Origin of the sequence: Methylocystis sp. IM3 (genome assembly GCF_038070105.1) — a bacterium.
Lineage (GTDB): Bacteria > Pseudomonadota > Alphaproteobacteria > Rhizobiales > Beijerinckiaceae > Methylocystis.
This window is the reverse complement of sequence record NZ_JBBPBZ010000002.1, coordinates 2,612,884-2,668,223: the sequence shown is the minus strand read 5'-3', so window position 1 is coordinate 2,668,223 and position 55,340 is coordinate 2,612,884. Positions and strand designations below refer to the sequence as shown.

Genomic DNA, 55,340 nt, shown 5'->3' with positions numbered 1-55,340 from the left:
TCAGGATTCGCGCGACGAGGCGAAAGAGGAGCGGATCGGCTATGTCGACGACACCTTCCGCCTCTACCGCTGCCATACGATCCTGAACTGCACCAAGGTCTGCCCCAAGGGCCTTTCTCCCGCCGCGGCCATCGCCGAACTCAAGAACCTGGCGATCGCCGAGCAGGAGGCGGGCGCTTGATCCCGCCGCATTGCGGCGTTAGGACGGCTCACTGTTTTGGGAGAACAAGGCCATGCGTTCTAGCGCGCGTCTTTTTCGTGGATCCATCGTCTTCGCGGCTTTCCTGATCGGCGTGGGCGCCGAAGCCGCCATCGCCCAGGAATTGCAGCTCGACCCCAAGGCGCTGGATACGTCCGGCGGCTCGTCTGTTCAGGTCAAGCGCAAGGGCAAGAAGGGCGCCGACGCCGCCGCGCAGCAGCCGGCGCAGGGCGGCAAGACCGGCGCGGCCGCTTCCGGGCCGAACCGCCAATTCGGAGAGCTCGAGGGCTGGTCGCCCGGCAAGGCGCCGCCCAAGCCCAAGGATAGCAGGGACCCGGACCCGGCGCCGAGCAAGAACAACACCGTCAATGTGACGCCCTCGGGCAATATGTCGGTCGGACTTCCCTTCTAACCGCCGGCCGGAGGCCGGATGGAGTTCAAAATGGCGTATAAGGTCGCCGTCGCCGGCGCCACGGGCAATGTGGGCCGCGAGATGCTCGACATTCTGGCGGAACGGCGCTTCCCGGTGTCGGAGGTCGTGCCGCTCGCCTCCTCGCGCTCTATCGGCCTCGAAGTCTCCTTCGGCGACAAGACGCTGAAGTGCAGGCATCTCGACACCTACGACTTCTCCGACACGGACATCTGCCTGATGTCCGCGGGCGGAAGCGTCTCCAAGGACTGGTCGCCCAAGATTGGCGCACAAGGCTGCGTCGTCATCGACAACTCCTCGGCCTGGCGCATGGATCCGGACGTGCCGCTGATCGTGCCGGAGGTCAACGCGGACGCGACGGCGGGCTTCACCAAGAAGAACATCATCGCCAATCCGAACTGCTCGACGGCACAGCTCGTCGTGGCGCTGAAGCCGCTGCACGACGCCGCGACCATCAAGCGTGTGGTGGTTTCGACCTATCAATCCGTCTCGGGCGCCGGCAAGGACGCGATGGACGAACTCTTCGCGCAGACGCGCTCGGTCTTCGTCTCGGACCCGATCGAGGCCAAGAAATTCCCCAAGCGCATCGCCTTTAACCTCATTCCGCAGATCGACGTCTTCATGGAGGACGGCTTCACCAAGGAAGAGTGGAAGATGGTCGCGGAGACGAAGAAGATCCTCGATCCGAAGATCAAGCTCGTCGCCACCTGCGTGCGCGTGCCGGTCTTCATCTCCCATTCGGAGGCGGTGAACATCGAATTCGAGAAGCCGATCTCGGCGGATGAAGCGCGCGACATCCTGCGCGAGGCGCCGGGCGTTCTCGTCATCGACAAGCGCGAACCCGGCGGCTACATCACGCCGCATGAAGCGGCGGGCGAGGACGCGACCTATATTTCGCGCATCCGCGAAGATCCGACGGTCGATAATGGCCTCGTGCTCTGGTGCGTCAGCGACAATCTGCGCAAGGGCGCGGCGCTCAACGCCGTGCAGATCGCGGAAGTGCTGATGAACCGCAAGCTGCTGACGCCGAAGAAAGCGGCGGCCTGAGCGACTGTCCTGATTGCTTCGGCGTCATTGCTGTCCAATGAAACAATCCGAGCCTGCGATACGGCTCTGGATTGTTTCGGTGCTGCGCCCCTCCAATGAAATGACGGCGGGGAAACCCTGCCGCCCTGCGGGCCTGTGCGTAGCCGCACATCCACACCGATAGGCGTCAGCTACCTTCTCTCCATCAAACGACGCAGTCACATGGAGAGAGCAAATGACGAACCTCGGCAAGATCATCACCGGCTCGATCGCGGCTCTGGCCCTGGCCAGCACGATTGCCGCAACCCCGGCTTCCGCGGGCGGCTATTATTATCGCTCCGGCCCGGACGCGGGCGCCGTTGCTGGCGCGGCCATCGCCGGCATGGCGGTTGGCGCGATGGTCGGAGCCGCTGCGAGCCAGCCCCACTATGATTACGGCTACGGTCACCCGGGCTATGGCTACGCCTACGGACGCCATCACTACGGCTACGGCTATTATGGCTATTGAGACGTGGGTTCGCCAATGGGTTCGCCAAGGGGTTCGCTTGGGAGGGATCGGCGGCGCCGCCTCCCAGAGCAGAACAGTGGATATGACGTGACAACAGCCTTCTTGATCATTGCCGTCGCGCCTCGAATACGCCCGGCAGGACGCCTCACTTGCTGATCTTGAACAGCGCCGGGTCGGGCGTCTTGGTCTGGTCGATATTGAAGAGGCTGATCAGCGTCTCGTAGCCCTGCGGGTCCTTGACCTGCCATTGTTTCAGCTTGAACGTCTTGGGGTCGAAGATCAGGCGCAGATGCGACGTGCCGCCGAAGGTCGCCTTGTCCTCGATGAAGACGGCGACGCCGGAATCGTCGATCTGCACGTCCTGAACGGTCACGTCCTTTTCGAGGTCGATCTTTTCCTTCATCAGGAATTTTAGCGGCGTCTGATTGATAAAATAGAGGTCCTGCGTATTGAGCCGCCGATCGCGCACCGCGACCTGCGCGCCATCCGCCACGACCTCCATGGTCGCGGGCTGGGCATATTCGAAACGGACCCGGCCGGCGCGCTGCACATGCAGCTTGCCCTCGGAGCGCAGCCCATCCGCGCCGATCTGCACGAAATCCGCCGTCATCACAGGCGAGGCGTTGAAAAAGGCGTTGGCGCGCTTGAGCGCCTCGTCTCGGGTGAGGGCCTTGGCCGGCTCGGGCGGGGTCGCCGGATTGGCGAGCTGCACCGGATCGCCGGGCTTCGCGGCCGTGGGCTTTGCAGTCTTCTTGCCCGCTTTGGCTGGTTTGGCGTCGGCGGGTTTGGCGTCAGCCGGCTTGTCCTGCGCAGGCTTGGCCTCCGCTGGCTGGACTTCGGCCGGCTTTGTTTCTGCCGGCTTTGCTTCTGCCGGCTTGGCGTCCGTCGGTTTGGCGCCCGAGGGTTGCGGCGCGGCTGGCGCGGTCTCCTCGGCGATGGCCGGTGCGGCCAGGGCGCATGCGAGGGCGATGGCGAGGGCGGTGTGCTTCACGGGGGCGTCATCCGGTTTCAGGGGCCGAAGAGCGTTTTCGTAACATAACTTGGCGGAAATAGGGGCGTCGCGCCGTCGCACCCCCTTTCGCCGCCCGCGCCGCGCCTCACTCCGCCGCCTCTATATCGAAGGCGCCGCGGTCGACGCCGCCGCCCACCAGAATCTCGCGCTTGCCGGCGTGATTCGGGGCGGAGACGACGCCTTCCTTCTCCATGCGCTCCACCAGCGAGGCGGCCTTGTTGTAGCCGACCGACAGGCGGCGCTGGATGTAGCTCGTCGAGCATTTCTTGTCGCGCAGCACGATGGCGACGGCGCGGTCGTAGAGATCGCCGCCTTCCTCGGCGTCCATCGAGCCGGGCAGGGGGGCTTCGCCGTCGTCGCCCATGTCCTCGTCGTCGGCGGTGATGGCGTCGAGATATTGCGGGGCGCCCTGGGCCTTGAGATGGGCCACGACATGCTCGACCTCGGCGTCGGAGACGAAGGGGCCGTGGACGCGTGAGATGCGGCCGCCGCCGGCCATGTAGAGCATGTCGCCCTGGCCGAGAAGCTGCTCGGCGCCCTGCTCGCCGAGAATGGTGCGGCTGTCGATCTTCGAGGTCACCTGGAAGGAAATGCGCGTCGGGAAATTGGCCTTGATCGTGCCGGTGATGACGTCGACCGAAGGACGCTGCGTCGCCATGATGAGATGAATGCCGGCGGCCCGGGCCATTTGCGCGAGACGCTGGATGGCGCCTTCGATGTCCTTGCCGGCGACGAGCATGAGGTCGGCCATCTCGTCGACGATGACGACGATATAGGGCAGCGCCGCGAGATCCATCTCCTCGTGCTCGAAGATCGCTTCGCCGGTCTCGCGGTCGAAGCCCGTCTGCACGGTGCGGGTGATGGTCTCGCCCCGGGCCATCGCCTCGACGACGCGGGCGTTGTAGCCGTCGATGTTGCGCACGCCGAGCTTCGACATCTTCTTGTAGCGGTCCTCCATCTCGCGCACGGCCCATTTCAGCGCGACCACCGCTTTCTTCGGGTCGGTGACCACGGGCGTGAGCAGATGGGGGATGTTGTCGTAGACCGAAAGCTCCAGCATCTTGGGATCGACCATGATGAGGCGGCACTCTTCCGGCTTCAGCCGGTAGAGCAGCGACAGGATCATGGTGTTGATCGCCACCGATTTGCCGGAGCCGGTCGTGCCCGCGACCAGAAGATGCGGCATGCGGGCGAGATCGACGATCACGGGCTCGCCGCCGATGGTCTTGCCGAGCGCGATGGCGAGCTTGTGGTTCGAATGGATGAAATCCTCGCTCGCAACCAGTTCGCGCAGATAAACGGTCTCGCGGCGCTGGTTGGGAAGCTCGATGCCGATGGCGTTGCGGCCCGGCACGACGGCGACGCGCGCAGAAACCGCCGACATGGAACGGGCGATGTCGTCGGCGAGGCCGATGACGCGGGAGGATTTGATCCCCGGCGCCGGTTCGAGTTCGTAAAGCGTCACGACCGGGCCGGGGCGCACATTGATGATGTCGCCGCGCACGGAGAAGTCTTCGAGCACGCCCTCCAGAACGCGGGCGTTCGATTCGAGAATGTCCTCGGAGACCTTGACCGCCCCGCCGGTCTTTTTGGGTTCGGCGAGAAGTTCGACCTCGGGATAGTCATAGACGCCCAGCGCCGCCCGCGGGGGACGGGCGGCCTCTCGGGTGACGCGGCGGGCGGGCGGCTGGGGCGCGGATGGCGCCGCGCCGCGCGCGGCCGGCGGAGCGGCGGCCGTCGCGGAGGCAAGGGGCCGCCTGGCCGGCGGCGCCTCGATGGGGTCGTCGTCGGTTTCGTCGTCGTCCTCGATCGGCGCCTGTCGCGCCCGGCGGGGCGCGTAGGGCATGTAAACTTCGATGTCGTCGAAGGTCGGCTCGACGCGCGGCGACGCGACGACGGGCTCTTCCACGACGGGGCGGGGCGCGCGGCTCTTGAGCTTCTCGACCAGGCGAACGAGCGAGGCTTTCGCCGCGAAGCCGAGATGGAACAGGGCGCCGATCGATATGAGGGCGAAGCCGGGCTCCCCGGCCTTGTCCTCGTCGTCCTCGAGGTAAGGCAGCGGCGCTTCGTCCTCGAAGAATTCGTCGCGCAGATCGCCCGGCGATTCAAAACCGAGGCCCATGGCGCCGCTGACAGAAAGAATGGCCACGAAGGCGGCGCCGAGGCCGGAGATGGCCATGACCACGCCCGAGCCCGCGAACATGGTGCGCGGCACCGCGAGGATGGCGTCGCCGGCGACGCCGCCCAGCCCGGTCGGCAGCGGCCAGCGGTCGGTGGGCGGCAGCAGGGAGGCGGTGGCGGCGGTGGCGAATATGCCCGCGACCCAGAGCCCGAGACGCAACGCGGCGCGTTCGATGCGGCCGCGCCGGATCATGCGTAGCCCCTGGGTGGCGAGCGGCAGGATCGCCGCAATCGCGCCGAATCCCACGAGCTGCATGAGAATATCCGCAACCGCCGCGCCCGGATGCCCGAGCAGGTTGCGGACATGGCCGCCCGTCGCATGGTTGAAGGAAGGATCCTGCGCAGACCAGCTCACGAGGGCGAGCGTCATGGCCGCGGCGCTTCCCACCATCAGCGCGCCGACGGCCTCCGCCGCGCGCCGCGCCGAGAATTCGCGAAATTGTTCAGAAAAATGGTGAAAGCGATGGCTACGCATGTGAAAACAGGCCCGCGTGGGGTAGGCGCCGCCGTAAGAGCGCGCCGACCCCGCGAGGGTAAAAAACCTCGGTTAAGGCCCGCTTAACATGGGGTGATTTTTAGGCGATTGTTAACAAAGGATTGGCGAGGGAAAAGCCTTTCCTGTCATTGGGTTGGGCTCAACATACGAGCCGGCGCCGCACCGCGGCGGCGCCTGTTTGGCGCAAGGATGCTACCGGCCCGCCTCCGCGCAACAGGACGCCCCCTCCTCCCGCCTGCCGCCGGTGGCGATGATCTGGTTCAGCTCGGCCCCGTAGATGAAGATCATCGCCAGCGCGTAGAGGAAGACGATCGCCATCATGATCGAGGCGAGGCCCGCATAGGTCGAGACGTAGCTGCCGGCGAACTTCGCGAGATAGGCGCCGAAGCCCGCGCCGAAAGCGAGAGAGGCGACGAGCGTCAGCACGAGGCCGGGGGCCACCTTGAGCAGGCTTCGGCGCCCGGCCGGCAAAAGCTTGTGCGCGGCGAGCACCGCCAGCGCGACGACGCAGGAGGTGACGCCATAGCGCACCGGCGCGTAGAGCGGCTCGAGTTCGTGCATCAGCCCCGGCGCGTGTTTTTCCGCAATCGCCCGCGCCAGCGGGGCGAGCACCATGAGAAAGGCGATGGCGAGCAGGGACGCCGCGCCGAGGAAGACATAAAGGATCGACTCGAGCCGCAACACCCACCAGGATCGCTCGTCGCGAATGTCATAGGCGCGGTTCAGGGCGATGCGCAGGGCCTCGACGCCGCTCGAGGAGAAATAGATCGCGAGCACGGCGCCAACCGTGAGCAGACCGCCGCGCGGCTGCGTCAGCACATTGTGGATTTCCGCCGCGATGGGCTTGGCCACATTCGGCGGCCAGGTCTCGAAGATGAGCGCCGTCGCGGCGTCGGCCTCCTCGCGCATGCCGAAGAAGGCCGCGAGCGCGGTGACGAAGATGAGAAAGGGAAATAGCGAGGTGAGTATGGACAGCGCGATATGGCTGGCGATGGCCCAGCCGTCGTCGCGGTTGAGTTTCATATAGGCGTCGAAAAAGATTCGGATCAGCCGCATGGCGATCAGCCTAACCGCGACGGATGGCCGTGGCCAGCGGCAGCCGCTCGATCAGCGCCATGGCGGCCGCGGGGTTTCTCGCCTTGGCGCCGCGGATCACGTAGAGAAACACATCCCGCGCCGCGCGCCTCGGCGTGTTGGGGCTGAGGCGGGGAAGCTCCTCCGGGGCGCCGCCTGCGGCCCATGCCTGCGCCCGGTTCGCCCAGACGTCGAGCCGCGCGGCGTCGTAGCCAGCGCGCCGGTTGGCCTGCGTCCCCATGATGCGCGCATAGACGAAAGGGGCGGTGAGGTCGGCGATCAGCGGGAAATCCGAGTCGCCCGCGATCACGATGGCGATGCGATGCGCCCGCGCCAGCGCGACGAAGGCCGAGGTTTTGAAGCTCTCGTTCCGCACTTCGATGGCGTGACGCAAGGCGACGCTCTCCGCCTCGCGAGGAAGGGCGGCCAGAAAGCCATCGAAAAAATCCGGGTCGAATGTTCGGCTCGGCGGAAACTGCCAGAGGACGGGGCCGAGCTTCTTTCCGAGCGCGGCGACGCCGCTTTCGAAGAAGCGGCGGATGGCGTCCCGCGCCTCCTGCACGCTGCGGCGGGTGACCGCGTAGCGCGGCGCCTTGACGCTGAAGACGAAGCCGTCGGGCGTGGCGTCGCGCCATCGGAGAAACGTCTCGCGCTTTTGCGTGCGGTAGAAGGTGGCGTTTATTTCGATCGAGGTCAGACGCCGGCTGGCGTATTCGAGCTCATGCGCATGGGGAAGGTCTTGCGGATAGAAGACGCCGCGCCAGGGCGCGAAGCTCCAGCCGCCGACTCCGACATGGATGCGGCCCGCCGCCATTCGCGCGCTCCCTTGGCCAGAGAGCGCAGATAGCGCGCGCGTTTCGCGGAGCGAGGGCGATCATGAGCCCCGCTCGGGCCGGCCGGTCGGGGCGTCAATACTTGCAGTTGGCGCCGTGCAGCTTGCCCAACGCCGCCAGTTCGTCGAGCGAGAGAACATGGTCCTGGTATTGGCAAGTGAAACCATCGGGGAATTTCCACGTCGGAAACGCTATTGTTCCGCTGAGCCCCAGTTTTTGGCCCCAGTTCGGGTCATAGTTTGGGCAGGTATTATTCGCCTCGATATAGGTGACATACTGCCATGCGGAGTCGAACATCGCCTTCTGCGCCTGGCAGCGGGGGCAGTGGCATGAGCCGAACATCATCGCGCCGCTTTGTGTGAGGCATTTTGCGAAGTTTTCTTTTCTCCACCTCAAGACCATTGCGTAGATTATGGCGGCAAGAGCCGGGGAAATTATGATGACTGGAAAGTAATAATAGTCGGGCATAATTTTTACTCGCGGAAGAATTAAGAAATGGAAGTTAAGCTTATCCCGGTCGCCCCCGCCAGACGCGTTTTGTCGCACACACGCCCGCCGCCGCTTGCGGGCGTTTCGTACGGGCGCGTTCTGGTCCAAGGCCTCAAAACCTCGGGGCTGGATGGGAGGTCGGTTCGGGATCGACCCAGTCCTCGGCTTCGGTGACGAAACTCACGCCCCTGCTGTAAAGGAATTCGATGAGGCGCCGTTCGATGTCGTCGCGCAGGGCGAAATCGGGCTTGTAGGCGAGGCGGCGCCAGGGCAGGAGCGGGGGCTCGAGCGTCACGGCCAGGATATAATCTTCGGCAGGCTCGTCCCGCAGGGGTTTTCCCGCATGGGCGACGGCGACCCACAGGGGCGAGAAGCCTTTTTCGCCGATCGCAAAGCCCCAGCCATAATCCTCGCCCACGGGCTCGCCCATCTCGAGGCGGGCGCCGTCCTGGGCCTTGAGAAAATCGATGAACTCCTGTGCGAACTGCTTGCCGGGATGGCCGTGGACGTTTTGCGCGCCGCTCGGGTCGCCTGCATAGCGGTCGGTCGTCGCCTCGAAGACCCGGCCGGCGTTCCTGTCCCGCGACATGACAACGGCCAGACGTACATTGGCGGCCGAGATCAGCGCCGCGAGCAGCGCGAAGGGAATGAGAAGCTCCTCTTCCGGCGTGAACTCGTACATCGCCATGGAAGGATCGAGCGCGACGTAAATCCCCGTCAGCACGCCGAACGGAAGGAGCAGAATCAGCGCGGCCAGCGTCGGCCCGGAAAGAAGGGCAGGCAATATCTTCCAGATCAGGCGACCTCTCGTCATTCCAGGCTCCCGCATTCGACGAAGAAGCAGAAACTAGGCAAAGTCGCCGTCAAGGCAAAGGGGCTCCAGTCCCGCGCGACCTGAGAGGGATATTTTCCCGGCTTACGCAGGAGCGGCTCCATGAAACTGATAAGCGACGCATTTTCCGACAATGGCGCGCTGCCGCCGCATTTCACCGGCGACGGCGAGGACATGTCCCCGGCGCTGGAATGGAGCGGCGCCCCGAGGGGGACAAAGAGCTTCGTCCTGCTCGTCGACGACCTCGACGCGCCGGGCGGCGTCTTCCACCACTGGGCCTGCTACGACATCCCCGCCTATCACTCGACGCTCGTCGAAGGCGCCGGACGCCCGGAGGGCTTCGAGGACTTCCGTCACGGCGTGAATGATTTCGAGGAGCTCGGCTACAACGGCCCTGCGCCGCCGGAGGGCGACGGCCTGCACCGCTATCGTTTCCGCCTGCTGGCGCTCGACTGCGCCGAGCTTGCGATCCGCACCCATCCGACCTGCGAGGAAGTCGAGGCCGAGGCGTCGAGGCACGTGCTCGCGGAGGCGGAGCTCACGGGGCTCTACCGGCGTGAACTGGCCGGATCTTCTCCGCCGGGCTAAGGATGGCCGGGGAGCGGGGAGATGGGCCTTTTCGATTTTCTGTGGCCCCGGCGACGTCGGGAAAAAGCGGTCGATCCTGCAATCGAGGCCGTGGCGCGCGAGGTTTGCGCCAGTCTGGCCGCGCTCGGCCTCCATGTGGGGTCGCAAGGCCACGGGGCGCGCTTTGTCGAGATCAGGGCCTCGACCTCGCCGAAACTCGTCACCACGCCCGACGGAACCGAGGCGTCGGGCGTCGCGCTGCTGCTGGCCGGGGGATACGACCCGCCGGCCGTCGTCTTCGAGCAGATCAATTCGTTGGAGCCGGGGCTTGGCCGCCAGATGGTCGGCGCCGTTCTGGCGGGCGCGCGGACGCGGCCCGGCCTCTTCCCCTGCGTGAAGGTCAACGACCTCTCGCCCTTCCAGCGCGACGGCCGTCGCTGGTGGGAGAATGTCGCGGACGCCCATCCCGATTTCGACTGGCGCATCACCCATGACCCCGACGCCTCGCACTGGCCCGCGCCGGCGAGGCCGGAGGAGATCGCCTCTTCCCCGGATTTCTTGCGCAGGCAAGAAAAGCTGCGCGCGCTCGCCGCGCACTTCGGCCACGATCCCGCAATCGTGACGCTCAGCCCCGAGCGGAAGGTCTTTCCCTTTCTCGGACAGAGCTTCGCGTCCGAGGGCGAGGCGACGCCCGACGGGCGCGTGACGCTCTATTACGATCCCGAGATGAGCGACGCCCGGCTCGGCTGCTGTCTCGCTCACGAGCTTCAGCATTTGCGCTATTTCGCGGTCCGCGAGGCCTGGCGCGCCGAGCTGCCGGACGGCCCGCTGCATCGCCGCTTCGCGCGCTTCACGCCGGAGCTGCTCGCGGCCCGGCGCGGCGTCTCGAATTATTCCAACGAGCATTGGGACGCCTGGACAGGCGCGCGGCAGCCGCGGCTCTTTTCGGACGAACTCGCCGAGGGCGGGAGCGAGCCGATCAACGAGACGATCGCCGAGGTCGCCAAGGCGCTTTACAACTGGGGGCCGGATGTTCGGATCGACCCCGTGTGGCGTGAGCTCAGGGACGCGATCGACGCGGAATATGCGCGGCTTTCCTAGATGCCGACGCCCATGCGGCGCAGCACGGGGACCATCATCAGATAGGCCCCCGCCGTCGCGCCGATGGAGAGCCCGAGGCTCGCCCAGAAGCCGAAGCCGTACCGGATCAGCAGGGGCAGCGCCGGGAACAGCACGAGCGAGGGGATGATGAGCCAGAAGATCTGCGCCGAAAGCTCGGCGATTTTCAGGGGCGCCTCGCCGTCGATCCTGAGCCAGACGAAGGCGAGCAGGGAGGTGAGCGGCAGGGACGCGACGAAGGCCGCGAAAGCGGTGGAGCGCTTGGCGATTTCCGAAACAGCCACGATGAGGAGGGCTGAAAGCAGGACTTTGACGGCGTAATAGAGCATGGTGGGCGGGACTGTAGTTTCCGGCGGCGGCTCCGGCAACGGCGGCTGTGCCTTTTTGCGCATGGCCCTATCTGACGCGGGGCCGCCTTTTTTCCGAAAGGAACTCCCATGAGACAGATTGCCGGGGCTTTGTTCGCGACAGCCGGATTTTTCGCGGCCTCCTGCGGAGCGCGGGCGGAGATGGACTGGTCGGCCGTCGACGCGGCGGTCGGGCGGAAAGCGATGGTCAGCGGGCCGGTCCACAAATATGGCCTCCCGCGCACCGACCTTCATGTCACGCTGGACGGCGTCTCCGTCAAGCCCGGCCTCGCGCTCGGCGGCTGGGTCGCGTTCGAGCCCATAGTCGAGCCCATGGGCCGGGGCGCCGCAATGATGGGCGACCTCGTCCTGACCGAGTCCGAGGTCGGCCCGGTCATGCGGGCGCTGCTCGACGGCGGCGTGGGGGTGACGGGGGTCCACAACCATCTGCTGCGCGCAAGCCCGGCGACCTTCTACATGCATGTCGCGGGCGAGGGCGACCCTGCCAGTTTGGCCCGGATCGTGCGGGACGCGCTGGCGCAGTCGAAGACGCCCCTCGAGGCGGCGGCGCCGGCCGGCGGGGAGCCCCCGAAGCTCGACTTCGACGCCGCGAAGATCGACCGGATTCTCGGCTTTCAAGGGAAAAACAACGGCGGAATCTATCAGTTCAGCATCCCCCGCGCGGAGCCCATCCAGGCGCGCGGAATGACGGTCGCGCCAGCCATGGGAACGGCGATCTCCCTCAATTTCCAGCCGACCGGCGAGGGCAGGGCGGCGATCAGCGGCGATTTCGTGGCCCTGGGCAGGGAGGTCGAACCGCTGCTGAAGGCGCTGCAATCGAACGGGATCGAGGTCACCGCCCTCCACAACCACATGCTCGATGACGAGCCCCGGCTGTTCTTCGTCCATTTCTGGGCCAATGACGACGCGGCGAAGCTCGCGAAAGGGCTGAGGGCGGGCCTCGACGTCCTGCATCACGCCGGGCATAGCTGACCGGTCTGCGGCTCGCCTTTCGCATCCGTCTGTGCTAACCCCGACGCTCCCCCGCAGGGGGCAAGAACAAATCGGGCAAGAACAACGGGTCTGAAACGCAAGGGTCGCGCGAGAGATGTCGGACATTTTCCATGAGGTCGACGAGGACGTCCGCCGGGACAAGGCCGCCGAGTTGTGGCGGCGCTATCAGACGCCGATTTTCGTCGTCGCCTTTCTGATCGTCGCCGCGACCGGCGCCTGGAGCTATTATCAGGACAAGCGCCTGAAGGCGGCCGAGGCCGCGAACGCCCGCTATGTGGCCGCCGTGCAGCTCGCGGAAGAGGGCAAGAACGCCGAGGCCGCCGCCGCCTTCGACGCCTTGGCCAAGGACGCCCCCAAGGGCTACGCCGCGCTCGCCCGCGTCCGCGCCGCCGAGGCGCGGCCGGATAAGACGCAGGCGCTCGCCGAGCTCAGCGCCATCGGCGAGGATCCGAACGTCGACAAGCTGACCCAGCAGATCGCGTTGCTGCGGGCGGCGCTAATTGTGCTAGAGGGCGACGACCGGCAGAAGCTCGAGCGCGCGCTCGGCCCGCTGATGACCTCGGACGGCCCTTTCCGCTTCTCCGCGCAGGAGTGGAACGGCCTCGACGCTCTGTTCAACGACGATTTCGACGAGGCCGAACGCGTCTTCGAGCAGGTGCTCGCCAACTCCGACGCCCCCCAGTCGATGCGCCAGCGCGCCTCGGCCTACAAGGGCCTGCTGCACGCCAAGCGCGGACCGAAGCCCGCTCCCGCTGCCTCCTCCGGCGGAACCGACGGCGGCAAGATCAATGTGACGCCGGTCATCGAACCGGAATCCGGCGGCGCCATGCCGGCGGGCACGGCGCCTCTCGAGGCGTCCCCGGCCAAGTAGCGCCCCTATCCCCCTCTCTCCGTCGGGGAGAGGGCAATTTTCGCCACGGCGTCGACCCTCTCCCGGCGGGAGAGGGTTTCGCGTTATAAAGGCTCGAAGAGTTCGCTCATGTCCTTCTCGCTCGCCATCATCGGCCGCCCCAACGTCGGCAAGTCGACGCTGTTCAACCGGCTGACCGGCAAGAAGCTGGCGCTTGTCGACGACCGGCCCGGCGTGACCCGCGACCGGCGCGAGGGCGAGGCGAAGCTCGCCGATCTGCGCTTCACCATCATCGACACGGCCGGGCTGGAGGAAGGCGCGCACGCCACGCTCGAGGGGCGGATGCGCGCCCAGACCGAGAGCGCGATTCTCTCCGCGGACGCCATCCTTTTCGTGATCGACGCGCGGACGGGCGTGACGCCGGATGACAAATATTTCGCCGATCTCGTCCGCCGCGCCGGCAAGCCCGTGATCCTCATCGCCAACAAGGCGGAAGGCAGAGCGGGCGAAGGCGGCGTGCTGGAGGCCTTTTCGCTCGGCCTCGGCGATCCCGTTCCCTTTTCCGCCGAACATGGCGAGGGCGCCGGGGCGCTCTATGAAGCCCTGCGCGAGGCGCTGCCCGAGCAGACCGCCGAGCCTGCCGAGGAAGAGGAGCAACAGGAGGAAAATCTCTACGACGACGAAGAGGACGGCAGCGATCTCGACGTCACCAAGCCTCTGCGCATCACCGTGGTGGGACGGCCCAACGCCGGCAAATCCACGCTCATCAATCGCATTCTCGGCGAGGAGCGGCTTCTCACCGGTCCCGAGGCCGGCATCACGCGCGACTCCATTGGCGTCGATTTCGTCTGGCGCGACCGCAAGATGAAGCTTTTCGACACGGCGGGGCTGCGCAAGCGCGCCCGGGTCGTCGACAAGCTGGAAAAACTCTCCGCCGCCGACGCGCTGCGCGCCGTGCGCTTCTCGGAGGTGGTCGTGCTCCTCATTGACTCGACCATCCCCTTCGAGAAGCAGGATCTGACTATCGCCGATCTCGCCGCGCGCGAGGGCCGCGCCTTCGTCATCGGGCTCGGCAAGTGGGACCTCGTGGAAGACAAGGGCGCGACGCTCGTCAAGCTGCGCGAGGACGCCGAGCGTCTGCTGCCGCAGGTGCGCGGCTGTCCGGTCGTGCCGGTCTCGGGCGCGACGGGGCAGGGGCTCGACAGGCTCATGGAGGCGATCCTCGCGACTCATGAAGTGTGGAACCGCCGCATCGCCACGGCGCGGCTCAATCGCTGGCTGTTGCAGGCGGTGGAGGAGACGCCGCCGCCGGCGGTGTCGGGCCGTCGCATCAAGATTCGCTACATGACGCAAGCCAAGTCGCGCCCGCCGCATTTCGTGCTGTTCGGCAATCAGCTCGACGAATTGCCGGCGAGCTACGAGCGTTTCCTCATCAACGGCCTGCGCAAGACCTTCGATCTCCCCGGCGTGCCGATCCGCATTTCACGAAAAGCGGGCGACAATCCATACGCCGGGAAGAAGAAGACGCGGTGAGGCCGGCGATCACTCGGCCGCATGGCCGATAAGCGCCGCGCGCACGGCGACGGCGAAGGCGTCGCGTATCGCTTCCTCCTGCGAGAAGCTGATCCTGAGCGCGCGGGGGATTTCGAGCTGCACGCCGGCGCCGCGGCGGCCCCTGTTGCAAATATTGTCGGGATGACGCCCCGCGAGCGGATGTCCGTCGCCCACGGGCTTGGCGCGAAAGCCGCTATTTAGAAGCTCGACGCAGATGGCGTCACGCAAGGGCTCGTGCAATCCGCCAACCCAGATGGACGCGCCGTCCATCCCGTTCTTTCGGCCATGCACGCCGACCACGACTTCGGAAGCGGCGACGAGTTGCAAGGCTTGCGGCTCGTCGAAGCGCGTGGACGTAATATGCAGGCCGTCGCCTTTGGCGCGCAGCGTCAGACTTTCGAAGCAGTAGAAAGAAAAGCTTTCCCGGGCGATGGCGGCCGCGGCTTCCGACGTGCCGGGCTCGATATAGCCGCCATGCGGCGCCATGATCGCGATCGGCGACGGTCGCGCCGCGACGCGGATGCGAAAATGCTCGCCCTCGGTCTCGCGCGCCGCAAGGGCGGCGAAGCTGTCATATTGATCCGGCATTGAATGAAATTAGTCCCAGTAGGAGGTTGCCGCCATGACCTTGAAGCCCTCGCCCGAAAAACTCCTGTCGCTCGGCATGTCCTTCTGGAACGCCAAGACGCTGCTGTCGGCGGTCGAGCTCGGCGTCTTCGACGCGCTGGCCGAAGCGCCGGCGGATTGCGAAACGCTGCGCGGGAAGCTCGGCCTGCATCCGCGTTCCGCGCGTGATTTCTTCGACGCGCTGGTGGCGCTGAAGCTCCTCGACCGGGATGACCAGAACCTTTATCGGAACACGGCGGAGGCCGACTTCTTCCTCGTCCGCGGGAAGCCGAGCTATGTCGGCGGCATGCTGGAGATGGCCAACGCCCGCCTTTACGAAAGCTGGGGGCATCTCACCGAGGCGCTGAAGACCGGCCGCCGCCAGAGCGAAAACAAGGAGGAGGGCGACCTCTTCGCCGCGCTCTACGCCGACCCCGAGCGGCTGCGCGGCTTTCTCGCCGCCATGTCCGGCGTGAGCGCCGGCGCCGCCCGAGCCATCGCCGACAAATTCCCCTGGGATCGCTACAAGAGCTTCATCGACATCGGCGCGGCGCAGGGCATGGTTCCGGTCACGATCGCCCGAGCCCATCCGCATCTGACCGGCGGCGGCTTCGACTTGCCGCAGGTCGGACCCGTCTTCGAGGGCTTCGCCGCCGCGAACGGCCTTACCAATCGGCTGCGCTTCTTCCCCGGCGACTTCTTCGCCGACCCGCTGCCGCAGGCCGACGTGCTGATCATGGGACATATTCTGCACGACTGGGATCTGGCGCAGAAGCGGCTGCTGCTGAAGAAGGCTTATGACGCGTTGCCGCCCGGCGGCGCCCTGATCGTCTATGAGGCGCTGATCGACGACGAGCGGCGCGAGAACGCCTTTGGCCTGCTGATGAGCCTCAACATGCTGATCGAAACGGCCGGCGGCTTCGATTACACGGGCGCCGACTGCCAAGGCTGGATGAAGCAGGCGGGCTTCTCCGAGAGCCGCGTCGAGCATCTCGTTGGTCCGGACGCCATGGTGATCGGGGTGAAATAGGCAGACGCCCGGGGCGAAAAGCGGCCGGGAAATGTCCGAAATCAGTTGGACGCGGGCTAGTTTTGAATTATTCTAAGAAAGCGTCGCCGGAGCCCTTTGCGGGATTCGCGCGTCAATTCTCCTTGGAGGCAATAATGGCATCGCTCAAGGGCAGCAAGACCGAAGAGAACCTGAAGGCCGCTTTCGCCGGCGAATCGCAGGCGAACCGTCGCTATCTCTATTTCGCTCAGAAGGCCGACGTGGAAGGCTACAACGACGTCGCCGCCGTGTTCCGCTCGACCGCGGAAGGCGAGACGGGCCACGCCCATGGCCATCTCGAGTTTCTGGAGTCTGTCGGCGATCCGGCCACCGGCCTGCCGATCGGCAAGACCGCCGACAATCTGAAGGCCGCCGTCGCCGGCGAGACCCACGAATACACCGACATGTATCCGGGCATGGCGCGCTCGGCCCGCGAAGAGGGCTTCGAAGAGATCGCCGACTGGTTCGAGACGCTCGCCAAGGCCGAGCGTTCGCATGCCGGCCGCTTCCAGCGCGCGCTCGACGAGCTGAAGTAAACGATAGGGCTCCCTCTCCCCGTCGAACGGGGAGAGGGCGATTTTCCCGCACGTCAGGACGAACATGAGAGAAGGCAGTCTCGAAGCGCCGATCCGGCATCCGCTGGACTGGGAGAATCCGGATTTCTACGACGAGGCGAAGCTCGACGCCGAAATGCGGCGCGTCTTCGACATTTGTCACGGCTGCCGCCGCTGCTTCAACCTGTGCGATTCCTTCCCGCGGCTGTTCGATCTCGTGGACGAATCGAAGAGCGGCGAGCTCGACACGGTCGCAAGCGCCGACTTCAAGAAGGTCGTGGACGCCTGCACGCTTTGCGACATGTGCTTCCTCACCAAATGCCCTTACGTGCCGCCGCACGAGTTCAATCTCGACTTTCCGCATCTGATCCTGCGCTATCGCGCCGTCGAGGCGAAGAAGCAGGGCGTCGGCGCCATTGATCATGCGCTCACCGAGACCGACCGCAACGGCAAATGGGCGACGCTGATTTCGGGCGCGGTCAATTGGGCGACGCGCCGCGGCAGCCCCCTGCGCGGCCTCGAAGAGAAATACGCCGGCATCGACAAGGGCGCCGAACTGCCGGAATACGCCAGCCAGACGCTCGAGGCCAAGGCAAAGGCCAATCCGCCCGCCCGCGATGAAGCCGCGCCGGCGAAGGCCCGCAAGGCCGTGCTCTACGCGACCTGTTACGGCGACTACAACGACACCTCCATCGGCATGGCGGCGCTCGCGGTGCTGGCGAAAAACGGCGTCGAGACCAAGGTCGTGCATCCCCATTGCTGCGGCATGCCCAAGCTCGAACAGGGGCTGCTCGGCGAAGTGGCCGAGGCCGCGCGCAAGGTCGCCGCCGCCTTCGCGCCCTATATCGACGAGGGCTATGACATCGTGGCGCCCGTGCCGTCCTGCGCGCTGATGCTGAAGTTCGAATGGCCGCTGATCCTGCCGAACGACGCGAGTGTGAAGCGTCTCGCCGAAGCGACCTTCGACCTGTCCGAATATGTCGTGGACATCGCCCGCAAGGAAGGGCTCGCCGACGGCATGGCGCCGATCGAGGGCGGCGTAGCGTTCCATATGTCCTGCCATTCGCGCGCGCAGAATTTCGGCCAGAAAGGCGCAGAGCTGCTCAAGCTCATCCCGCAGGCGGATGTCGCCGTCGTCGAGCGCTGCTCGGGGCATGGCGGCGCCTGGGGCTACAAAAAGGGAAATTTCGAGACGGCGATGAAGGTCGGCAAGCCGGCCATGCGCCAGCTCGATACGGCGGGCAAGAAGCATGTCGTGTCCGAATGCCCGCTCGCCGGCATTCATCTGGAACAGGGCATCGCGCGGCTCGCAGGCGACGCGCCGAAGCCCGAGCGCGTCGGCCATCCGATCGTGCTCATGGCGCGTGCTTATGGCGTCACGGGCGAGTAGGCGGCAAAGCGTACGGAGCAGCAACGAGATGACGACACGTCACGAACTCACCCGCGCCGACATCCTCCCTTGGGCGGAATACGCCAAAGGCCGCACGGAGCACCGCCGCCGCGTCACCGCGATCAAGCGGAGCCGCCGCGTCGAGGTCGGTCCCTATGTGACCTTCTACTTCGAGAGCTTCGAGACCATGTGGCTCCAGGTGCAGGAAATGCTGCACATCGAGCGGGGCGGGGACGCGCAGATTCCCGAGGAGCTCGCGGCCTATAATCCGCTGATCCCCAAGGGTCGCGAGCTGGTGGCGACCTTTATGATCGAGATCGACGACCCGCTGCGCCGTTCGCGCGTGCTGGCGGGCCTCGGCGGCATCGAGGAGACGGCCTTCATCGAAGTCGGCGGCGCGCGGGTCTTGGGCAAGGCGGAGGCCGACCAGGACCGCACTTCGGCCGAGGGCAAGGCCAGCTCCGTCCAATTTGTGCATTTCCCCTTCGCCGACGCGGAGGTCGCCGCCTTTCGGGAGCCCAATGCGCGGGTGATTTTGGGGTTGTCCCATCCCAATTACAGCCATATGGCCGTGCTGTCGGAGGCAACGCGGGCGGCGCTGGCGGGGGATTTCGCGTAACGGACTCACTCCCTGGGTCGGCACCGCCATTGCGCGCAAACCTGAACCGTCCTGTGCGGCTCCAGCATGCAGGACCGTCTCGATGTGCATGTCGCGACGGTCCCGGCGCCGCAATGCGGCGTGAAGGCCTCTCGAAGACAGGCGCGCTTGCTGGACAGATGCCAGGCTGACGCTGTGGGGATTTCCGCCAGGCTGAAAGCGAGCAGGGCGGCGGCGGCCAGGGTGATGCGACTCATTTCAAACTCCGTGCCAGGACAGATAGGGTCCTGCCATGGGCGCGGCGATGCGGCCACGGGATTGTTGCGATCGGGCGCGCTTGCCTTTAAGCCGTGCGCCAGACCACTTGGCCAACGAGCTCTCCTTGACGACCCCGAACAACCGAGACCCCGTTTCGCGACGGCGCACTTTCGCGATCATCTCGCACCCCGACGCCGGTAAGACGACGCTCACCGAGAAGCTGCTGCTTTTCGGCGGCGCCATTCAGCTCGCCGGCGCGGTGAAGGCCAAGCGCAACGCGCAGCAGACCCGCTCGGACTGGATGAGCATCGAGCGCGAGCGCGGCATTTCTGTCGTCACTTCCGTGATGACATTCGAATATGCCGATTGCGTCTTCAACCTGCTCGACACGCCGGGCCACGAAGACTTCTCGGAGGACACCTATCGCACCCTCTCGGCCGTCGACTCGGCGGTGATGGTGATCGACGCGGCCAAGGGCATCGAGGCGCGCACGCGCAAGCTTTTCGAGGTCTGCCGCCTGCGCGACATTCCGATCGTCACCTTCGTCAACAAGCTCGACCGCGAAGGCCGCGATCCCTTCGAGCTGCTCGACGAAATCGAGAAGACGCTCGCGCTCGACACGACGCCCATCACCTGGCCCATCGGCTCGGGCAAGAATTTCGCAGGCACCTATCGTTTCGCGACGAAGACGATCCGCAAGATCGACAAGGACGACGAACTCATCGAGACGCGCGGGCTCGACGATCCGATCTTCGACACGCTGCTGCCGCCGGGCGCCGCCGACGCCTGGCGGGACGAAGCCATGCTGGCGGAGGAGGGCTCCAAGCCCTTCGATCTCGCCGCCTTCCGCGAGGGGCATCTCACGCCGGTCTTCTTCGGCAGCGCGCTCAGGAATTTCGGCGTGCGCGACCTGATCGACGCCATGGCCGACTATGCGCCGAGCCCGCGCGCGCAGGAGGCCGACAAGCGCAGCGTCGAAGCGGGCGAGCCCAAAATGACCGGCTTCGTCTTCAAGATCCAGGCGAATATGGACCCCAATCACCGGGACCGCATCGCCTTCATGCGCGTCTGCTCGGGCAAGCTCACGCGCGGCATGAAGGCGAAGCTCATTCGCACCGGAAAGAACATCCCGCTGAATGCGCCTCAATTCTTCTTCGCGCGCGACCGCTCCATCGCCGACGAAGCCTTCGCGGGCGACGTGGTGGGCCTGCCCAACCACGGCCAGCTGCGCATCGGCGACACGCTCACCGAGGGCGAGGAGATCGTCTTTCGCGGCGTGCCGAGCTTCGCGCCGGAAATCCTGCGCCGCATTCTCATTTCGGACGCCATGAAGGCCAAGAAGCTGCGCGAGGCGTTGCAGCAGCTCGCGGAGGAGGGCGTCGTGCAGGTCTTCACGCCGCATGACGGCTCCGGCTCCATTGTGGGCGTCGTCGGCGCACTGCAGCTCGACGTGCTCGCGACGCGGCTCGAAGCCGAATATGGCCTCACGACGCGTTACGAGCAGCCGCGCTTCTCCATCTGTCGCTGGGTGACGTCAGACGATCCCGTGAAGCTCAAGAGCTTCGTCGACTCGCATGGCTCGAGCATCGCGGACGATCTCGACGGCGCGCCGGTCTTCATGTCGTCCTCGGCTTTTCAGCTCAATTACGACGCCGAGCGCAACCCCGACATCAAATTCTCGGATGTGAAGGACTATCAGAAAAAGGCGGCTTGACCGGCTTCGCCGCAGCCACTGCGGCGCCGAGAGAGTCCGGATGGTGGCCCATGACCGGCGAGATGCTTAGACCCTCGCAGATGTGAAGGCCGCGCCGAGATGAGGCGCGCGCCCGCCATGGGCTGGCTCTCCACGAAGCGAAGCAAGGGTTTTTGACGCGCGCCGCCATATCTACCCCTCTGGCTATCGAGAGGGTCGCCGATGTTGCTGGCGCGCGCCGCAGCCGCCATTGTTGTCGCCGCGCTGCTCGCATCAACCCCTGCGCCAGCAAAGGCGTTGCGCCAGGAGGCGGGGGACGCGCGCAAATTCGAGTGCGTCTTCGGAAAAGAGGGGGCGTCGTCCAAGTTGACGATGAAGCTTGCTTCCAGGGACTTCGGGGAGGAGAGCGTCGTTTTCGTCGGCCGCATCTGGCTCGACAAGAAGCCGCTGTTCGGCCAGCCGATCAAATTTCTCTATTCCAAGACCGAAGAGGGCAAGGCCACGCTCGGCGCTGGCGTCCTGACGCAGAAGCGCACGCTCTACTACACCGAACTCTTCATCAACTTCGATCCCGAAAGCGGCAAGGCCACTTTCGAGGCGGCGACCGCCGGCGCGTCGACGACGCTTCAGGGCGATTGCAAGTTGAAATAGTGGGGCGCTTTGTGCAGCCTGTGACGCTACTACGCATCTTGCCGCTCTTCCCGTTGCGCCCGCGTCGTGATAATCGAGGCCCCTCAACTCGCGCGGCATGGAGAGCCGGTTGGTCCCGCGGCAGTCGGGCAGCCGTATTTTTTGCTTATCTTTCGCGCACTTAGGCTAGAGGAAATTCCATGAGCCAGTCCGGTTTCTTCACCAACTCCGTCGCGCAGACCGACCCGGAGCTCGCCAAGGCCATCGAGCTCGAGCTCGGCCGTCAGCGCCACGAGATCGAGCTGATCGCGTCGGAGAACATCGTTTCCAAGGCGGTGATGGAGGCTCAGGGCTCGGTTCTGACCAACAAATACGCCGAGGGCTATCCGGGCAAGCGCTATTACGGCGGCTGCCAGTACGTCGATATCGCTGAAAATCTCGCGATCGACCGCGCCAAGAAGCTCTTCAGCTGCGGCTTTGCCAATGTCCAGCCGAACTCCGGCTCGCAGGCGAACCAGGCGGTCTTCCTCGCGCTGCTGCAGCCGGGCGACTCCTTCATGGGCCTCGACCTCGCGGCGGGCGGCCACCTGACGCACGGCTCGCCGGTGAACCTCTCGGGCCGCTGGTTCAAGCCGATCAGCTACACCGTCCGCAAGGACGATCAGCGCATCGACATGGATCAGGTCGCCGCGCTCGCCCGCGAGCACAAGCCGAAGCTCATCATCGCCGGCGGCTCTGGCTATTCGCGCATCTGGGATTTCGAGGCGTTCCGCAAGATCGCCGACGAGATCGGCGCCTTTTTCATGGTGGATATGGCCCATTTCGCCGGCCTCGTCGCCGCGGGCCTGCATCCCTCGCCGTTCCCGCATGCGCATGTCGTCACCACCACGACGCACAAGACGCTGCGCGGCCCGCGCGGCGGCATGGTGCTGACCAATGACGAGGACATCGCCAAGAAGATCAACTCGGCCGTGTTCCCCGGCCTGCAGGGCGGCCCGCTCATGCACGTCATCGCCGCCAAGGCCGTCGCCTTCGGCGAGGCGCTGACGCCCGAGTTCAAGGCCTATCAGCAGCGCGTGAAGGACAATGCGCAGACGCTGGCGCAGACGCTCGTCGACGCCGGCCTCGCCATCGTCTCCGGCGGCACCGAGAACCATCTGATGCTCGTCGACCTGCGTCCGAAGAAGATCACCGGCAAGGCGGCGGAAGCGGCGCTTGGCCGCGCCCACATCACCTGCAACAAGAACGGCATCCCCTTCGATCCGGAGAAGCCCTTCGTCACCTCCGGCATCCGTCTCGGCACGCCGGCGGCGACCTCGCGCGGCTTCGGCAAGGAAGAGTTCAAGCAGGTCGGCGCTCTGATCGTCGAGGTGCTGGACGGCCTGTCGTCGAAGGGCGAAGAGGGCAACGCCGGCACGGAAGCGGCAGTGAAGGAAAAGGTCCACGCCCTGACCGCCAAGTTCCCGATCTACTGATCGACGATTGCGTTTCCCTCTCCCCGCCTCGGCGGGGAGAGGCTTCTCACCCCATCCCTCTCCCGTCGCCGGGCGGGGGAGTAGGCTGTCCCCATGCGCTGTCCCTATTGCGGCTCCTTCGACACGCAGGTGAAGGACTCGCGGCCCGCCGAGGATTCGTCCTGCATCAGGCGGCGGCGGGTCTGTCCGACCTGCGGCGGCCGCTTCACGACCTTCGAGCGCGTGCAGCTGCGCGAGATCATCGTCGTCAAGAAATCCGGCAAGCGCGCGCCCTTCGACCGTGACAAGCTCATGCGCTCGGTCGAGATCGCCCTGCGCAAGCGCCCGGTTGAGCCCGAGCGGGTCGAGCAGATGATTTCGGGCATTGTCCGCCAGCTCGAGAGCCTGGGCGAGGCGGAGGTCGAAAGCCGCCGGATCGGCGAACTCGTCATCGAGGGCTTGCGTTCGCTCGACGCGGTGGCCTATGTCCGGTTCGCTTCGGTCTATCGCGACTTCCGGGAAGCGCGCGATTTCAACGCCATCATCGACGAACTGGAGAGCGGCGGCGACTTCGCCGACGACGCCGACGACTAGATGAGCCTGCACACAAAGATACTCACGCCCGCGACCGACGACGCCTATATGGCGGCGGCGCTGGCGCTCGGCCGGCGCAACATGGGCCGCACCGCGCCCAACCCGGCCGTCGGCGCGCTGGTGGTGCGCGAAGGGGTGATCGTGGCGCGCGGCTTCACCGCCGAGGGCGGCCGCCCGCATGCGGAGGCCATAGCCCTCGCCGCCGCCGGCGAGGCCGCGCGCGGCGCGACGCTTTATGTCACGCTGGAGCCCTGTTCCCATCACGGCGCGACCCCGCCCTGCGTGGACGCCATCATCGCCGCCGGCGTCGCGCGCGTCGTCACCGCCATGGAGGACCCGGACCCGCGCGTCGCGGGCAGGGGCCACGCCATTTTGCGCGAAGCGGGAATCGAGGTGCTCGTCGGCCCGGAGGCCGCGGCGGCGCGCTGCGATCATCTCGGCCATGTGCTGCGCGTCACCAAGCATCGCCCGATGGTGACGCTGAAGCTCGCGCAAACGGCGGACGGCTACGCCGCCGGCGCCGCTCACGATCCCCGCCTTCGGATCACCGGCCCGATCGCCGACGCCTACACCCATGTCCAGCGGTCGCTGCACGACGCCATCGTGGTCGGCTCCGGCACGGCGCGCGAAGACGATCCGCTGATGACCGTTCGCCTGCCGGGCGTAGACGGGGCCGCGCGTCTGCGCGTGGTGATCGACCGCAAACTCGCCCTCTCGCCGCGCTCGCGCCTCGCCGCTACGGCGCGGGACGTTCCGCTGCTCGTCATCGCCGGCGCCGACGTTCCCGAAGAGGATGCGCGCGCCTTCGCGCATGTCACGGGCGCCGAGGTGGCGCGCGTTCCCACGCAGGAGGGGGCGGTCGACCTGCTGGCCGCGCTCCGGCTCCTGGCCGATCGCGGGATCACGCGCGTCTTCAGCGAAGGCGGGCCGCGCGTGGCCGAAAGCCTGCTGACCATGGGGCTCGCCGACGAGGTGATCCTGCACAAGGGCCTGAAGCCGCTGGGCCGCGAGGGCCGCCTCGCGCTGACCCCCGCCGCCCGCGCCGCGCTGGAGAGGCGTTACCGCATGATCGAAAGCCGCATGCTCGGCCCCGATCAAATGACGCGCTATGCGCGGATGGACTGAGCCGCTGGCGGAGAGAGACGCATGTTCACCGGCATTGTGACAGACATTGGCGAGGTCGTTTCCGTCACGCCGCGCGGCGATCTGAGGCGGCTGCGCATCGGTTGCGCCTATGACGCCGAGACCATCGCGATCGGCGCCTCCATCGCCTGCGCCGGAACCTGCCTCACCGTCGTCGCCGTCGCGCGCGAAGAGGGGCGCACGGTGTTCGACGTCGACGCCGCCGCCGAGACGCTGGCGAAAACGACCGTGGGCGCATGGGCGCAGGGGACGCGCATCAATCTTGAGCGCGCCCTGAAGATCGGCGATGAACTGGGCGGACATATCGTGACCGGGCATGTCGACGGCGTCGCGCGCATTCTCTCCCGCGACGATTTCGACGGCATGGGGCGGTTCTGGATCGAGGCGCCGCATGAGCTCTCGCGCTTCGTCGCGCAAAAGGGTTCGGTCGCGCTCGACGGCGCGTCGCTCACCGTGAACCAGGTCGAGGGCGACCGCTTCTCGGTCCTGCTCATCCCGCACACGCTGGCCGTGACGACCTTCGGCGGGCGCGGCGCCGGAGACGCGCTCAACATCGAAGTCGACATGATGGCGCGTTACGCGGCGCGGTTGAGTGGACGGGACGGCTGACAAGCCGTCGGGCATGTGACATAAGACGCAACTCCAAATCAGCGATATCCGCGGCTTCTCGACCCCCTCCCATCCTCCCCCCACAAGCGGGAGGGGACATGTCGCCGCCTCGATAAGGGCCACGATCTTCGCCCTCCCCGGAACGCGGGCGAGGGTAGGGGACGGGCGCCGGAGTTCAAACGAATGGCAGGTTTTTCTCCCGACGACATCGACGCTGCGCCTGTTCCCGACGCTCGCATCCTCGTCGTCGCGGCCAGGTTCAACGCCGATATTGTCGGCCTCATGCGAGACGGCGCTTTGGCGGCCATCGAGCGGCTCGGGGCGACCGCGACCGTGATCGAGGTTCCCGGCGCGCTGGAAATCCCCTGCGCCGCCGCGATTGCGCTCGACGCGGCGGAGAAAGCCAGCGCGCCCTATGACGGGCTCGTCGCGCTGGGCTGCGTCATTCGCGGCGACACCTATCATTTCGAAATCGTCGCCAATGAAAGCTCGCGGGCGCTGACCGACCTCTCGGTCGCGCGCCGGCTGCCGATGGGCAATGGAATTCTCACCGTGGAAAATGAAGGTCAGGCCGTCGTCCGCGCCGATCCGCGGCAAGGCGACAAGGGCGCGGACGCCGCGCTTGCCGCGCTGGCGCTCATTCGTCTGAAGCGGAGCCTCGCATGAGCCTCGACCAGCGCTCGGCCGCGCGCCTCGCCATCGTTCAGGCGCTCTATCAGATGGAAGTCGCGGGCAAGGGGCTCAACGAGATCTTCGCCGAATTTGAGTCGCACTGGATCGGCCGCGAGATCGAGGGCGTACAATACAAGCCCGCCGAAATCGCCTTCTTCCGCGACGTGCTGCAGGGCGTGCTCACCGACCAGGTGGCCATCGACCGGCAGATCGACCGCGTGCTCTCGGGCGGCTGGCCGCTCGCGCGCATCGAGGCGGTGATGCGCGCGGCTTTGCGCGCCGGCGCCTATGAGCTGCGCGCCCGCAAGGATGTGCCGCCGCGCGTGGTGATCAAGGAATATGTCGACGTGACCGCCGCCTTTTTCGGACAGACCGAGTCCGGCATGGTGAATGCGGTTCTGGACAAGATCGCGCGCGAGGAGCGGCCGGGAGGCATGGGGTGACCCCCTGAGGGGCGAGGCGGGCAGATGAGCAGCCGCTACAGCGAAGACGAACTGATCGCCCGCGTGTTCGCGCCCATCGCCGGCCCCGCCGCGCTCGGCCTGAAGGACGACGCCGCGCTGCTGCCGGCCTCCACCGAGCCGCTCGTCGCCACCACAGACATGCTCGTCGCCGGGGTGCATTTCTTCGCCGACGATCCGCCTGCGGCGATCGCCAGCAAGGCGCTGCGCGTCAATCTCTCCGATCTCGCCGCCAAGGGGGCCGAACCCGCGGGCTTTCTGCTGTCGCTCGCGCTGCCGCCGGACTGGACCAACGACTGGCTCGAAGCCTTCGCCGCCGGCCTCGCGGCGGACGCCGCGGCCTATGGCGCGCCACTCCTCGGCGGCGACACGGCCGCGACGCCGGGACCGCTGGCGATCTCCATCGCGGCGCTCGGGCGGACGCCGCGCTTCACGCCGCGCACGGGGGCGCGTCCGGGCGACGCCGTCTTCGTCTCGGGAACCATCGGCGACGCGGCGCTCGGCCTCATCCTGCGGCGCGATCCCGCGCTCGCGGCGCGCCTCTCGCCGGGCGCCCGCGACTGGCTGCTCGACCGCTATCTGCTGCCGCGGCCGAGGCTCGACCTGATCGGGACGTTGCGCGCCAGCGCCAGCGCCGCCATGGACGTCTCCGACGGCCTCGCCGGCGATCTCGCCAAGCTGTGCCGCGCGTCGGGCGTCAGCGCCCTGGTGGAGGCGCCTCTGGTTCCGCTGTCGACGGCGGCGCAGGAGGCGATCGCGATCGCGCCGGGCCTTCTGGAAACGGCCCTAACGGGTGGAGACGACTACGAAATTCTGTTTACCGCCGATCCGGCTTTCACGCCGCCGCCGGGCGTCTTCCGCATCGGCGCCATTGTCGCGGGAACAGCCGCGCCGGTCTTCCGCGACGCCTCGAAAACACAGATGATTTTCGCAAAAAGCGCGTTCAGCCATTTCTGAACCGCCATTGCCGCTTTGCCGCGTTTCTGGCAGAAAGTCCGCGGAAATTCGCGGCGCCCCGGGCCGATTCGTCGGCGCGGACGCAATCCCTTTTTCCGTTTTGCGCGAACCTTTCGCGACCCTCCCGGCCGCCATGGCCGTGAAACGAAAAGGCGAACCCTAATGGTTTTGTTTCTCACCATCGTCTTCGGACTCATGTCCGTCGCCTACGGCGTAAAGACGTCGCAGGAGCTGCTGGCGGCCGATCCCGGCTCGCAGCGCATGCAGGAGATTTCCGGCGCCGTCGCTGAAGGCGCGCAGGCCTATCTGAACCGCCAGTACAAGACCATCGGCATGGTCGGCGGCGTGATTTTCGTGCTGCTCGTCATCCTGCTCGGCTGGGCGGTCGCGTTCGGCTTCGCCATCGGCGCGGCGCTCTCGGGCGCGGCCGGCTATATCGGCATGAACGTCTCGGTGCGCGCCAATGTCCGCACCGCGCAGGCGGCGACGCAATCGCTCGCGGGCGGCCTCGACATCGCCTTCAAGGCGGGCGCGGTCACGGGCCTGCTGGTCGCGGGCCTCGCGCTGCTGGGCGTCGCGGTCTATTACGCGATCCTGACCTGGTTCGCCGGCTATACGGCCGCCGACCGCGTCGTGGTCGACGCGCTGGTGGCGCTCGGCTTCGGCGCCTCGCTGATCTCGATCTTCGCGCGTCTGGGCGGCGGCATCTTCACCAAGGGCGCGGATGTCGGCGCCGACCTCGTCGGCAAGGTCGAGGCGGGCATTCCGGAGGACGATCCGCGCAATCCGGCGACCATCGCGGACAATGTCGGCGATAACGTCGGCGATTGCGCGGGCATGGCCGCCGACCTCTTCGAGACCTACGCCGTCACGGTCGTCGCGACTATGGTGCTGGCCTCGATCTTCTTCGCCGGTCAGGCCGGACTTGCGAGCGCCGTGCTCTATCCGCTCGCCATCGGCGGCCTCTCCATCGTCACCTCGATCGCAGGCACCTATTTCGTGAAGCTCGGCCAGGACGACACGGAGTGGGGCAAGTTCGCGGCGCCCTACTTCGAGAAGATCGGCCTCAAGAACGACTCCATCATGGACGCGCTCTACAAGGGCCTGATCGCCACGGGCGTGCTCTCCATTCCGGGCCTCTTCCTTGCGACGCTGTTCACCGTCGGCCTCGGCGAGGTCGGCAAGGTCAATGGCGAGCCGATCAACGGCTTCGCGCTGTTCCTGTGTGGGATCATCGGCCTCATCGTGACGGGCGCCATCGTCTACATCACCGAATATTACACCGCGACGGGCAAGCGCCCGGTGGTGTCGATCGCCCAGGCGTCGGTGACGGGTCACGGCACCAACGTCATCCAGGGTCTCGCCGTGTCGCTCGAATCGACGGCCGCTCCGGCCGTGGTGATCGTGCTCGGCATCATCCTCACCTATCAGTTCGGCGGCCTCTACGGCACGGCGATCGCGGTCACGACGATGCTCGGCCTCGCCGGCATGATCGTCGCGCTCGACGCCTTCGGCCCCGTGACGGACAATGCCGGCGGCATCGCCGAAATGTCCGGCCTGCCGAAGGAAGTCCGCCAGTCGACCGACGCGCTCGACGCCGTCGGCAACACGACCAAGGCGGTCACCAAGGGCTACGCCATCGGCTCGGCGGGCCTCGGCGCGCTGGTGCTGTTCGCGGCCTATACGAACGACATCAAGCACTTTGCCGCGACGGGCGTCTCCTTCTTCAAGGGAATGGAGAACATCGACTTCAGCCTGTCGAACCCCTTCGTGGTCGCAGGCCTGATCTTTGGCGGTCTCATTCCCTACCTCTTCGGCGGCATCGCCATGACGGCCGTCGGCCGCGCGGCCGGCTCGGTCGTCGAGGAAGTGCGCCGTCAGTTCAAGGAGAAGCCCGGCATCATGGACGGCTCGGCCCGTCCGGATTACGGCCGCGCGGTCGACATGCTGACCCAGGCGGCGATCAAGGAAATGATCGTCCCCTCGCTGCTGCCGGTCGCGGCGCCGCTCGTGATGTTCATCGTGGTTCTGCTGCTTGGCGGCGGCAAGGCCAACGCCCTTGCGGCGGTCGGCGCTCTGCTCCTCGGCGTGATCGTGAATGGCGTCTTCGTCGCTATCTCCATGACCTCCGGCGGCGGCGCCTGGGACAACGCCAAGAAGTCCTTCGAGGACGGCTTCGTCGACAAGGACGGCGTGAAGCACCTCAAGGGCTCCGAGGCGCATAAAGCCTCGGTCACGGGCGACACCGTCGGCGACCCCTACAAGGACACCGCCGGCCCGGCCGTGAACCCGGCGATCAAGATCACCAACATCGTCGCGCTGCTGATGCTCGCCATTCTGGCGCATTGGGGCTGATCCCGAAAGGATCGTGCGATCTTCAAAAGGGCGGGGGAGACCCCGCCCTTTCTGTTTTCCTGTCCCCGTGAGAAGAGGGCGCATGATCGGCAAAGCGGGAAAGCGCGCGCGGCAGGCGGCCTTGCTCATGGCGGCGCTGCTGTGTTCGGCCTGTCTCTCGAATGTGCAGTCGCTCGGGCCGAATATGGCCCGTCTCGATCTCTCCGGGGTCGAGGCGGGGCCGGAGGACCTGGCGCTCCAGCAGCTTCTGGCGCTTGGCGCGCGGGAGACGCTCGCGCGGGGATATACGCATTTCCGCTTCATCGATTGGGCACCGGGCGCAACGCAGGTCGTGCAGCCGGGCCAGCCGCTCAGAGCCAATTTCGCCGTGACGATCGTGATGTTCCGGGAGGGAGAGCAGGGCTCGAACCCGGTTTTCGACGCGCGCCGGATCGCGCAGGCGCGGTAGCGCCGCTCACCTTTCTCATGAAAAGAAAAGGGCGGGGGAGGGGACCCCGCCCTTTTCCGGCGCAGGAGGCTTCGGGGACGCTCGCCTCGAGCGCCTTACGCTTTCGGGGGGCCGTAATAGCCGGGTTTTTTTTGGGTCTCGTCCTCGAGCAGCTTCGCGCCCTCGACGACATGCGGCGCGAGGCCGGCGCCGCCGGATGCGATGAGCGCCAGCAGCTCCTGACGCATGCGCGGGTCCCAATAGGTCCGCAAGTGATTGCGGATCCCTTCCGCGCGCCGCTCCGGGGGATAGGGCGCGAAGAAGTCTCCGATCTGATTGGCCATCAGAACGATGCGATCCAGCGCCATCACCGGCGCGCCGCCCGGGCCGCTCTGCTGCGTCGCGCTCATTCTGCGGGCTCCAGTTCGCGGGTCGAGGGTCTGGCGCCCTCGGCGGCGCCTGCGCCGGAATGGGCCGCGATGCGCACGACATCGACCGCCGTGACCTTGTATTCCGGACAGTTCGTCGCCCAGTCCGAGAGATCGGACGTTACGGCGTTCGCCTTCGACTTGGCGTGATGGAACGTCGTGTAAACGACGCCCGGATTGACGCGGGCCGACAGGCGGGCGCGCAGCTCGATCTCGCCGAAGCGGCTCGCGACGCGCACGAAATCGCCGTCCTTCACGCCGCGCGCCGCCGCGTCCTCGGCGTTGATCTCCAGCACGTCCTCCGGATGCCAGAGAGAGTTCGGCGTGCGCCGCGTCTGCGTGCCGACGTTGTACTGCGAGAGAATGCGCCCCGTCGTCAGCAGCAGCGGATACTGATCCGAAGTGCGCTCGGCCGTCGGCACATATTCCGTCAGCATGAAGGTGCCGCGGCCATTGGCGCGCGGGAACTTCTCGCGATGCAGAACCTCGGTGCCTTCGGGCGCGCTCTCGTCGCAGGGCCACTGCGCCGAGCCGATGCGGTCGATCAGATCAAAACTCATGCCGCGATAGGCGGGCGACAGCCGCGCGATCTCGTCGAGCACCTCGCCGGGATTGGAATAGGAGGCCGGATACCCCATGGCGTTCATGAACTTTACCGTAATCTCCCAGTCCTGATAGCCCGCGAGCGGCTCCACCACCTTGCGCACGCGCGAAACGCGCCGCTCGGCGTTGGTGAAGGTGCCGTCCTTCTCCAGCGACGACGAGCCGGGGAAAAAGACATGGGCGTATTTCGACGTCTCATTGAGGAAGAGGTCGTGGAGCACGACGCATTCCATGTTCTTCATGGCGGCGATGACGTGATGCTGGTTCGGATCGCTCTGAACCGGATCTTCGCCCATGACATACATGCCCTTGAACGAGCCCGCGACGGCGGCGTCGAGCATGTTGGGCAGGCGCAGTCCCGGCTCGGCGTCGAGCGTCACGCCCCATTCGGCCTCGAAGCTCGAACGCACCGCGTCGTCGGTGACGAAGCGATAGCCGCTGAACACATGCGGCCAGCTGCCGAGACAGCTTCCGCCCTGCACATTGCCCTGGCCGCGAAGCGGGTTCACGCCGACGCCCTCGCGGCCCAGCATGCCGCAGGCGAGCGCGAGATTGCCGAGGCACATCACGCCCGTGGAGCCCTGCGAATGTTCGGTCACGCCGAGGCCGTAATAGATCGCCGATTTCGGACCCTTGGCGTAGAGCCGCGCGGCGGCGCGAATGTCCTCCGGCGCGACGCCCGCCAGCGGGCCGACGACCTCGGGCGCATATTTGTCCGAGCCGACCAGCGACGCCCAGTTCTCGAACTCGCTCCATTCGCAACGCGCGCGGATGAACGCTTCATTGTAGAGCTTCTCACGCACGACGACATGGGCGATGCTGTCGAGGATCGCGACATTCGTGCCCGGCCGGATGGCAAGATGAATATCGGCCGCGCAATGCGCCGATTTCACCGTTTCCGTGCGTCTGGGATCGACGACGATGAGCTTCGCGCCCTGCCGGATGCGCCGCTTCATCAGCGAGCCGAAGACAGGATGGCCCTCCGTCGGATTGGCGCCGACGACCATGATGACATCGGACTGCAGGATGGAGTCGAAATGCTGGCTCGCCGCGCCCCAGCCGACCGTCGCACTCAATCCGAACTGCGTCGGCGAATGGCAAATGCGGGCGCAATTGTCGATGTTGTTGTTGAGGAGGACGGCGCGCGCGAATTTCTGCACGAGGAAGATTTCCTCATTCGTGCAGCGCGAGCTCGAGACAGCGCCGATCGAGCCGCGCCCATAGGCGGCCTGGATGCGCTTGAACTCATTCGCCGCATAGCTGAACGCCTCCTCCCAGGAGACCGGCGTCCATGGATCGTTGATCGACGCGCGGATCAGCGGCGTGCGCACGCGGTCGGGGTGATCATAGTAGTCATAGGCGAAGCGGCCCTTGATGCAGCTGTGGCCATGGTTCGCCTTGCCCTCCTTCCACGGCGTCATGCGCACGATCTTGCCCCCGCGCGTCTCGGCCTTGAAGCCGCAGCCGACGCCGCAATAGGCGCAGGTCGTGACGACCGATTTTTCAGGCTTCAACGGGTTCGGCATGGACGTATTCTCCTTCGAACAAACTTTTTTCAACCAGCGCATGACTGGGACACGCCTGCACGCAGGCGCCGCAGCTCACGCATTCGGATTCAAAGAAGGGCTGATCCTGACTCGCGACAACTTTCGACTCGAAGCTTCTTCCGGCGATGGTGATCGCAAATGTTCCCTGCACTTCGGCGCAGGCGCGCACGCAACGGCTGCACACGATGCATTTCGACGGGTCGAACAGGAAGTAAGGATTCGATGCGTCGACCTCCGCATCGAAATGAGTCTTGCCCTTGCCATAAGGGTGAGTGGCTACGCCTTCCGCCTCGAGCGTTTCGTGGAACTCGCTCCAGCCGCCGTCGATCTCGCTTTCAGGAAAATCCGAGAGATAAAGCTCCAGAACGCCCTTGCGCAGCCGCTGCAACGTTTCCGACTGGGTCTTGACCTTCATGCCCTCGACGACAGGCGTCGTGCAGCTCGCCGGAAAGCCGCCGCGTCCTTCGATTTCAACGAGGCAGACGCGGCAGCTCCCGAAGGGCTCGAGCATGTCGGTGGCGCACAGCTTCGGGATCGGGCGCCCCGCCATGGCGGCCGCCAGCATCACCGATGAGCCGGCCGGAACGGTCACGGGCGCGCCGTCGATCTCAAGAGTGACGGGCGCGCCGTCCTTCGGCGGCGTGCCATAGTCGATGTCGTCCTTCAGGCCGCGAAGTTCGGACCACATTTGAAAATGCCTCCGCTCGTCAATCGGCGCCGACCTTCCCCCCCAGCTCATTCGTCGCCGGAGGCGCGGGCGCTTTTTTAGAACTCTTCAAAACCGCAGTTTAGCGGGCGAAAACACGGGAAATCATAGAAAAAGCGAATTTGAACCTTCGCAAAAACGAATGGATCTGGTTGCGGGACGCAGCCTTATTCGTCTTCGGGGCATGACAGGCGCCGCCGCTTCCGGCATTATGCCGGCTCCCTCCTCGGGCCGCTCGCGCGCAAGCTCATGACCCATCCTTTCTTCTCTCTTCATACGCATGGCTTCGTCCGCGCCGCCGTCGCCTGCCCGGTGGTGCGCGTCGCCGATCCGGCCTTCAATGTCGCGCGCACCATCGAGATGGCGGAAGACGCGCACAAGCGCGGCGCCTCGCTCGCTCTCTTCCCGGAACTCGGCCTGTCGGCCTATGCGATCGACGATCTTTTGCAGCAGGAGGCGCTGCTCGACGCCGTCGATTCGGCGCTCGCCACGCTCGTCGCCGCGTCGCGCGCGCTCCATCCACTGATCGTCGTCGGCGCGCCGCTGCGCCATCGCGGGCGGCTCTACAATTGCGCGATCGCCATTCTGCGTGGGCGCGTGCTCACCGTGACGCCGAAGACCTATCTGCCGAACTACCGCGAATTCTACGAGCGCCGGCATTTTGCTTCGGGGGCCTTCGTCGCGGGCGAGGAGATTTCCGTCGCCGGCGAGCTGGCGCCTTTCGGTTCGGATATTCTGCTGGAGGCGAGCGACTTCACGGGACTTACCATTCACATGGAGGTCTGCGAGGACGTCTGGGTTCCCATTCCGCCGTCGTCGCGCGCGGCGCTCGCGGGCGCGACCGTGCTGCTGAATCTTTCAGCCTCGAACGCCATCGTTGGAAAATCCGATTACCGCCAGACGCTCTGCGCGGCGCATTCGGCGCGCTGCCTCGCCGCCTATCTCTACTCGGCCGCCGGGCAGGGCGAGTCGACGACCGATCTCGCCTGGGACGGCGAGGCCATGATTTACGAGAAGGGTGATCAGCTCGCGCGGGCGCCGCGCTTTTCGGATGAGCCGCAGCTCGTGCTGGCCGACATCGACCTCGGCCGCCTTCTCGCCGAGCGCGCGAGGCAAGGCAGTTTCGGCGATTGCGCCGACGTGGAGGCGGGCGCGACGCGCTACCGGCGGGTGAACTTCGAACTCCGCGCGCCCTGCAACGTCGATCTCGGGCTAATGCGGGACGTGCCGCGTTTTCCCTTCGTGCCGAATGACGACGCGCGCCTCGCGGAGCTGTGTTTCGAGGCTTTCAACATTCAGTCGCACGGGCTCGAGCAAAGACTGCGCGCGGCCGGAATCAAGAAAGTGGTCATCGGCGTGTCGGGCGGCCTCGATTCGACTCATGCCCTGCTCGTCGCCGTGACGGCGATGGAGCGCCTTGGCCTGCCGCGCGAAAACATCCTCGCCTATACGCTGCCGGCTTTCGCGACGAGCGACCGCACGAAGAGCAACGCCTGGCGGCTGATGCGCGCGCTCGGCGTCGCGGCGCAAGAGATCGACGTTTCGGACGCCTGCCGGCAGATGCTGGCGGATATTGGCCATCCCGCCGCGCGCGGCGAGGCCGTCTATGACGCGACCTATGAGAATGTGCAGGCCGGCGCGCGCACCTCTCTTCTCTTCCGGCTCGCGAATTTCCACGACGCCATCGTCATCGGCACGGGCGATCTCTCCGAGCTTGCGCTCGGCTGGTGCACCTATGGCGTCGGCGATCAGATGTCGCATTACAACGTCAACGCCTCCGTGCCGAAGACGCTCATCCAGCACCTCATTCGCTGGTGCGCGCGCGACGCGCGCTTTGGTCCTGAAACCGTCGAGGTGCTCGTCGATATTCTCGCAACCGAAATCTCGCCGGAACTCGTCCCCGGCGTAGAGGCGCAGCGCACCGAGGCTTTCGTCGGTCCTTACGCGCTTCAGGATTTCAACCTGTTCTACACGACGCGCTATGGCTTCAGCCCGGCGAAGACGGCTTTCCTGTCATGGCGCGCCTGGCGCGACGCGAAATCGGGCGCGTGGCCGTCCGTCATCGCCGAGGGCGACCGGCGCGCCTATGATCTTCATGAGATCAAGCACTGGCTCACGGTCTTCCTGCGGCGCTTTTTCGCAACGAGCCAGTTCAAGCGCACGGCTCTGCCGAATGGCCCGAAGGTCAGCTCGGGAGGCTCCCTCTCGCCACGCGGAGACTGGCGCGCGCCGAGCGATTCCTCGGCCGAAGCCTGGCTTTCCGCGCTCGGCGACATCCCTTAGAAAAAAGGACCGGCTGACGCCGGTCCAGGTGGGAGCACCAAAGAGAGAAAAGCGCAAGTCGCCATCAGGCTCGGCGGAGGAAACCCACGACAGCCGAGATGACGAAGAGAACGAGCGCCACCCAGAAGAGAATTCGCGCGCCTTCCACGGCCGTTCCGGCGACGCCGCCAAATCCGAAGAAGGCGGCGATGACGGCCACGATGAGGAACAGGATCGCATAGTGCAGCAGGCTGCCCATGTCGGCCTCCGTGATGAAACTTCACTCCATGGAAAAACGCGCGCCTGCCAGTAGTGTTCCGGCGCAAACGAGGCGGGCCGAAGCGCAAGATAAGAGGCAAGCGGACGGCGGCGCCTCTCGCCCTCGAGGTCTCGACCAGGCGCTTGGCGCGCACTAGATTTTTTCAACGCCGGAAGTCTCCGGCGGATGAAGGTGCGGCTTTCCGGATTGCGCCATGTGCTATTCGCTCGAAGCAAGCATTACGGCCGGAGTCGGCTTGGGTTTGGCTGGCTTTGGAATGGTGTCGAAGGCAATCAGTTTCGATCGGCGAATGCTTCTGTTTGCCGCGTTTCCGCTGGTTTTCGCGCTTCATCAGTTCACGGAAGCCGCCGTCTGGTGGACGGTGGACGATCCAAAGGCGGGCCAGCCCTATCGCTATCTCTACACGCTGATCGCCTTTGCGCTCTGGCCGGTGCTGACCCCTTACGCCGCCGCCCATGCGGAGCTCGACCCGGAGCGCAAACGCCTGTGGCGCATGCTCGGCGGCGTGGGCGTCATTCTCGCCGTCTATCTCGTCGCGAAGCTCGCAGGCGCCGGCGGCATCGACCTCAAGATCGTTCGCCATGCGCTGGCCTATGACCCGCTGTTTGAGCGGCCGCCGCTTCTGGCGCATCTCCTTTACGTCGTGCTGACGGTCGTGCCGCTCGTCTGTAGCGCGCGGCGCGGCGTGGCGCTCTTCGGCTGGGCGGTCTTCGCCACATTCGTCTTCGCGATCGCCGAGAACCGGCCGGCCTGGTATTCGCTCTGGTGCCTGGCGGCGGCGGTTTTCAGCCTCATGCTCGCCTTCGCCATCGAGGAGCAGAGGAGCCCGGCGCCGGAGCTGGAGACGCAGGGCTGATCAGATCGCCGTGGCGCGCGCGAAGTCTAAATAGATGGCGCGCAGCCGCTTCGCTCTTTCGCCCGGCGCGCCGGCCCCGACAGGACGGCCGTCGACGGAGATGACAGGGAGAACCAGATTGGATGCGCTGGTCAGAAAGGCTTCCGCCGCCTCGTGAGCTTCCGCCACAGAGAACGGCCGCTCCTCCACCGTGAGCCCTTCGCTTTCGGCCAGCGCCGTCACGGCGCGGCGGGTGCATCCGGGCAGGATCGCGGCCGAATTGGGCCGCGTCACGATCGCCCCGCCCCTGGTGATGATGAAGGCCGTGGAGGACGAGCCCTCTGTGACGAAGCCCTCGTGATCGACCATCCAGGCCTCCTGACAACCCGCCTCCGTCGCCGCCTGTTTGGCGAGCACCTGCGCCAGCAGGGCGATGCTCTTGATGTCGCGCCTCGCCCAGCGAAGATCGGGGACCGTGAGGACGTTTACGCCCGTCTGCGCCGCCGGAGAGGCGAGGATGTTCTTCTTCTGCGTAAAGCCGACGAGGGTCGGTTTCACGTTCTTGGGGAAGGAGAAGTCCCGCTCTGCCGCTCCGCGCGTGATCTGGAGATAGACGAGCCCCTCCGCAACGCCGTTGCTGGCGACGAGCGCCCGCTGGATCTCGACGATCTCTTCTATCGGCACGGGGCTTTCGAGCCTGAGTTCGCCGAGCGAGCGCAGGAGCCGCGCCATATGTGCGTCATTGTCGATCAGCCGGCCCTCGATCACCGCGGCGACCTCATAGACGCCGTCGGCGAAGAGGAAACCGCGGTCGAGGATCGAGACGCGGGCGTCTTGGAGCGGCGTGAAGACGCCGTTTACATAAGCGATGTCGGACAAGGGGCGGCCCTTTCTTTTCGCGTCCTTCTTACGGCGTCCCTTGGTTTTGCGGTAGCGTCGCCGGGGAGCGATTGTCGACGCCTACTTCCCGGACTCGCTTCCAGGTAATAAAAGCGCATAGACAGGGGGGCGTCGTGGGCGAGGAAATAAAAGCCACAGGCTTCACCGGCGAGGACAAGGCCCGTTTCGCGGCCCGGCTCGCCGAGGAGACCGAATGCGCGCGGGCGCTGTTTGCGGCCGACAAATTCTCGCGCTCCGGCCACATGCTCGGCTTCGAGGTCGAAACTTGGATTCTCGACCACAATTACTTCCCGGCGCCGATCAATCAGCGGCTGCTTGAAACGCTGGACAATCCTCTGGTCGTGCCGGAGCTGTCGCGCTTCAACCTGGAGCTGAACTGTGAGCCGCTAACCCTCGAAGGCGACGCGCTCGGCCGCGCGCAGGACAGGCTGATGGAGGTTTGGCGTCAGTGCAACGAGGCGGCGCATCGCCTCGACGCCAATCTGGTGCTGATCGGCACGCTGCCCACGATTCGCGACGAGGACATGACGCTTGGCAACATGTCCCCGCTCAATCGCTATTATGCGCTCAACAGCGAGGTGCTGCGCATGCGCGGCGGCCGGCCGCTCAGGGTCGACATATTGGGCCGGGAGCATCTCGTCTCCGAGCACCGCGACCTCATGCTCGAGGCGGCGACCACGTCCTTCCAGGTTCACCTCAAGTCGCCCGCCGATCTCGCGCATCTCTATTACAACGCCTCCATCGCCGCCTCGGCGCCCATTCTCGCCGCAAGCGGAAACGCGCCGTTCCTCTTCGGCAAGGCGCTGTGGGAAGAAACGCGCATTCCGCTTTTCGAGCAGGCGGTCGATGTGCCCGGCCCGGCGCGCGTCTGCATGGGCTCGGGCTACGCCGGGCAGTCCCTTCTCGAAATCTTCGAGGAGAATCTGCGCGATTATGACCCGCTGCTGCCCATCGCCTTCGAGGACGGCCCCGACGCCCTGCGCCATCTGCGTCTGCACAATGGCGTCATCTGGCGCTGGAATCGGCCGCTGATCGGCTTCGACGCGGATGGCGCGCCGCATCTGCGCGTGGAGCACCGCATCCTGCCCGCCGGCCCGACCTTCATCGACATGATGGCCAACGCCGCGCTGTATCTCGGCCTCGCCCGCGCGCTGGCCGTTCAGGGCGACAATGGAACGGGCGGCCTCTCCTTCGAGGAAGCGCGGCGCAACTTCTACACGGCGGCGCGCCACGGACTCGACGCCGTGCTGATCTGGACGGGGGTGGGCGAGATCGGCGCCGACCGGCTGCTCACCGAGCGGCTGATCCCGCTGGCGCGGCAGGGGCTCTCCGATCTCGGCGTGACGGATGCGCGCGGCCATCTCGACGTGATCGAGGCGCGGGTGCGCTCGGGCCAGACCGGCGCCGCCTGGCAGCGCAAGGCGCTCGACGCCTGCGACGGCGATCTTTTCGCCATGATGGCCGCCTATTGCGAAGGACAACGTAGCGGCGCGCCCGTGCACGAATGGGATTTGTGAGGATGAACGTGATCGACGCGCCCTGCGCGGTAATGGATCGACTGCCCGAAGGTTTCCTCGATTGCCCGGCGGACAGGCTGAGCGAGCTTCTGCCCGGCCCCACGCTTTTCGATCTGCCGGGGCGCGACCTCGAACCGCTCTTCGTCTCCACGCTGCTGCACGGCAACGAATATAGCGGGCTCGAAGCGATGCAGGCGGTGCTGCGCCGCCATGCGCCGCGCGGGCTCAATCGTGCGCTGCTGTTCTTCATCGGCAATGTGCGCGCCGCCGCCGCCAATGTGCGCACGCTCCCAGGGGAACTCGACTATAATCGCGTGTGGCCGGGGACGCTCCATCCGGACGATCCGCAGGCGGCGATGGCGCAATGGGTCTATGACTACGCTGCGGCGCGCCGTCTTTTTGGGAGCATCGACATCCACAACAACACCGGCTTCAATCCGCATTACGCCTGCGTGCGTCGATTGGAGCCGAAGTTCATTTCGCTGGCGCAACTCTTCTCGCGCACGGTCGTGCATTTCCAGAGGCCGGTCGGCACGCAGGCGGCGGCCTTCGCCGAGCTCTGCCCGGCGATCACGGTCGAATGCGGCAAGGCGGGCGCGGGCTCTGCAACCGCTCATGCGATCGAACTCGTCGATGCGGCGCTGTCCATTTCGCATCTGCCCGAGCACGCGCCGACCGCGCAGGACGTCGATCTTCTGCGCACCTGCGCCATCGTCAAGCCGCCGGCCGGGGCGACCTTCTCCTTCGACGGTTCGCCGGCCGACTTCATGTTCCGGTCGGACATCGACCGTCTGAATTTCAGCGAACTGGAGCCTGGCGCCTCCTTCGGCGTCGCCCGCGCCGGTATGCGGCTCGACATTCTGCCCGGCGACGGCGACCATTCGCCGCCGGATGATTATTTCGCCTACGAAGGGGGCGAGATCACGCTGACGCGCCCGGCCATCCCCGCCATGCTCACCGTCGATCCCCGCGCGGTGGAGCAGGATTGCCTGTGCTATCTGATGCACCGCATCGGCATGGACGGCGCGCCGCTCTGAGCGTCACAATGACAGCCGCGCGACGATCGGCGCGTGGAGCGAGCCGAGGATCGGGTCCTTTGCAAAGACTTCGTCCAGAAGCCCCGCGTTGAGAATGCGCGTCTCGCGACAGGCCCCGGCGAGGGCGTTGGAGGCGAGAATATGGTCGATGAGCTTGGGGCGGCCCGCGTGCAGCACCGTGTAGCGTCGTGACGCCTCGACCCTGTCTTCGAGCGGCGTCAGCGCGCGCGGCCCCTGTTGCGTCTCATTATCCCCGCCGCGCAAGAGCCTCGTTGGCGCGTCATGTTCGTCGGCGTTGAAATCACCGCAGACGGCGAGACGCGCGTCGGGCTCCGCGTCGAAGAGCGTTTCGATGAAGAGACGCGCCTCCAGCGCCTGACCCTCGCGCTTCTGCGCGGCGACGAACTGCCCTTCGATCTGCGACTTGCTCGATCCCTCGCCGCGCGCCGTCGCGACAGGCGCGGGCCTCGGGGCGCGCAGATGCAGGTTGAGTACATGGAGGGGCGGCCCGCCGGGCGTCTCGATGGCGGCATAGAGCAGCGGCCTGTCCCATTCGATGAGGATGGGCTCGGGCGCGACGTCCCCCTCGCTGGGCGGCGGCCATTCCCAGCGGCTCACGATGTCGTGATGAATCTGCCTCGTCGCCCCGATCGGCCAGCGGCTGAGGATCGCGAGGTTGTGCACGTCCGCGGGCGCGCGAGTTCCCGGCCGCAGGCTCGCCGCGCGCGCGTAATGCGCGTAAGGGGTCGCGGCGATCAGCCGGTCGAGCGCGAGATAATCGCGCGGCGCGTGCTTGTGCGGCTTCTGCGCTCCGACCTCCTGAAGGCAGAGCACGTCGGCGTCGAGCGACTCGAGCAGCGGCAGCAGCGCCGCGCGCCGCGCCTCGAACGCCGCCGCGCGGGTCGCGGCCCAGTCGAGGTTTTCGAGATTGAAGGTGGCGATCCGCAGATCCATCACGTCATTGTCGCGCGCCCGCGCCTTCCGCGCCAGAGCGGCGCGGCGGACGCCAACAAAAAACGCCCCTCGACGGCGCCCCAGTTTGGCGGCACTATGCCTCGCGCTTTACTGAGATTTTCCCGGAGCTTCCCAGTGTCCGTTTTCGACGGCATCCCTTTTTTCGCGGGGCTCGACCCTGCGCGCGCCGAGGCCTTCGGCCGCCAGTGCGTCCGCAAGCGATACGACGAGGGCGAGCTGGTGCTCGACTTCGAGGACCCATCCGAGGACGTCTATTTCATCGTCGGCGGCGACGTGCGCGTGTTGGTCCGCACGGCGGCGGGCAAGGAGATGATCCTGGGCGATTTCGGACCGGGCAAGTTCTTCGGCGAAATGGCGGCGATCGACGGGGCCAAGCGCTCAGCCAATGTCACGGCGCTGACCAATGCGGAAATCCTACTCGTCCCGCCCGGAGTCTTCCGCGAGATCGTGCTGCATGCGCCGGAGATCACGGAGCGGCTGCTGCGCCTGCTGACGGCGCGCGTGCGCGAGCTCAACATCAGGCTGTTCGAGCGTTCCGTCCTCGATCTGCGCCACAGGCTTTACTCCGAGTTGTTGCGCATGTCGGCCCCGCGCAAGGGTCACGATGGCCAGTCGATCATCTCGCCGCCGCCGTTCCAACACGATCTCGCAGCGCGGATCGGCTGCCGGCGCGAGCAGGTCAGCCGCGAACTCGGCGCCATGATCGAGGAGGGCACGGCCGAGAAAATCCGCGGCGGCCTCGTTCTCCTTCGGCCGGCTCTGCTCGAAAAACGCGTCCGCGACGCCATGAACGAGGCGGAGTGACGGCCCCGCGGCGTGCGCCCGCGCACACAAGAGTCTAGCGGCGGCCCCTATACATGTCCTTGCTCGCAATCGGGAGTATTGGACGTTCGAAGGGGTCCGCGATGACTGTTCCGTTGACGCCGATCGCAACTTGTCGAGAGATCGCCGGGCTCGGCCCGCATGAAATCCTGCTCGGGGCGGTTCCGGGCGAGAAACACGAGCGCATGCTCGCCGGCTATTGCCGGAACCGCCGCTCGCGGGCGGTCGCCCGCACGAAGGTCGTCGCCGACATTCGCGCTGCGGTCATGCATGGCGCGACGCGGGACGCCGCCGATCTCCTGATCGTCCTGCGCCGTCTCCTGTCCGCCGCTGCGCCCTTCGGCCAGCCTTGCGCGCGGCGCCCATTGCGCAGGCGCCGCCGCGCCAGAGCTGTCGCCTAATGGCAACAGTCGCTTTTTCTTACGACGGGCGTCGCCCGGCCCGGCTCTGCCGGAGCCGTGATTTCACGGCTGGATAGAGGTTTGTGCCACAAGGCCGTGGCCGCCCCGGTCCTGGATGGCTTATTGTCAAGTTGAAGGTTCGGCGCGATGAAACTCCTGTTATCCGGGAGCGGCGCGTGCGCTTTTTCAAACTGCAACCGACGCGATTTTTCCTTGTCGCCCTGATGGCCGCCGCGATGTGCGCGCCCGCGGCCGCGCAGGACGCCCGCGCCGAACGCGACCGGCTCGCCGCGCATATTCAGGCCCATCCGGAGGACGACGCCGCGACCTATCGCTTCGTCGCTCTCGCGACCGAACTGAGAGATGACGAGGCCGCCATCGGGGCGCTCGAGCGGCTGCTGATGTTCAATCCGGACCTGTCCCGGGCGCGCAAGGAACTCGGGTTTCTCTATGCGCGGCTGGGGAATTGGGCCGTCGCCGCGCAGCATCTCAAGGAGGCGCGCAAGAGCCAGAGCCTCGACGCTGTGCAAAAGGCCCAGATCGACGCGCAACTGCCGGATATCGAGAAGCGAACGCAGCCGAGCCGCCTGACGGTTCGGCTTCACACGGGCCTTCGCGCCCAGTCCAACGCCAATTATTTTCCAGCCAGTTCGCTGTTTCAGATCGGCGGGGCGGGCACGGTTTCGCCCGGCGGGCCGAGAGGCGACGTCAATGCGTTTCAACTCGTGCAGGCCGCGCATGACTACGAATTCGGCAGTCAGCGCGGCGATCAACTCGAGACGCGTTTGACCGCCTATGCGACCGAGCAGTTCAGGCTGCCGCAATACAGCGTCGCGCTCTTCGCCGCTTCGATTGGCCCCCGCTTCTTCATCCCGCAGGGCGCCGTTCAGGGCCTCTCGATCCATCCTTATGCAAGCGGGGCGGTCTCTCTGCTCGGGTCGAACAATTATCTCGATACGGGCGGCGCGGGGGCGAGTCTGCGGGCCGATCTGACCCCCGACTTCTGGCTGGAGCCGGGCGCCGAGTGGCGCAGCCTGTGGGTCGCACGGGCGCCGAGCGCCTTTGGCGTCGCGCCCGAGGCGACGCTCTCGACGCTCGCGACGGGCGACGCCGTCACGGGCTATCTCAACGGCGGCTATGCGCTTTTCGACGCCGTGCGACTCGAAGGCCGCATCGGCTACACGCGCGCCGGGGCCTTTTATGCCGCACAGAGCTCCAACCAATTCGACGCGCAGGCGATGCTGCGGCTCGAGGTCGATTCGCCGCATCCAGCCCTGGCGCGACGGTGGACAATCTCGCCTTACGCGCGCTTCACCCATCTCGCCTTCGACGCGCCCAATCCGCTCGTCTCGCCCTTCGTGGCGCGGCGCGATGCGGCGTGGACCTATGGGGTCATGCTGGATGCGCCCGTGACGCCCATGCTCGGCTTCGCGGCCAATCTCGAATTTGCGCGCAACGACTCGAACCTGTCGAACTTCTCGACGCGCAATGTGTCGGTCTCCTTCGGCCCCACGGCGAAATTCTAGAGGAGGGCGCGCGGCGTCATGGTCAGGCTTCACAAGCGCATCGTCGGCGTCCTCTCCCTCGCGCTGGCGTTCTCCACGGCGGCGGGGGCGGAGAGAGTCGGCAATGTCGGCGCCGTCAATCCGGCGGCCTTCGGCGCCCCGCCCGGCGCCGTGCGTCGCGCGCTTTCTCTGGGGCAGGGCGTCGAGAAGGGCGAACGCATCGACACGGCCGGGGAGGGGAGCGCGCAGATCGTCTTCGACGATTCCTCGACGCTGACGGTCGGACGCAACAGTTCCGCGGTGATCGACGACTTCGTTTACCGAGGCGCCTCCGGCAGCCAGGGCGTCCGGCTCGCCAAAGGCGTCATGCGGTTCGTGGGCGGCGGGGTGAGCCATGGAGCCGGCGTCAGTCTGAGAACGCCGACGGCGGTCATCGGGGTGCGCGGCGGTTCGGTCCTCCTGCGGACCGGGGGCGACTGCGAAACCCTCGTCGTGCATCAGATCGGCGTCGTCGAAGTGATGGGCCCCGATGGCGGGGCGCAGACGCTCAACCGCCCCGGCTTCGGCGTCTGCGCCTCCGAATCGGGCGTTTCCGAACCTTTCCGCGTGCCGCCGGAGACCATCGCCGCCATGGTCGCGGACATGGGGAGCCGCCGCGGCCAATCCGGCGGCGCCCGCGTCAGCCATTCCAACGACAGCGCCGCGGCGCTCGGGGACCACGCCCCGGCCAGCGTCGAGCCGTCGCCGGGTCTTTCGGCGCTCGCGCCCGTCTGGGCCGGCGGCGCGTTGGTGCAGAGCAGCGCCAACGCCACTAATCAGCCCGCGCCACCCCAACCGCGCCCCGCGCCGACGGCGTCGCAGCAGGAGGCTCCCCAGCCCCCCAAGCCGCCGGCGCCGCCCCCTCCTTCTCCGCCGCCGCCTCCACCTCCACCTCCACCTCCTCCACCGCCGCCGCCTCCACCGCCGCCTCCTCCTCCGCCTCCTCCGCCTCCGCCCCATCATCCCCATGGCTGCACTGGCTGCGACGACGACTAAGCGAGGGAGAGGCTCGGAACCTCAGTCTTGTTGAACTGTCCGGCGTGAACTAGCGTGGCCGAAACGCCTGAGTGGCCGCGCGATTGCGCGATTCTGACGGAGCGCCGATGCTCTCGCGCAAACAAGTCTTTCTGGTCGCCGCGCTCCTCGCCGGCCTGCTGACGCTGCCCTGGGGCCTGTTGCAGCCCCGTCTGCTCGACGACCTGCGCAACATGGTCTTCGATCATTTTCAGCGCCTGTCGCCACGCGTCTATGATCCCGAGGCGCCGGTGCGCGTCGTCGGCGTCGACGAGGACAGCCTGAAGGCTTACGGCCAGTGGCCCTGGCCGAGAACCCGCATTGCCGCGCTCGTCGACCGGCTGAGCGAACTGGGCGCGGCCGCCGTCGCCTTCGACTTCGTCTTCGCCGAGCCGGACCGCGCCAGCGCCCGGATGCTCGTCGACTCGCTGCCCGATGCGAAGCTGCGCGCCGATGTCTCGCGGCTCGTCGCCAAGGCTCCCGACAGCGACGTCCTGTTCGCAGAGGCTGTGGGTCGCGGGCCGGTCGTGGTGGGCGCGACGCTCGCGGCGCAGGGCGCCAGGTCCTTCCCCGTGAAATCGGGCGTCGTCGCCGCGGGCGACGATCCGCTGCCTTTTGTCTATGAGTTTCAGGGGGCCATCCTGCCGCTTCCCCCATTGATCCAGAAGGCGCGGGGGCTCGGCGTCACCAACTGGCTGCCGGATCGCGATCTCGTCGTGCGGCGCGTGCCGCTGCTCCTGCGCGTCGGCGACGCCATGGCGCCCTCGCTCGCCCTCGAAGGCTTGCGCGTGGCGCAAGGGGAGCCGAGCGTTATCGTGCGCTCCTCCAACGCCAGCGGCGAAACGGCCCTTGGCGCGCAGACGGGGGTCAACGCCGTGAAGGTCGGCGCCTTCGAGATCGCCACGGGATCGACGGGCGACGTGCGGCCGCGTTACGCCTTCAGGGACCCACGCCGGACCATCTCCGCCCAGGCGGTGCTGGAGGGCCGGGTTCCGCGCAGCGAAATAGAGGGCCGCATCGTCTTCGTCGGCGCACTCGCGACGGGGCTCGGCGACGTGCGCGCGACGCCGCTGGAGCCGGTCGTTCCCGGCGTCGAAGTCCATGCGCAAATCGTGGAGGCGCTCACGAGCGGGGCGCTGCTGTCGCGCCCCGACTGGGCGCTGGGGCTCGAAATCGTCCTGTCGGCGGTGGCCTTTCTGGCGACGATGCTCGTTCTCTTTCTGGCGCCCCTGGCCGTCTCCACGCTCTATGCGCCGCTCGCCGTGGCCGGCCTGTTCGGCGGCTCCTATCATCTCTTCGAAAAATACGGGCTGCTGCTCGATCCCGCCTATCCGAGCCTCGTGGTGATCGGCTCGTACGTCGTGGGCGCGGTCATGCTGTGGCGCTTCGAGAATTCAGCGCGCCGCCAGGTGCGCAACGCCTTCGGCAAATTCGTCGCGCCCGCAGTCGTCGACCGCCTCGCCGAAAATCCGCAGCTCCTTGTGCTCGGCGGCGAGACGCGCGAGCTGACGGTGCTCTTTTCCGATCTGCGGAACTTCTCCGGCCTCTCCGAGGGCATGAGCGCGCGCGAACTCACCCAATTCATGAATGATTATCTGACGCCCATGACCGACGCCATTCTCGAATGCGAGGGCACGGTCGACAAATACATGGGCGACGCCATCCTCGCCTTCTGGAACGCGCCGCTCGACATCGCCGACCATCCGCACAAGGCGCTGAAGGCGGCGCTGGCGATGCGCGAGTCGCTCGTCGCTTTCAACGCGGCGCGGGCCAGGGCGGCGCAGGAGGCGGGGCGTCCCTATGTGGAGGCGCGCATGGGCTGCGGCCTCAATCTCGGCCCCTGTAACGTCGGCAATATGGGCTCGGTGCGCCGCTTCGATTATTCGATCCTCGGCGATAATGTGAATCTGGCCTCGCGGCTCGAGGGCGCGAGCAAGGCGTTTGGCACGGACATCATCGCGTCCGGCGCCGTTCGGGACGCGGCGCCGGACATGGCCTGGCTCAATCTCGGTCGCATCGTGGTCGTCGGCCGAAGCGAGCCGACCCCCGTTTTCTCGCTCGCGGGCGACGACCATTTCGCGGCATCTCAACCGTATGTGCGCTGGCGCACAGCGCATGACGAGATGCTGGCAGAGTATGAGGCGGGTCGCTTCGACGGCGCTGCGGCGCGCGCGGCGGACCTTGCGCAAACGCATCCGGGCCTCTGGGCAAGCCTCTACAAGGCCCTAGAAAAACGATATGCGGGCCTCGCCCGGGAAAGCGTGCAGGAAGGCTGGTCCTCGGTATGGAATTTGACAAGCAAATAGACGTCCGCCACGCACTTCCAAAACACGGCTTCCCACGGTTTCGGTATGACTGACGCAATCGTCCAAAAATACTGGTCGCTACTCGCCTCCCGCCACGACGCCGGCGCCTTCGCCGCTCTCGACGCCGCCTATTGCGAGCCCCAGCGCGCCTATCACGCCTGGGGCCACATTGCCGATATGCTGCAAAAGCTCGATAGTCTGCCGCATCTCGCCGCGCGTCCCGATCTCGTCGCGGCGGCGATCTTCTGGCACGATTCGGTCTATCTCACCCTCGAAGCCGACGGCCGCCCGCGCACCGACCCGGAAAATGTGCGCGACAGCGCCGCGCTTTTCGAAAGCCATTCGAAATTCGACGACATGGAGCGCGACGCCGTTCACGACCTCATCATGGCGACCGCCCACCATATGAAAGCGCGGGCGCGCAAGGAGTATTATCCCGGCTTCGCGCAGGACCTCGATCTCTTTCTGGATCTGGACCTCTCCTCGCTCGCGGCGCCCTGGCCGGTCTTCCTCAAGAATTTGGATGACATCCGCTTCGAATTCGCCTGGGCCCCCGAGCAAGAGTTCTTTCTCGGACGCACGAAGATGCTCGAGAGTTTCCTCGGCGGCGGCGAGGCGCTTTTCCGCCTGCCGCAAACGCGGGCGCTGTGGCTCGAGGCCGCGCGCGCCAATCTTCTGCGCGCGGACGCCGAGTTGCGCGAGAAGATGGCTCAAGCCCCCGAGAGCAGCATTTCCAGCGCCTGCTGAACCGCGCTTTCACGAATCTCGCTTCGGGTGAGAGGGCCGAAGCGGCGCTCGACATGACGGGTCGCCGCGCCGCGCCGCGCCAGCGCAAAGTGAACGAGCCCCACGGGCTTTTCCGCCGAGCCGCCGCCAGGCCCGGCGATTCCCGTGATCGCGACGGCGAGATCGGCGCGGGAATGCGCCAGCGCACCCTCGGCCATGGCGCGCGCGACGTCCGCGCTGACGGCGCCATGGGCGAGGATCAGCGCCTCCGGCACGCCGAGCATGTCGCGCTTGGACTCGTTGGAATAAGTGACGAACCCGCGGTCGAAAATCTCGCTCGACCCGGCGATGTCGGTGATCGCGCCGGCGACGAGGCCGCCGGTGCAGGATTCGGCTGTCGCGGCGACGAGCCCGCGCGCGCGAAGCGCGGCGAAAAGCTGTTGCGCGAGTTCGGTCAGATGAGCTTGCACCATTTGTCCCTGCGGTCGTTCACTCGATCGTAATGCGCCCATCGGTCCTCGGCGCGATGGCGCCCGCCCGGCGGATCGCCTCGATGACGACGGCGGAGACGAGCGGCGCTGCGTCTCCGCTGACGAGAGGCTTCGCGCGCAGAAAGGCGTCATATCCATCCTTCCCGCTCGCGAGATAGTCGTTGGTCGCGACCTTGTAGAGGCGCATTTCGTCGAGCGGCGCGCCAGCCGCCTCGATGGAGGAGAGGCGGGACCCCGGAACGGCGTCGCCCCGCAGCCGAAGGCGCGCGCCGGATATTTGCGCGAAGCGCCCGGCGTCCTTGCCGAGCGCGCCATAGGCGCTTTCCAGCACGGCGCGCAGATCAGCGCCGCTGAGTTCGAGCGTCACAAGCCTGTTGGCGAAGGGCAGGGCGGCGAGAACGCTCTTGCGCGTCAACGTGGCGCCGGAGGCGAGAACCGCGTCGCCGCGAATGGCGCCGCCATTGAGGATTGCGACATCCGCGCCCGCCGCCTCCCGCATGGCGTCGGCGAGAAAATCGCCGAGCGCCGTTTCGCGCGTGCGCACGCTCGCCTTGCGGCCGTCGAGTTCCGTGCGCGTGGCGCCGATCGGCTCGTCGAGGCCCTTGTCCAGCCTCGCGCGGATTTCGACGGCGCGCGCGGCGACCGCAGGGTCCGGCGCCGCGTCGGCCGTATCGAGAATGCGGAACCTCGGGGTCCATGTCACCTTGCGCGCAGGCGCGTCGGAAATGGAGATGGCGAGATCGACCGCCACGAGCTGCGCGCCGTCGGCCTGCGTCTCGGCGATGGCCGTGCGGCCGTCGAAGGCCACGAAGAGGTTGTGATCGTGGCCGGAGAGGATGACGTCGACGAGCCCGGTCTTGGCCAGCCGCAGATCGTCCTTCCATTCGGAATGGGTGACGGCGACGATGAGATCGGCGCCCGCCTCGCGCAGTTTCCTTGACTCCCGCCGCGCGGTCTCGATGGCGGGCGCAATGCGCAGCGTCCCCGTGTTGGAGCGCTTGTCCGATTCGTCCTCGGTCAGGCCGAAGACCCCGAGCCGCACGCCATCCATCTCGATGATCCTGCTGTCGGCGAAGCCGGGCATGAGATTTCCCGCGCCGTCGCGCAGATTGGCGGCGAGGCGCGTCGCCTGCAAATCGCCCATGCGTGAGCGGAAAATGTCTTCCCCAAAGTCGAACTCGTGATTGCCGGGCGTGAAGACGTCGACGCCGATGAGATTGAAGAGCTCCACGATGTGGGCGCCTTTGTCGAGGCTCGACAGCAGGGAGGGGGAGAGCGTATCGCCCGCAAAGGCTACGAGCGTGTTTTGCGCCTTCGCGCGCTCGGCCTTCAACGCGCCAGAGACGCGCGCAAAACCGCCGCGCCCGTTGCGCTCGTCCATCTCGTAGATGTCGCTGAAGACGATGAGCGTGAGATGTGCGGTGCGCTCCGAAGCCCTCGCCCAGCCAGCGAGGGCGAGAAGCAGCAGGACGGCGGCGAGAATGCGGCGCATGCGTTTTCATCCCGTATTGGATCCGGGACCGCATGTTGCCGCGCCCGCATGACGGTTTCAACGCCGCCGGGGTGGATGGCCGCCCCGCCTGACGGCGAGAGCCCTCACCCCGTCGTGACGATCACGAAATCCTTGCCCGTGCGGCTGTCGGGCGAGAGCGGGGCGTCGGTGAGCACCATGGTCATGCCGGGGTGCATCCGCTGCTGCATCGCCTCAACGAAGGCCGGATCGGCGGCGATCCTTTGCATCACGGCGTCGTCGCGCATGGCGGGCGACGCCGCGGCGCTATGGGTGATCGCGCTCCAGCGCAGGCCGCGCGCGTCATTGGCTGCGCCGTTGAGCACGAAGACATGCGAGCCCAGCGCGTCGCCGCCCTTCAGCGTCAGCTTCGAGCGCGCGACGACGCGGTCGTTTTCGATGAGTTCAATCACGCGGTCGGCCGAGGAGACGATGACGCTCGTCACGGGGTAACTCTCGGCGGCCGCCCAGTCGGACGGAAGCTTCTTGCCGTCGAGGCTCGACACCACCTGTTCAAATTCATGCTCCGCATAGCCCGAAAGCACCATGCCGGGATGCGTCAGCTCCCAGGGATCGGTGTGGGCGCCGGCGATGATCACCGGCGTCCCGACATGGGTGACGCCGAAGAGCAGCTCCGAGAATTTCATCGGCAGGCGCACGCAGCCGTGAGAAGCGGGATAGCCCGGCAGATTGCCGGCGTGCAGCGCGACGCCCGACCAGGTCAGCCGGTTCATGTTCGGCATCGGCGCGTCATCATAGATCGAGGAGTGGTGGTTCCTGTCCTTTTCGAGCACGACGAAAACGCCGGTGGGCGTTTCGTGTCCCTGCTTCCCGGTCGAACAGGTCGAGACCGCGATTCGGACGCCGTTGCGATAGACGTGGACGCGCTGTTCCGGGATCGACACGACAACCGAGACGGGGCCCGACTCGGAGCGTTCCGGATGCCAGGTGAATTCGCCGGGCTTGAGCTGCGAAATCTCCTTCAACATCTCATTGGCGAAGGCCGGGCGCGCGGCGAAAGCGGCGGCGCCAGCCGCATAAAGAAACATGCGACGCGAAAAGCAATGCCTGATCATCATATGTCTCCCCTGTTACCGGGACGTGTCGCGCCAGTAACACGGCCGACTCCGTCGGCCAAGCTGTCAATAAGGGAGAAGGGTTTGTGCGCGTGTGCGCGGGCGCACGAGGCGCGCGGGGCAGGGGCGGTGATCCCCCCACCCGGCGGGCCGCCCTCCCCGCAAGGGGGAGGCATTTGGGGCTCATCTAAAGGGTGAGGGCGCGCGTTCCCCTTGCGGGGAGGGCGGGAACTTTAGGCCCCCGCTTCGCCCGCGACCTTGCCGAAATCGGCGACGCCCATCATCACGCGCCGAAGCTCCGCGAGCAGACGCAGGCGGTTGAGGCGCAAATCGGCGTTGTCGGCGTTCACCGTCACATGATCGAAGAAGGCGTCGACCGGTTCGCGCAGATGGGCGAGCGCGCGCATGGCGCCCTCAAAATCTTCCTTCTCCAGCCGCTCGGCCGTTTCCTCCCGCGCGCGGGCGATGGCCGCCGCGAGCTTGTGCTCCTGCGGCTCGATTCGAAGATTGGGCGTGTGGCGGTGGGCGTAGGCCTGCGCGCCGTCCTTCTTTTCCTCGGCCTTGAGGATGTTGACCGCGCGCTTGAAGCCCGCGAGCAGGTTCCGGCCGTCGTCGGTGGCGAGGAATGTGTCGAGCGCCTCGACCTTTCTGGTGATCATGAGCAGATCGTCCTGTAGCGGCGCGCCGGCGGCTTGCGCCTCTCCGGAGTCGGCGGCCGCCACGGCGCCGAGAGCCGCATCTATCAGATCGTAGCGCGCCCCCTTGTCCCGCAAGTAGACCTTCAGGCGATCGATGAAAAATTCCAGGAGGTCGGCGGCCGTCACGCCGACCATGCCCCCGTCCGTCTTCTTCAGCGATTTGGCGTGGAAGGAGAAGTCGTTGTAGTGGCGGTCGACGATCCGCGAGAGCGGCGCGCGCAATTCGTTCTCCAGAACGATGCGAATCACGCCCAGGGCCGCGCGGCGCAGCGCATAGGGGTCCTTGCTACCGGTCGGCTTCTCGTCGATCGCCCAGAAGCCGACGAGCGTATCGAGCTTGTCCGCGAGCGCCACCGCGATGGCGACCGGGTCCGTCGGGATACGGTCGCTCGGCCCCTGCGGCTTGTAATGCTCCTCGCAGGCGGTGGCGACAGAAGCGTCCTCGCCCTGGGCGCTCGCGTAATAGCGGCCCATCAGGCCCTGAAGCTCAGGGAACTCGCCGACCATCTCCGAGACGAGGTCGGCCTTGCACAAGGTCGCCGCGCGGGCGGCCTTTTCGGGATCGGCGCCGACGAGCGGCGCGAGTTCGCGCGCGAAGGCGGCGATGCGCTTCACGCGCTCGCCCTGCGTGCCGAGCTTCTCGTGGAAGACGATCTGGTCGAGCTTCGGGAGGCGGTCTTCGAGCCTCGTCTTGAGGTCGGTCTCGTAGAAGAATTTGGCGTCCGACAGGCGCGCGGCGATGACGCGCTCATTGCCCGCGACGATGGTCGCGCCGCCGTCCTCCGCCTCGATATTCGAGACCAGGATGAAGCGGTTGGTCAACGCGCCGCCCTTGCGCAGGACGAAGCACTTCTGATTCACGCGGATCGTGGCGCGAATGACTTCCGGCGGGATCGACAGGAAGCTTTCGTCGAAAGACCCCATCAGCGTCACCGGCCATTCGACGAGGCCCGCGACCTCCTCGAGAAGCCCGGCGTCCTCGATCAGTTCGAGCCCCCGCGCGAAGGCGAGATCCTTTGCGTCGTGCAGGATGATGTCGCGCCGCCGCGCCGGGTCGATCACGACCCTGGCGCGCTCCAGCCCCATGGCGTAATCCTCGAAGCGCCGCACCCGGAACGGCGCGGGCGCGAGGAAACGATGGCCGCGCGTCACGTCGCCCGACGGGATGCCCTCGACCTCAAAGGGAACGATGTCGGGCGTCTCGGTCTCCGGCCCGAAGGTCGCGACGATGGAATGCAGCGGCCTCACCCAGCGCAGGCTGTCGCTGCGCTCCGACGCGGCGCCCCAGCGCATGGATTTGGGCCAGGGGAAGCTCTTGACGATCACGGGCAAAATCTCGGCGAGAACGTCGATCGTGGCCGCGCCCGCGCGCTCGATGACCGCGAGGTAGAATTCCGCGCCCTTCTTGTCCTTCTCGATTTTCGCCTGATCGAGGGAGGAAAGCCCCGCGCTTTTCAGAAAGCCCTGGATCGCCGCCTCCGGCGCGCCCACGCGCGGCCCTTTGCGCTCCTCGCGCACATCCGGCTGGCGGCCGGGCAGGCCGACGACCTGAAGGGCGAGGCGGCGCGGCGTGGCGTAGGCCGCGGCGCCCTCATAGGTCAGGCCGCGGTCGACGAGGGCGTTGGTGACGAGCTTCTTGAGATCGTCCGCCGCCTGCCGCTGCATGCGCGCCGGAATTTCTTCGGAGAAAAGTTCGAGCAGGAGGTCGGGCATTCGGTCGTCTTTGTCGCGGGGCAGGGGGGAATCCCGGGGTGATGTTTAGTGCCCCCTGCGGCGCCGCGCAAATCGGTTCGGCTGCGCGTGGCTCACGCCTGCGGCCCCTCCCCGCCGCCGGCGGGGGAGGGAGACCGCCCGTCGCCGCCGGTCAGAGCTCCTTGTGCGTGCCGTCGCAGAGGGGCTCTTTCTTCGAGTGCTTGCAGCCGCAGAAGAACGCCTTGCCGGTGGCCTCGGCCTTGTAGGCGACGGGGGTGATTCCCGTGCCCTGATGGGCGCCGTCGCAGAAGGGCTGATTGGCGCTGCGGCCGCAGGCGCACCAATAATAGGTCTTCCCCTCCTCGACCTCGACCGGCATGGCTTTCTTCTGGAAGATGACGCGTTCGCTCATTTTGCTCTCCTTAGACCGGCTCCGTGGCCAGCGCCGGCGCGTCGAGCAGGAACTTCTCCACTTCGAGCGCCGCCATGCAGCCCAGACCGGCCGCGGTCACGGCCTGCCGGTAGATTTCGTCAGCCACGTCGCCCGCCGCATAGACGCCGGGGATGTTGGTGCGGGTCGTTCCCGCCTCGACGGCGATATAGCCCGAGGGCTTCACCGTGAGCTGACCCTTGAACAGTTCGGAAGCCGGCGCATGGCCGATGGCGATGAACACGCCCTCGGCGTCGAGCGTCTGCGTTTCGCCTGTCTTGACGTTCTTCACCCGCGCGCCGGTGACGGAGAGGGGGCCCTCCACGCCGAGGATTTCGTCGATCACATGGTCGAACAGGACCGTGACGTTCTGCTGCCGGCGCAGGCGCTCCTGCAGTACGCGCTCGGAGCGCAGCATGTCGCGGCGGTGCACCAGCGTCACATGCGAGGCGAGGTTGGAGAGATAGAGCGCCTCCTCGACGGCGGTGTTGCCGCCGCCGACGACGACGACTTTCTTGCCGCGGAAGAAGAAGCCATCGCAGGTCGCGCAGGCCGAAACGCCGAATCCCTTGAATTTCTCCTCGCTCGGAATGCCGAGCCATTTGGCCTTGGCGCCCGTCGCGACGATCAGCGCGTCGCAGCTGTAGGTCGTCCCGCTGTCCCCGATCAGGGTGAAGGGGCGCTTGTCCAGGCGGGCCTCGACGATATGGTCCGAGACGAGCCGCGTGCCGACATGTTCGGCCTGGAGGCGCATCTGCTCCATCAGCCAGGGGCCCTGAATGGGCTCGGCGAAGCCGGGGTAGTTCTCGACCTCGGTCGTGATCATGAGCTGGCCGCCCTGGTCGAAGCCGGCGATGAGCATGGGCTCGAGCATGGCGCGGGCCGCATAGATCGCCGCCGTATAGCCGGCCGGGCCGGAGCCGATGATGATGACGCGCGCATGCTGGGGGGCGGACATTTGAAAACTCGCAGGTCTGTCGTGACGAGCCGGCAATCTAACGATTATGCGCCGCGCCGCAACTCTCGGAACCGCGCGTAATCCGCTGCGATGCGCCGCGCGATTTCCGGCGTGGAGTTGAGCGGCGCGTAGGTCCAGTCCTCGAACGGCCCGCGCCAGAGGCGGATGGCGCCGGCGGCTTCCAGCGCGGCGAGATAGGCCCGGATCTTGCGGCGCGGCGCCAGCGGCTCGATCACATGGACCGGAACGCCGGTGGCGACCGCCTCGCCCACCATGCTCACGCTGTCGCCGGTGACGACGATGCGGTCGGCGTTGGCCAGCATGGAGACATAGGGGTTCTCGCCGGCGCCGTCCCAGCAGAAGCCGCCCGGCGCCGAAAGCGCCGCCCGCAGCGCCCGCGCGACCTCGGGCGGCGTGCGGCGCGAGGGGGTCGCCATGACGCCATAGCCGCCCGCGAGCAGGGCCGCGGCGATATGGTCGAGGTCGTGAACGACGCCCTCGGCGCCGCCGATGAGCAGGGCGACCAGGGGGCGCGGCAGGCCGGCGATGCGCGGATCGGGCGTGGCGCGGGCCTCGGCGAGCCGCGCGTCGCTGATTCGGTT

General features: G+C 66.6%; 54 protein-coding genes and 1 pseudogene (2 of these 55 only partly in view). 34 read left to right on the top strand and 21 right to left on the bottom strand.

The window, feature by feature from the left end; genetic code table 11:
* From WOC76_RS14985 to WOC76_RS14970, 4 genes are all read left to right on the top strand, one after another.
* Positions 1-181: the 3' portion of a succinate dehydrogenase iron-sulfur subunit gene (locus WOC76_RS14985; protein WP_341105757.1), read on the top strand. It extends 605 nt beyond the left edge of the window; only the last 181 of its 786 coding nucleotides appear in the window; its start codon lies off the left edge, out of view; the stop codon is at positions 179-181.
* Between the two features lie 52 nt (positions 182-233).
* Entirely contained in the window at positions 234-611 is a 378-nt protein-coding gene (locus WOC76_RS14980; RefSeq protein WP_341105758.1) for a hypothetical protein, read from the top strand.
* A 30-nt stretch (positions 612-641) separates the two neighbouring features.
* Complete coding sequence (locus WOC76_RS14975; RefSeq protein ID WP_341105760.1) at positions 642-1,676, top strand: aspartate-semialdehyde dehydrogenase; 1,035 nt, start codon at positions 642-644, stop codon at positions 1,674-1,676.
* 214 nt (positions 1,677-1,890) lie between these two features.
* On the top strand, positions 1,891-2,163 hold the full coding sequence (locus WOC76_RS14970; protein WP_341105762.1) for a hypothetical protein: 273 nt from the start codon (positions 1,891-1,893) through the stop codon (positions 2,161-2,163).
* Between the two features lie 145 nt (positions 2,164-2,308).
* Here the strand turns inward: WOC76_RS14970 and WOC76_RS14965 are convergent, their stop codons facing one another.
* The 6 genes from WOC76_RS14965 to WOC76_RS14940 form a co-directional block, all read right to left on the bottom strand.
* Positions 2,309-3,154 carry an outer-membrane lipoprotein carrier protein LolA gene (locus tag WOC76_RS14965; protein WP_341105763.1) on the bottom strand — a complete coding sequence of 282 codons (846 nt, stop codon included), beginning with the start codon at positions 3,152-3,154 and terminating at the stop codon, positions 2,309-2,311.
* Positions 3,155-3,260: 106 nt separating this feature from the next.
* Entirely contained in the window at positions 3,261-5,831 is a 2,571-nt protein-coding gene (locus WOC76_RS14960; protein WP_341388865.1) for a DNA translocase FtsK, read from the bottom strand.
* Between the two features lie 213 nt (positions 5,832-6,044).
* Positions 6,045-6,908 carry a YihY/virulence factor BrkB family protein gene (locus tag WOC76_RS14955; RefSeq protein WP_341105765.1) on the bottom strand — a complete coding sequence of 288 codons (864 nt, stop codon included), beginning with the start codon at positions 6,906-6,908 and terminating at the stop codon, positions 6,045-6,047.
* 10 nt (positions 6,909-6,918) lie between these two features.
* Positions 6,919-7,740, bottom strand: a complete 822-nt coding sequence (locus WOC76_RS14950) for a DUF72 domain-containing protein (protein WP_341105766.1) — start codon at positions 7,738-7,740, stop codon at positions 6,919-6,921.
* Positions 7,741-7,834: 94 nt separating this feature from the next.
* Complete coding sequence (locus WOC76_RS14945) at positions 7,835-8,227, bottom strand: hypothetical protein (RefSeq protein ID WP_341105768.1); 393 nt, start codon at positions 8,225-8,227, stop codon at positions 7,835-7,837.
* 133 nt (positions 8,228-8,360) lie between these two features.
* A complete protein-coding gene (locus tag WOC76_RS14940) occupies positions 8,361-9,062 on the bottom strand; it encodes a hypothetical protein (RefSeq protein WP_341105770.1) in 702 nt (233 codons plus the stop codon).
* A gap of 120 nt (positions 9,063-9,182) precedes the next feature.
* On the opposite strand from WOC76_RS14940, the gene WOC76_RS14935 reads away from it, so the two are divergent.
* A complete protein-coding gene (locus WOC76_RS14935) occupies positions 9,183-9,668 on the top strand; it encodes a YbhB/YbcL family Raf kinase inhibitor-like protein (protein WP_341105772.1) in 486 nt (161 codons plus the stop codon).
* Between the two features lie 21 nt (positions 9,669-9,689).
* Complete coding sequence (locus WOC76_RS14930) at positions 9,690-10,748, top strand: hypothetical protein (RefSeq protein ID WP_341105774.1); 1,059 nt, start codon at positions 9,690-9,692, stop codon at positions 10,746-10,748.
* On the opposite strand, the gene WOC76_RS14925 is transcribed toward WOC76_RS14930, so the two are convergent.
* The gene (locus WOC76_RS14925; RefSeq protein ID WP_341105776.1) at positions 10,745-11,158 is read right to left on the bottom strand and encodes a DUF3147 family protein; all 414 of its coding nucleotides are present in this window, start codon (positions 11,156-11,158) and stop codon (positions 10,745-10,747) included. The two genes, WOC76_RS14930 and WOC76_RS14925, sit on opposite strands and share 4 nt — an antisense overlap.
* A 45-nt stretch (positions 11,159-11,203) precedes the next feature.
* On the opposite strand from WOC76_RS14925, the gene WOC76_RS14920 reads away from it, so the two are divergent.
* The 3 genes from WOC76_RS14920 to der all read left to right on the top strand — a co-directional run bounded on the left by WOC76_RS14920 (position 11,204) and on the right by der (position 14,510).
* The gene (locus WOC76_RS14920; RefSeq protein WP_341105777.1) at positions 11,204-12,106 is read left to right on the top strand and encodes a DUF1259 domain-containing protein; all 903 of its coding nucleotides are present in this window, start codon (positions 11,204-11,206) and stop codon (positions 12,104-12,106) included.
* Positions 12,107-12,221: 115 nt separating this feature from the next.
* Positions 12,222-12,998 (top strand): tetratricopeptide repeat protein, encoded by a 777-nt coding sequence (locus tag WOC76_RS14915; protein ID WP_341105778.1) that lies wholly within the window; start codon positions 12,222-12,224, stop codon positions 12,996-12,998.
* Between the two features lie 108 nt (positions 12,999-13,106).
* On the top strand, positions 13,107-14,510 hold the full coding sequence (gene der / locus WOC76_RS14910; protein WP_341105780.1) for a ribosome biogenesis GTPase Der: 1,404 nt from the start codon (positions 13,107-13,109) through the stop codon (positions 14,508-14,510).
* A gap of 9 nt (positions 14,511-14,519) precedes the next feature.
* Here the strand turns inward: der and WOC76_RS14905 are convergent, their stop codons facing one another.
* On the bottom strand, positions 14,520-15,119 hold the full coding sequence (locus WOC76_RS14905; RefSeq protein ID WP_341105781.1) for a poly-gamma-glutamate hydrolase family protein: 600 nt from the start codon (positions 15,117-15,119) through the stop codon (positions 14,520-14,522).
* A gap of 34 nt (positions 15,120-15,153) precedes the next feature.
* On the opposite strand from WOC76_RS14905, the gene WOC76_RS14900 reads away from it, so the two are divergent.
* The 4 genes from WOC76_RS14900 to WOC76_RS14885 all read left to right on the top strand — a co-directional run bounded on the left by WOC76_RS14900 (position 15,154) and on the right by WOC76_RS14885 (position 18,748).
* The gene (locus WOC76_RS14900; protein WP_341105783.1) at positions 15,154-16,167 is read left to right on the top strand and encodes a methyltransferase; all 1,014 of its coding nucleotides are present in this window, start codon (positions 15,154-15,156) and stop codon (positions 16,165-16,167) included.
* A 134-nt stretch (positions 16,168-16,301) separates the two neighbouring features.
* Positions 16,302-16,721, top strand: a complete 420-nt coding sequence (locus WOC76_RS14895) for a rubrerythrin family protein (protein ID WP_341105785.1) — start codon at positions 16,302-16,304, stop codon at positions 16,719-16,721.
* A 64-nt stretch (positions 16,722-16,785) separates the two neighbouring features.
* Complete coding sequence (locus WOC76_RS14890) at positions 16,786-18,129, top strand: heterodisulfide reductase-related iron-sulfur binding cluster (RefSeq protein ID WP_341431475.1); 1,344 nt, start codon at positions 16,786-16,788, stop codon at positions 18,127-18,129.
* A gap of 28 nt (positions 18,130-18,157) precedes the next feature.
* Entirely contained in the window at positions 18,158-18,748 is a 591-nt protein-coding gene (locus tag WOC76_RS14885; protein ID WP_341105790.1) for a DUF3501 family protein, read from the top strand.
* A gap of 5 nt (positions 18,749-18,753) precedes the next feature.
* Here WOC76_RS14885 and WOC76_RS14880 read toward each other — a convergent pair whose 3' ends face one another.
* Entirely contained in the window at positions 18,754-18,984 is a 231-nt protein-coding gene (locus tag WOC76_RS14880) for a hypothetical protein (RefSeq protein ID WP_341105791.1), read from the bottom strand.
* A 125-nt stretch (positions 18,985-19,109) separates the two neighbouring features.
* Between WOC76_RS14880 and WOC76_RS14875 the strand changes: the two genes are divergently transcribed.
* The 11 genes from WOC76_RS14875 (at position 19,110) to WOC76_RS14825 (ending at position 30,001) form a co-directional block, all read left to right on the top strand.
* A complete protein-coding gene (locus WOC76_RS14875) occupies positions 19,110-20,699 on the top strand; it encodes a peptide chain release factor 3 (protein ID WP_341105792.1) in 1,590 nt (529 codons plus the stop codon).
* A gap of 201 nt (positions 20,700-20,900) precedes the next feature.
* On the top strand, positions 20,901-21,329 hold the full coding sequence (locus WOC76_RS14870; RefSeq protein WP_341388855.1) for a hypothetical protein: 429 nt from the start codon (positions 20,901-20,903) through the stop codon (positions 21,327-21,329).
* A gap of 179 nt (positions 21,330-21,508) precedes the next feature.
* Complete coding sequence (glyA, locus tag WOC76_RS14865) at positions 21,509-22,783, top strand: serine hydroxymethyltransferase (RefSeq protein WP_341105795.1); 1,275 nt, start codon at positions 21,509-21,511, stop codon at positions 22,781-22,783.
* 93 nt (positions 22,784-22,876) lie between these two features.
* Complete coding sequence (nrdR, locus tag WOC76_RS14860) at positions 22,877-23,356, top strand: transcriptional regulator NrdR (protein WP_341105796.1); 480 nt, start codon at positions 22,877-22,879, stop codon at positions 23,354-23,356.
* Entirely contained in the window at positions 23,357-24,481 is a 1,125-nt protein-coding gene (ribD, locus tag WOC76_RS14855) for a bifunctional diaminohydroxyphosphoribosylaminopyrimidine deaminase/5-amino-6-(5-phosphoribosylamino)uracil reductase RibD (RefSeq protein WP_341105798.1), read from the top strand.
* A 21-nt stretch (positions 24,482-24,502) separates the two neighbouring features.
* A complete protein-coding gene (locus WOC76_RS14850; RefSeq protein ID WP_341105800.1) occupies positions 24,503-25,108 on the top strand; it encodes a riboflavin synthase in 606 nt (201 codons plus the stop codon).
* Between the two features lie 183 nt (positions 25,109-25,291).
* On the top strand, positions 25,292-25,774 hold the full coding sequence (ribH, locus tag WOC76_RS14845) for a 6,7-dimethyl-8-ribityllumazine synthase (protein WP_341105802.1): 483 nt from the start codon (positions 25,292-25,294) through the stop codon (positions 25,772-25,774).
* Positions 25,771-26,223 carry a transcription antitermination factor NusB gene (gene nusB, locus WOC76_RS14840; RefSeq protein WP_341105804.1) on the top strand — a complete coding sequence of 151 codons (453 nt, stop codon included), beginning with the start codon at positions 25,771-25,773 and terminating at the stop codon, positions 26,221-26,223. Before ribH ends, nusB begins: the two co-directional genes overlap by 4 nt.
* A 24-nt stretch (positions 26,224-26,247) precedes the next feature.
* Positions 26,248-27,198 (top strand): thiamine-phosphate kinase, encoded by a 951-nt coding sequence (gene thiL / locus WOC76_RS14835; protein WP_341105805.1) that lies wholly within the window; start codon positions 26,248-26,250, stop codon positions 27,196-27,198.
* Positions 27,199-27,360: 162 nt separating this feature from the next.
* The gene (locus WOC76_RS14830) at positions 27,361-29,553 is read left to right on the top strand and encodes a sodium-translocating pyrophosphatase (RefSeq protein ID WP_341105807.1); all 2,193 of its coding nucleotides are present in this window, start codon (positions 27,361-27,363) and stop codon (positions 29,551-29,553) included.
* A gap of 82 nt (positions 29,554-29,635) precedes the next feature.
* Positions 29,636-30,001 (top strand): hypothetical protein, encoded by a 366-nt coding sequence (locus tag WOC76_RS14825; protein ID WP_341105809.1) that lies wholly within the window; start codon positions 29,636-29,638, stop codon positions 29,999-30,001.
* Positions 30,002-30,096: 95 nt separating this feature from the next.
* On the opposite strand, the gene WOC76_RS14820 is transcribed toward WOC76_RS14825, so the two are convergent.
* Positions 30,097-30,390, bottom strand: a complete 294-nt coding sequence (locus tag WOC76_RS14820) for a formate dehydrogenase subunit delta (RefSeq protein WP_341431474.1) — start codon at positions 30,388-30,390, stop codon at positions 30,097-30,099.
* Positions 30,387-33,246: pseudogene (gene fdhF, locus WOC76_RS14815) on the bottom strand (formate dehydrogenase subunit alpha). The gene WOC76_RS14820 and the pseudogene fdhF overlap by 4 nt, the downstream one beginning before the upstream one ends.
* A 267-nt stretch (positions 33,247-33,513) precedes the next feature.
* Between fdhF and WOC76_RS14810 the strand changes: the two are divergent.
* A complete protein-coding gene (locus tag WOC76_RS14810) occupies positions 33,514-35,547 on the top strand; it encodes an NAD(+) synthase (RefSeq protein ID WP_341105813.1) in 2,034 nt (677 codons plus the stop codon).
* Between the two features lie 64 nt (positions 35,548-35,611).
* On the opposite strand, the gene WOC76_RS14805 is transcribed toward WOC76_RS14810, so the two are convergent.
* A complete protein-coding gene (locus WOC76_RS14805) occupies positions 35,612-35,785 on the bottom strand; it encodes a DUF1328 domain-containing protein (RefSeq protein ID WP_341105815.1) in 174 nt (57 codons plus the stop codon).
* 214 nt (positions 35,786-35,999) lie between these two features.
* Here WOC76_RS14805 and WOC76_RS14800 point away from each other — a divergent pair, with 214 nt between their 5' ends.
* A complete protein-coding gene (locus WOC76_RS14800) occupies positions 36,000-36,662 on the top strand; it encodes a DUF6629 family protein (protein ID WP_341105817.1) in 663 nt (220 codons plus the stop codon).
* On the opposite strand, the gene WOC76_RS14795 is transcribed toward WOC76_RS14800, so the two are convergent.
* Complete coding sequence (locus WOC76_RS14795; RefSeq protein WP_341105818.1) at positions 36,663-37,520, bottom strand: D-amino-acid transaminase; 858 nt, start codon at positions 37,518-37,520, stop codon at positions 36,663-36,665.
* 134 nt (positions 37,521-37,654) lie between these two features.
* On the opposite strand from WOC76_RS14795, the gene WOC76_RS14790 reads away from it, so the two are divergent.
* Together WOC76_RS14790 and WOC76_RS14785 are read left to right on the top strand one after the other, a co-directional pair.
* Positions 37,655-39,058: a hypothetical protein gene (locus WOC76_RS14790; RefSeq protein WP_341105819.1), complete on the top strand. Its 1,404-nt coding sequence runs from the start codon at positions 37,655-37,657 to the stop codon at positions 39,056-39,058.
* Between the two features lie 2 nt (positions 39,059-39,060).
* On the top strand, positions 39,061-40,095 hold the full coding sequence (locus WOC76_RS14785; protein ID WP_341105821.1) for a M14 family metallopeptidase: 1,035 nt from the start codon (positions 39,061-39,063) through the stop codon (positions 40,093-40,095).
* A gap of 3 nt (positions 40,096-40,098) precedes the next feature.
* On the opposite strand, the gene WOC76_RS14780 is transcribed toward WOC76_RS14785, so the two are convergent.
* The gene (locus tag WOC76_RS14780) at positions 40,099-41,049 is read right to left on the bottom strand and encodes an endonuclease/exonuclease/phosphatase family protein (RefSeq protein WP_341105823.1); all 951 of its coding nucleotides are present in this window, start codon (positions 41,047-41,049) and stop codon (positions 40,099-40,101) included.
* Between the two features lie 135 nt (positions 41,050-41,184).
* Here WOC76_RS14780 and WOC76_RS14775 point away from each other — a divergent pair, with 135 nt between their 5' ends.
* The 6 genes from WOC76_RS14775 (at position 41,185) to WOC76_RS14750 (ending at position 47,904) form a co-directional block, all read left to right on the top strand.
* Positions 41,185-41,874 (top strand): Crp/Fnr family transcriptional regulator, encoded by a 690-nt coding sequence (locus WOC76_RS14775; RefSeq protein WP_341388845.1) that lies wholly within the window; start codon positions 41,185-41,187, stop codon positions 41,872-41,874.
* Between the two features lie 101 nt (positions 41,875-41,975).
* Complete coding sequence (locus WOC76_RS14770; RefSeq protein ID WP_341105824.1) at positions 41,976-42,293, top strand: polysaccharide deacetylase; 318 nt, start codon at positions 41,976-41,978, stop codon at positions 42,291-42,293.
* A 176-nt stretch (positions 42,294-42,469) separates the two neighbouring features.
* Complete coding sequence (locus tag WOC76_RS14765) at positions 42,470-43,819, top strand: tetratricopeptide repeat protein (RefSeq protein ID WP_341105825.1); 1,350 nt, start codon at positions 42,470-42,472, stop codon at positions 43,817-43,819.
* A gap of 18 nt (positions 43,820-43,837) precedes the next feature.
* A complete protein-coding gene (locus WOC76_RS14760) occupies positions 43,838-44,833 on the top strand; it encodes a FecR family protein (RefSeq protein ID WP_341431473.1) in 996 nt (331 codons plus the stop codon).
* Positions 44,834-44,940: 107 nt separating this feature from the next.
* Positions 44,941-47,157, top strand: a complete 2,217-nt coding sequence (locus tag WOC76_RS14755) for a CHASE2 domain-containing protein (protein ID WP_341105827.1) — start codon at positions 44,941-44,943, stop codon at positions 47,155-47,157.
* 45 nt (positions 47,158-47,202) lie between these two features.
* On the top strand, positions 47,203-47,904 hold the full coding sequence (locus tag WOC76_RS14750; protein WP_341105828.1) for an HD domain-containing protein: 702 nt from the start codon (positions 47,203-47,205) through the stop codon (positions 47,902-47,904).
* On the opposite strand, the gene WOC76_RS14745 is transcribed toward WOC76_RS14750, so the two are convergent.
* From WOC76_RS14745 to WOC76_RS14715, 7 genes are all read right to left on the bottom strand, one after another.
* On the bottom strand, positions 47,868-48,356 hold the full coding sequence (locus WOC76_RS14745) for a CinA family protein (RefSeq protein WP_341105831.1): 489 nt from the start codon (positions 48,354-48,356) through the stop codon (positions 47,868-47,870). The genes WOC76_RS14750 and WOC76_RS14745 overlap by 37 nt on opposite strands.
* A 16-nt stretch (positions 48,357-48,372) precedes the next feature.
* Positions 48,373-49,866, bottom strand: a complete 1,494-nt coding sequence (locus tag WOC76_RS14740; RefSeq protein ID WP_341431472.1) for a bifunctional metallophosphatase/5'-nucleotidase — start codon at positions 49,864-49,866, stop codon at positions 48,373-48,375.
* Between the two features lie 104 nt (positions 49,867-49,970).
* Positions 49,971-50,960, bottom strand: a complete 990-nt coding sequence (locus tag WOC76_RS14735; RefSeq protein WP_341431471.1) for a L,D-transpeptidase — start codon at positions 50,958-50,960, stop codon at positions 49,971-49,973.
* Between the two features lie 233 nt (positions 50,961-51,193).
* The gene (gene glyS, locus WOC76_RS14730) at positions 51,194-53,371 is read right to left on the bottom strand and encodes a glycine--tRNA ligase subunit beta (protein WP_341105836.1); all 2,178 of its coding nucleotides are present in this window, start codon (positions 53,369-53,371) and stop codon (positions 51,194-51,196) included.
* 151 nt (positions 53,372-53,522) lie between these two features.
* Positions 53,523-53,762, bottom strand: coding sequence for a CDGSH iron-sulfur domain-containing protein (locus tag WOC76_RS14725; protein ID WP_341105839.1), 240 nt, complete (start codon positions 53,760-53,762; stop codon positions 53,523-53,525).
* A gap of 10 nt (positions 53,763-53,772) precedes the next feature.
* Positions 53,773-54,738, bottom strand: a complete 966-nt coding sequence (trxB, locus tag WOC76_RS14720; RefSeq protein WP_341105841.1) for a thioredoxin-disulfide reductase — start codon at positions 54,736-54,738, stop codon at positions 53,773-53,775.
* A 44-nt stretch (positions 54,739-54,782) separates the two neighbouring features.
* On the bottom strand, positions 54,783-55,340 hold the 3' portion of the coding sequence (locus WOC76_RS14715; RefSeq protein WP_341431470.1) for a mitochondrial fission ELM1 family protein. The gene runs 465 nt beyond the window's last position; 558 of the gene's 1,023 nt are visible here — the last part of the coding sequence; its start codon lies beyond the right edge, outside the window; it ends in the stop codon at positions 54,783-54,785.

Bases quoted from the DNA above. Each gene is read 5' to 3' on its own strand.
- WOC76_RS14830 (WP_341105807.1), top strand. From the start codon at position 27,361: ATGGTTTTGTTTCTCACCATCGTCTTCGGACTCATGTCCGTCGCCTAC.
- glyA (WP_341105795.1), top strand. From the start codon at position 21,509: ATGAGCCAGTCCGGTTTCTTCACCAACTCCGTCGCGCAGACCGACCCG.
- WOC76_RS14820 (WP_341431474.1), bottom strand. From the start codon at position 30,390: ATGAGCGCGACGCAGCAGAGCGGCCCGGGCGGCGCGCCGGTGATGGCG.
- WOC76_RS14905 (WP_341105781.1), bottom strand. From the start codon at position 15,119: ATGCCGGATCAATATGACAGCTTCGCCGCCCTTGCGGCGCGCGAGACC.
- WOC76_RS14880 (WP_341105791.1), bottom strand. From the start codon at position 18,984: ATGAGTCGCATCACCCTGGCCGCCGCCGCCCTGCTCGCTTTCAGCCTG.
- WOC76_RS14810 (WP_341105813.1), top strand. From the start codon at position 33,514: ATGACCCATCCTTTCTTCTCTCTTCATACGCATGGCTTCGTCCGCGCC.
- WOC76_RS14980 (WP_341105758.1), top strand. From the start codon at position 234: ATGCGTTCTAGCGCGCGTCTTTTTCGTGGATCCATCGTCTTCGCGGCT.
- WOC76_RS14935 (WP_341105772.1), top strand. From the start codon at position 9,183: ATGAAACTGATAAGCGACGCATTTTCCGACAATGGCGCGCTGCCGCCG.
- WOC76_RS14745 (WP_341105831.1), bottom strand. From the start codon at position 48,356: ATGGTGCAAGCTCATCTGACCGAACTCGCGCAACAGCTTTTCGCCGCG.
- ribH (WP_341105802.1), top strand. From the start codon at position 25,292: ATGGCAGGTTTTTCTCCCGACGACATCGACGCTGCGCCTGTTCCCGAC.
- WOC76_RS14955 (WP_341105765.1), bottom strand. From the start codon at position 6,908: ATGCGGCTGATCCGAATCTTTTTCGACGCCTATATGAAACTCAACCGC.
- WOC76_RS14740 (WP_341431472.1), bottom strand. From the start codon at position 49,866: ATGCGCCGCATTCTCGCCGCCGTCCTGCTGCTTCTCGCCCTCGCTGGC.
- WOC76_RS14750 (WP_341105828.1), top strand. From the start codon at position 47,203: ATGACTGACGCAATCGTCCAAAAATACTGGTCGCTACTCGCCTCCCGC.
- WOC76_RS14870 (WP_341388855.1), top strand. From the start codon at position 20,901: ATGTTGCTGGCGCGCGCCGCAGCCGCCATTGTTGTCGCCGCGCTGCTC.
- WOC76_RS14890 (WP_341431475.1), top strand. From the start codon at position 16,786: ATGAGAGAAGGCAGTCTCGAAGCGCCGATCCGGCATCCGCTGGACTGG.
- WOC76_RS14800 (WP_341105817.1), top strand. From the start codon at position 36,000: ATGTGCTATTCGCTCGAAGCAAGCATTACGGCCGGAGTCGGCTTGGGT.
- WOC76_RS14760 (WP_341431473.1), top strand. From the start codon at position 43,838: ATGGTCAGGCTTCACAAGCGCATCGTCGGCGTCCTCTCCCTCGCGCTG.
- WOC76_RS14960 (WP_341388865.1), bottom strand. From the start codon at position 5,831: ATGCGTAGCCATCGCTTTCACCATTTTTCTGAACAATTTCGCGAATTC.
- WOC76_RS14920 (WP_341105777.1), top strand. From the start codon at position 11,204: ATGAGACAGATTGCCGGGGCTTTGTTCGCGACAGCCGGATTTTTCGCG.
- WOC76_RS14925 (WP_341105776.1), bottom strand. From the start codon at position 11,158: ATGCGCAAAAAGGCACAGCCGCCGTTGCCGGAGCCGCCGCCGGAAACT.
- WOC76_RS14895 (WP_341105785.1), top strand. From the start codon at position 16,302: ATGGCATCGCTCAAGGGCAGCAAGACCGAAGAGAACCTGAAGGCCGCT.
- nusB (WP_341105804.1), top strand. From the start codon at position 25,771: ATGAGCCTCGACCAGCGCTCGGCCGCGCGCCTCGCCATCGTTCAGGCG.
- WOC76_RS14945 (WP_341105768.1), bottom strand. From the start codon at position 8,227: ATGCCCGACTATTATTACTTTCCAGTCATCATAATTTCCCCGGCTCTT.
- WOC76_RS14950 (WP_341105766.1), bottom strand. From the start codon at position 7,740: ATGGCGGCGGGCCGCATCCATGTCGGAGTCGGCGGCTGGAGCTTCGCG.
- WOC76_RS14770 (WP_341105824.1), top strand. From the start codon at position 41,976: ATGACTGTTCCGTTGACGCCGATCGCAACTTGTCGAGAGATCGCCGGG.
- WOC76_RS14785 (WP_341105821.1), top strand. From the start codon at position 39,061: ATGAACGTGATCGACGCGCCCTGCGCGGTAATGGATCGACTGCCCGAA.
- thiL (WP_341105805.1), top strand. From the start codon at position 26,248: ATGAGCAGCCGCTACAGCGAAGACGAACTGATCGCCCGCGTGTTCGCG.
- WOC76_RS14805 (WP_341105815.1), bottom strand. From the start codon at position 35,785: ATGGGCAGCCTGCTGCACTATGCGATCCTGTTCCTCATCGTGGCCGTC.
- WOC76_RS14825 (WP_341105809.1), top strand. From the start codon at position 29,636: ATGATCGGCAAAGCGGGAAAGCGCGCGCGGCAGGCGGCCTTGCTCATG.
- WOC76_RS14885 (WP_341105790.1), top strand. From the start codon at position 18,158: ATGACGACACGTCACGAACTCACCCGCGCCGACATCCTCCCTTGGGCG.
- WOC76_RS14755 (WP_341105827.1), top strand. From the start codon at position 44,941: ATGCTCTCGCGCAAACAAGTCTTTCTGGTCGCCGCGCTCCTCGCCGGC.
- WOC76_RS14735 (WP_341431471.1), bottom strand. From the start codon at position 50,960: ATGATCAGGCATTGCTTTTCGCGTCGCATGTTTCTTTATGCGGCTGGC.
- der (WP_341105780.1), top strand. From the start codon at position 13,107: ATGTCCTTCTCGCTCGCCATCATCGGCCGCCCCAACGTCGGCAAGTCG.
- trxB (WP_341105841.1), bottom strand. From the start codon at position 54,738: ATGTCCGCCCCCCAGCATGCGCGCGTCATCATCATCGGCTCCGGCCCG.
- ribD (WP_341105798.1), top strand. From the start codon at position 23,357: ATGAGCCTGCACACAAAGATACTCACGCCCGCGACCGACGACGCCTAT.
- WOC76_RS14900 (WP_341105783.1), top strand. From the start codon at position 15,154: ATGACCTTGAAGCCCTCGCCCGAAAAACTCCTGTCGCTCGGCATGTCC.
- WOC76_RS14850 (WP_341105800.1), top strand. From the start codon at position 24,503: ATGTTCACCGGCATTGTGACAGACATTGGCGAGGTCGTTTCCGTCACG.
- WOC76_RS14940 (WP_341105770.1), bottom strand. From the start codon at position 9,062: ATGACGAGAGGTCGCCTGATCTGGAAGATATTGCCTGCCCTTCTTTCC.
- WOC76_RS14930 (WP_341105774.1), top strand. From the start codon at position 9,690: ATGGGCCTTTTCGATTTTCTGTGGCCCCGGCGACGTCGGGAAAAAGCG.
- WOC76_RS14975 (WP_341105760.1), top strand. From the start codon at position 642: ATGGCGTATAAGGTCGCCGTCGCCGGCGCCACGGGCAATGTGGGCCGC.
- nrdR (WP_341105796.1), top strand. From the start codon at position 22,877: ATGCGCTGTCCCTATTGCGGCTCCTTCGACACGCAGGTGAAGGACTCG.
- WOC76_RS14970 (WP_341105762.1), top strand. From the start codon at position 1,891: ATGACGAACCTCGGCAAGATCATCACCGGCTCGATCGCGGCTCTGGCC.
- WOC76_RS14915 (WP_341105778.1), top strand. From the start codon at position 12,222: ATGTCGGACATTTTCCATGAGGTCGACGAGGACGTCCGCCGGGACAAG.
- WOC76_RS14725 (WP_341105839.1), bottom strand. From the start codon at position 53,762: ATGAGCGAACGCGTCATCTTCCAGAAGAAAGCCATGCCGGTCGAGGTC.
- WOC76_RS14780 (WP_341105823.1), bottom strand. From the start codon at position 41,049: ATGGATCTGCGGATCGCCACCTTCAATCTCGAAAACCTCGACTGGGCC.
- glyS (WP_341105836.1), bottom strand. From the start codon at position 53,371: ATGCCCGACCTCCTGCTCGAACTTTTCTCCGAAGAAATTCCGGCGCGC.